The sequence below is a fragment of the Algoriphagus alkaliphilus genome, from assembly GCF_900103735.1.
Classification (GTDB): Bacteria; Bacteroidota; Bacteroidia; order Cytophagales; family Cyclobacteriaceae; genus Algoriphagus; species Algoriphagus alkaliphilus.
Genome location: NZ_FMXE01000038.1, coordinates 1 through 43,086 on the forward strand (window position 1 = coordinate 1; position 43,086 = coordinate 43,086).

At 42.0% G+C, this 43,086-nt stretch carries 34 protein-coding genes, 1 tRNA gene and 1 rRNA gene; 12 read left to right on the plus strand and 24 right to left on the minus strand.

Annotated elements, in window-relative coordinates; translation table 11 throughout:
* The 7 genes from BLQ81_RS19060 to BLQ81_RS19090 form a co-directional block, all read right to left on the minus strand.
* Window positions 1–188 (minus strand): 16S ribosomal RNA (locus BLQ81_RS19060); the annotation flags it as partial.
* 527 nt (window positions 189–715) lie between these two features.
* Complete coding sequence (locus tag BLQ81_RS19065) at window positions 716–1,735, minus strand: PorP/SprF family type IX secretion system membrane protein (RefSeq protein WP_175454285.1); 1,020 nt, start codon at window positions 1,733–1,735, stop codon at window positions 716–718.
* A gap of 95 nt (window positions 1,736–1,830) precedes the next feature.
* Window positions 1,831–4,128, minus strand: coding sequence for a PKD domain-containing protein (locus BLQ81_RS19070; protein ID WP_245693314.1), 2,298 nt, complete (start codon window positions 4,126–4,128; stop codon window positions 1,831–1,833).
* Between the two features lie 141 nt (window positions 4,129–4,269).
* The gene (locus BLQ81_RS19075) at window positions 4,270–5,541 is read right to left on the minus strand and encodes an adenylosuccinate synthase (RefSeq protein WP_092733728.1); all 1,272 of its coding nucleotides are present in this window, start codon (window positions 5,539–5,541) and stop codon (window positions 4,270–4,272) included.
* 143 nt (window positions 5,542–5,684) lie between these two features.
* Window positions 5,685–6,026: an STAS domain-containing protein gene (locus BLQ81_RS19080; RefSeq protein ID WP_092733732.1), complete on the minus strand. Its 342-nt coding sequence runs from the start codon at window positions 6,024–6,026 to the stop codon at window positions 5,685–5,687.
* A complete protein-coding gene (locus BLQ81_RS19085) occupies window positions 6,027–6,494 on the minus strand; it encodes a Fur family transcriptional regulator (protein WP_092733735.1) in 468 nt (155 codons plus the stop codon).
* A 50-nt stretch (window positions 6,495–6,544) separates the two neighbouring features.
* Window positions 6,545–8,764 (minus strand): RelA/SpoT family protein, encoded by a 2,220-nt coding sequence (locus tag BLQ81_RS19090; protein ID WP_092733738.1) that lies wholly within the window; start codon window positions 8,762–8,764, stop codon window positions 6,545–6,547.
* A gap of 165 nt (window positions 8,765–8,929) precedes the next feature.
* Between BLQ81_RS19090 and BLQ81_RS19095 the strand changes: the two genes are divergently transcribed.
* The 4 genes from BLQ81_RS19095 (at window position 8,930) to clpX (ending at window position 12,407) form a co-directional block, all read left to right on the plus strand.
* Window positions 8,930–9,011: transfer RNA gene (locus BLQ81_RS19095), tRNA-Leu, on the plus strand.
* 91 nt (window positions 9,012–9,102) lie between these two features.
* A complete protein-coding gene (locus tag BLQ81_RS19100; RefSeq protein WP_092733742.1) occupies window positions 9,103–10,431 on the plus strand; it encodes a trigger factor in 1,329 nt (442 codons plus the stop codon).
* 78 nt (window positions 10,432–10,509) lie between these two features.
* Complete coding sequence (locus BLQ81_RS19105; RefSeq protein ID WP_092733745.1) at window positions 10,510–11,181, plus strand: ClpP family protease; 672 nt, start codon at window positions 10,510–10,512, stop codon at window positions 11,179–11,181.
* A 2-nt stretch (window positions 11,182–11,183) separates the two neighbouring features.
* Window positions 11,184–12,407, plus strand: a complete 1,224-nt coding sequence (gene clpX / locus BLQ81_RS19110) for an ATP-dependent Clp protease ATP-binding subunit ClpX (protein ID WP_092733748.1) — start codon at window positions 11,184–11,186, stop codon at window positions 12,405–12,407.
* Window positions 12,408–12,437: 30 nt separating this feature from the next.
* Here the strand turns inward: clpX and lpxB are convergent, their stop codons facing one another.
* From lpxB to BLQ81_RS19170, 13 genes are all read right to left on the minus strand, one after another.
* Window positions 12,438–13,583: a lipid-A-disaccharide synthase gene (gene lpxB / locus BLQ81_RS19115; protein WP_245693315.1), complete on the minus strand. Its 1,146-nt coding sequence runs from the start codon at window positions 13,581–13,583 to the stop codon at window positions 12,438–12,440.
* A 6-nt stretch (window positions 13,584–13,589) separates the two neighbouring features.
* A complete protein-coding gene (locus BLQ81_RS19120; protein WP_092733751.1) occupies window positions 13,590–13,970 on the minus strand; it encodes a four helix bundle protein in 381 nt (126 codons plus the stop codon).
* Window positions 13,971–14,023: 53 nt separating this feature from the next.
* Window positions 14,024–14,443: a 6-pyruvoyl trahydropterin synthase family protein gene (locus BLQ81_RS19125; protein WP_092733754.1), complete on the minus strand. Its 420-nt coding sequence runs from the start codon at window positions 14,441–14,443 to the stop codon at window positions 14,024–14,026.
* Window positions 14,444–14,542: 99 nt separating this feature from the next.
* Window positions 14,543–15,244 (minus strand): hypothetical protein, encoded by a 702-nt coding sequence (locus tag BLQ81_RS19130; RefSeq protein WP_092733757.1) that lies wholly within the window; start codon window positions 15,242–15,244, stop codon window positions 14,543–14,545.
* Between the two features lie 2 nt (window positions 15,245–15,246).
* Entirely contained in the window at window positions 15,247–18,693 is a 3,447-nt protein-coding gene (locus BLQ81_RS19135; RefSeq protein ID WP_217636688.1) for a S8 family serine peptidase, read from the minus strand.
* A gap of 97 nt (window positions 18,694–18,790) precedes the next feature.
* Window positions 18,791–19,642: a DUF4843 domain-containing protein gene (locus tag BLQ81_RS19140; RefSeq protein WP_092733763.1), complete on the minus strand. Its 852-nt coding sequence runs from the start codon at window positions 19,640–19,642 to the stop codon at window positions 18,791–18,793.
* Between the two features lie 21 nt (window positions 19,643–19,663).
* Window positions 19,664–21,112 (minus strand): RagB/SusD family nutrient uptake outer membrane protein, encoded by a 1,449-nt coding sequence (locus BLQ81_RS19145; RefSeq protein ID WP_092733766.1) that lies wholly within the window; start codon window positions 21,110–21,112, stop codon window positions 19,664–19,666.
* A 12-nt stretch (window positions 21,113–21,124) separates the two neighbouring features.
* Window positions 21,125–24,097, minus strand: a complete 2,973-nt coding sequence (locus BLQ81_RS19150; protein WP_092733769.1) for a SusC/RagA family TonB-linked outer membrane protein — start codon at window positions 24,095–24,097, stop codon at window positions 21,125–21,127.
* A gap of 647 nt (window positions 24,098–24,744) precedes the next feature.
* Window positions 24,745–26,667, minus strand: a complete 1,923-nt coding sequence (locus BLQ81_RS19155; RefSeq protein WP_092733772.1) for an OmpA family protein — start codon at window positions 26,665–26,667, stop codon at window positions 24,745–24,747.
* 4 nt (window positions 26,668–26,671) lie between these two features.
* Window positions 26,672–27,322 (minus strand): 7-carboxy-7-deazaguanine synthase QueE, encoded by a 651-nt coding sequence (locus BLQ81_RS19160; RefSeq protein WP_092733775.1) that lies wholly within the window; start codon window positions 27,320–27,322, stop codon window positions 26,672–26,674.
* A gap of 151 nt (window positions 27,323–27,473) precedes the next feature.
* The gene (locus BLQ81_RS22110; RefSeq protein ID WP_217636689.1) at window positions 27,474–27,647 is read right to left on the minus strand and encodes a hypothetical protein; all 174 of its coding nucleotides are present in this window, start codon (window positions 27,645–27,647) and stop codon (window positions 27,474–27,476) included.
* Window positions 27,648–28,055: 408 nt separating this feature from the next.
* A complete protein-coding gene (locus tag BLQ81_RS19165) occupies window positions 28,056–28,511 on the minus strand; it encodes a GNAT family N-acetyltransferase (RefSeq protein ID WP_092733779.1) in 456 nt (151 codons plus the stop codon).
* Between the two features lie 108 nt (window positions 28,512–28,619).
* A complete protein-coding gene (locus BLQ81_RS19170; protein ID WP_092733782.1) occupies window positions 28,620–30,209 on the minus strand; it encodes a peptidase dimerization domain-containing protein in 1,590 nt (529 codons plus the stop codon).
* Between the two features lie 286 nt (window positions 30,210–30,495).
* On the opposite strand from BLQ81_RS19170, the gene leuS reads away from it, so the two are divergent.
* The gene (gene leuS / locus BLQ81_RS19175; RefSeq protein ID WP_092733785.1) at window positions 30,496–33,270 is read left to right on the plus strand and encodes a leucine--tRNA ligase; all 2,775 of its coding nucleotides are present in this window, start codon (window positions 30,496–30,498) and stop codon (window positions 33,268–33,270) included.
* Between the two features lie 133 nt (window positions 33,271–33,403).
* Here the strand turns inward: leuS and BLQ81_RS19180 are convergent, their stop codons facing one another.
* Window positions 33,404–34,597: an ATP-binding protein gene (locus BLQ81_RS19180; protein WP_092733788.1), complete on the minus strand. Its 1,194-nt coding sequence runs from the start codon at window positions 34,595–34,597 to the stop codon at window positions 33,404–33,406.
* Between the two features lie 352 nt (window positions 34,598–34,949).
* Here BLQ81_RS19180 and BLQ81_RS19185 point away from each other — a divergent pair, with 352 nt between their 5' ends.
* The 4 genes from BLQ81_RS19185 to BLQ81_RS19200 all read left to right on the plus strand — a co-directional run bounded on the left by BLQ81_RS19185 (window position 34,950) and on the right by BLQ81_RS19200 (window position 36,999).
* Complete coding sequence (locus BLQ81_RS19185) at window positions 34,950–35,258, plus strand: nucleotidyltransferase family protein (protein WP_092733791.1); 309 nt, start codon at window positions 34,950–34,952, stop codon at window positions 35,256–35,258.
* 388 nt (window positions 35,259–35,646) lie between these two features.
* Complete coding sequence (locus tag BLQ81_RS19190; RefSeq protein WP_092733793.1) at window positions 35,647–35,880, plus strand: thioredoxin family protein; 234 nt, start codon at window positions 35,647–35,649, stop codon at window positions 35,878–35,880.
* Between the two features lie 72 nt (window positions 35,881–35,952).
* On the plus strand, window positions 35,953–36,216 hold the full coding sequence (locus BLQ81_RS19195) for a DUF2024 family protein (protein ID WP_092733795.1): 264 nt from the start codon (window positions 35,953–35,955) through the stop codon (window positions 36,214–36,216).
* Window positions 36,217–36,393: 177 nt separating this feature from the next.
* The gene (locus BLQ81_RS19200) at window positions 36,394–36,999 is read left to right on the plus strand and encodes a MarR family winged helix-turn-helix transcriptional regulator (RefSeq protein WP_092733798.1); all 606 of its coding nucleotides are present in this window, start codon (window positions 36,394–36,396) and stop codon (window positions 36,997–36,999) included.
* 44 nt (window positions 37,000–37,043) lie between these two features.
* Here BLQ81_RS19200 and BLQ81_RS19205 read toward each other — a convergent pair whose 3' ends face one another.
* Window positions 37,044–38,417 carry a sulfatase family protein gene (locus BLQ81_RS19205; RefSeq protein WP_092733802.1) on the minus strand — a complete coding sequence of 458 codons (1,374 nt, stop codon included), beginning with the start codon at window positions 38,415–38,417 and terminating at the stop codon, window positions 37,044–37,046.
* 143 nt (window positions 38,418–38,560) lie between these two features.
* Here BLQ81_RS19205 and BLQ81_RS19210 point away from each other — a divergent pair, with 143 nt between their 5' ends.
* From BLQ81_RS19210 to BLQ81_RS19220, 3 genes are all read left to right on the plus strand, one after another.
* Window positions 38,561–39,733, plus strand: coding sequence for an MFS transporter (locus BLQ81_RS19210; protein ID WP_092733805.1), 1,173 nt, complete (start codon window positions 38,561–38,563; stop codon window positions 39,731–39,733).
* A 23-nt stretch (window positions 39,734–39,756) separates the two neighbouring features.
* Window positions 39,757–40,197, plus strand: coding sequence for a nuclear transport factor 2 family protein (locus BLQ81_RS19215; protein ID WP_092733808.1), 441 nt, complete (start codon window positions 39,757–39,759; stop codon window positions 40,195–40,197).
* A 127-nt stretch (window positions 40,198–40,324) separates the two neighbouring features.
* Window positions 40,325–41,422 (plus strand): serine hydrolase domain-containing protein, encoded by a 1,098-nt coding sequence (locus BLQ81_RS19220; protein ID WP_092733811.1) that lies wholly within the window; start codon window positions 40,325–40,327, stop codon window positions 41,420–41,422.
* 261 nt (window positions 41,423–41,683) lie between these two features.
* Here the strand turns inward: BLQ81_RS19220 and BLQ81_RS19225 are convergent, their stop codons facing one another.
* Window positions 41,684–42,535 (minus strand): sugar phosphate isomerase/epimerase family protein, encoded by an 852-nt coding sequence (locus tag BLQ81_RS19225; protein WP_092733814.1) that lies wholly within the window; start codon window positions 42,533–42,535, stop codon window positions 41,684–41,686.
* A gap of 115 nt (window positions 42,536–42,650) precedes the next feature.
* A partial coding sequence (locus BLQ81_RS19230; RefSeq protein WP_139183680.1) for an ATP-binding protein occupies window positions 42,651–43,086 on the minus strand: 436 nt, incomplete at its 5' end.

Below are 43,086 nucleotides of genomic sequence, written 5' to 3' on the forward strand. Positions count from 1 at the left end.
TGTAACGTGCCATGGGGTATTAATCCAGATTTCTCCGGGCTATCCCCCTGTATGAGGTAGGTTGCATACGCGTTACGCACCCGTGCGCCGCTCTAGGTCTTAGATTACTCCTCGACTTGCCGCTCGACTTGCATGTATTAGGCCTGCCGCTAGCGTTCATCCTGAGCCAGGATCAAACTCTCCATTGTAATTTATCATTAGTGTCAATCACTGAGCACCCTAAAGCATCCCAGCAACTTCCTGCCCTTTTTCTCAGGCTTTCTTCTCTCTCTTACAACATTTCAAAGAACTTACCCAGCCTCATTCGGCAGGATTGTCAAAAAACAGCCTCTCAGCTCTCTTTTCCTTTATCCGATCCTCTTTTATTCCCGTTCCTTCCGAACAGGGATGCAAAGGTAACCAGCTTTTTTACTTTTTCAACTACTCCTCGAAAATAAATTTGAGAATCCCTGATGTCAAACTCCGACATCTTCAATTACCCCTCTCTTTTTTCCTCCACTGCCCAAAGCCGTTTGCCTCGATTGGGAGTGCAAATATCTCCCTTTTTTTTACCACAACAATACCAAACCTTGAAAAAAATCGCCCAATTACATAAGTCGCTGGAAATGATTAAGAAAAATTTTAATCTGATTTCTGACAAAAAACAAATTCACTTTACTTTTAACCCAAATAAATATGGGATAAACAGAATAATATACTGATAATGAGCTATAATTCAATACCTAAATGATGGTAAAGGCGCATAATACCGCTTCCTGGGATCCTTAAAGGAAAAAACATACCTTAATGATAATTCATGTGCTCCTCCAGAGGATAAAAATCCAAGCTTGGAAATAGAGTAATCAAAACTATATCCAAGCTCAATACCGGAGGAAAGATTTACTCCCAATAAAAATATCAACGCTTCATTGTTTGGAAGGGAATACTTGGTGGGAAGACCCCGATACCAAAAACCAAGTACTAATGGCTCAAAGTAAAACTCTGCCCCTAAATCCAATTGAGAAAACTGACCTTGCTCCTTATAATTAAAGCCCAAGGTTATCGACCTCTCCTGATTGGTATTGTTGAAATATTCATTAATATCTCCTGGGGCTAGATCAAAACGATATCCCCCATGCAGCGAATATTTCATAGGGAGCTGATTTGTGTTGTCTGCCAAGTAACTTATTTCAGGCTCCAACAAATGTGAAACGGAAACTCCAAACCAAGCTTTTGAACCATAATATAAGAGTCCCGCATTTGCATCTACTGATCTGATCTGACTATCGCCTTCAAAGGCATCCCCAGGCTCTCCAATAATTGACCCTGTATTAATATCCAACTGTGTTCCTAAAATCACCTGATCAAAAAGTGCATCTCTTGCTACAAAACTTCCCTGAAAACCAGCTTGGAGGTAACTCTTATCAGTCAATTTTAATCGATAGGAATAAACCAAGCCAATCTCATTCAAACTAGTTTGCGAGAATGATTCCTGCGCCCCCTGAATGATCAAGCCAAAGCCCGAATTAATTTTCTCCTCAAAATGATCAAAATACGCAGTATATGCAATGAAGCTTTGCTCAAGTGCCGGCCACTGATTCCTAAAATTGACACCCACCCTAGTCAGGCCTGTACTTCCTGTAAATGCCGGATTTAAATAAATGGGATTGGCATAGTACTGACTGTACTGAATGTCCTGTGCAAAAAGCAAAAAACCAAAACTTTGAAAAAACAGGGTTAAAAGCGCCTTTTTCACGTGTTTATATTTTGTTTTAAGTGGTCACACCTGCCTACCGGCAGGAAGGTGGATTATAATCATCCCGGTGTGTATCACTTGCGCCATGCTCGATTTCATCGGATTAATCTGAATTTTCCGCTTTCCCTAACTTCTTCACCATCTGTCGTCACGCCATTGACGCGATATACATAAAGTCCCGCATCAAGTAATTTCCCGTTTAATGTGCCATCCCAACCCTCAGTCTCGATATCCTCAGTTCTAAAAATCAAATCCCCCCAGGTATTGAAAATCAAGAGCTCTATTCTTATCAATCCCTTTTGCTTTGGCAGAAAAGTCCTGTTTTGAGTTTCAGTTGGTGTAAATCCCGTCGGTATCATCAATCGATAACTACGTGTAATCAAGACCGTTTTAGTTACTGTCTCCTGACAACCATAAGAGTCTGAAATCATTAACTCCACTACAAATTCCCCTTTTTTGCCAAATGTATGGGCTGGGTTTTGCTGCTGTGAATTAGTCCCATCTCCAAAATTCCATTCCCATTTCACCCCTCTTGAGTCGGACAGGTCCGTAAACTGAATCACATCGTCCGGGAAAATCCCACCCCCTAAATCATCCTTCACGCCAGTACCCTGAACTCCAAAATCAAAATCAACGGTCAATTCCTCTTCTTGAATAAATACTTCCACAGTAACAGGCACAGAGTAACAATCGAGATCCTTCAACTTAACCCGAAGTTCGTAAAGTCCTGATTTTGCAACTGATTTCAGTGCATCGTTCAAAAGGGTAACTCCTAGGCCGGAAAGTTGATAATCATATAAGGTCAGATCGTAACCGGGAATTTCGGCTGTAATATCTACAGCCTTTCCTAATGAGCAACCAACCACAAGTGTATTGAAATTTAAAGAAGGATAATCAGGAAAACTCACAGCTATCTTATTGCTGACAGCGGGGCAATTTTTTCGATTGTAACCCAAAACCTCATATACTCCCTCCTCCCCTGTCCTAAAGGTATTTTGATTTGCCCCAGGTATTAATTCTCCATTTTTATACCACTCAAACCGTTCATAAACTTCATTTCCTGTTCCGATGAATGAAACTATTTCTCCCTCACAAATATCAATTTTAGATTTTTCCTGAATTCCCCCAGAAATAAATAAACTGATCGGTTCGGGAGATTCTTGAATTTTGAGGGTCATTGAGTTTCCTCCTGATGTCTTTCCATAGCTATCTGTGATGGTGTAAAAGACTGTAACCTCCTCGTCCACAAATTCCTCATTTGGAAAAAAAGTAAATCCCCCCTCCTGATCACTTGCCCTGAATGTCCCCTGCGGCAAAATCAAAACACGGTTTTGCTCCAAACATCTGGCCTGAGAGCAGAGATCTCCAGTTTCGGCTTCAATATCTTCCGGGGACTTATAAAATTGAAGGCACCTAATTACACTGTTTTCATTGGGCAAAATCACTTCTTCATCTGTGATGAAAAACTGATTTTCCTGCCCCGCACAGGAGGCAAAATCTGAAAAATCTACTCCCTGAGGATTTAAGAGCTTATCATCAGCAGAAACTTCCACAACCAAGTTTCTGATCTCATGGAAATTTGAAAACCCTCCGGTGGATGCTGCAAAACCGATTTTTAAGTTCTTTGGGGCTAAAAAATCATATGGTCGATCGAATATGGTGATTTGTCTGGGCAGACCGGGTTCTGTGGTGACGACCATCGTTAAAGTTAGAAAAAATCCAATCCCATCCGGATCTGGCTCCAATTCCATATTGACTTTTCTATAACCAACGGCCATAGGATCAGTGACTCGTGAAGTTCCCGATCCACCGGAGCTAATAGGGAATTGCCCCCCAGGTAAAAGCCCATCATTTCCAGTAGCCATCGTTTTTCTTCCAACAATAAACTCATACCCGGTAAATCCATTTCCAGGACCCCTGATCACGATGGAGTTTGGAACTCTTCCATTTTGATCTAATACAGGAAAACTCCCTGACATATTCCCATGTGTAGTACCAAAATTCCCAAATTCATCAAACCCAATTCCCAAATAAGCATTAGTTAGACCAGGCTCATTGTTCCTGGGGCCATATCCCAATGAACCTCCAAATCCTCCCGGGGCAAAATTAGGTGTATCGCCATTAAACAGAAACATGGAAAACCCATCTGCTAAAAACAATCCAGTACCACCATAACTGAAAAACTCAAATTCAACTTTAAGCCCATAAGTAGAAGGAAAAGGAACATCTATATAAACAAAGCCTCGCTGATCATTTTGATTGGAGGTCAATCGAAGAACTCCTTCGGTCAATCGAGCATCCCCACCAAAAACGGTGTTGGCTTGTGTGCTTGCAGTCTGGAAAGTCTCACAATAAGGAAAACCTATTTGCGCATTTACTTCGAACCCGAGCAAAATAAAAAACGTGATTGCGAAAAACTTCAAAATCCCCTTCAATGCCAATTCTTTAGAGTCATAAATAAAATGACAATAGGGCTATAAAACAAAAGCTCCTAAGGTGAACTTAGGAGCTTTTAATAAAAGGTTGAATTTATTTTATCTTAATATAGTCTGAACACGATCCGGACCCACCGAAACCAATTTGATAGGGACATGTAGTTCATTTTCCAAATAGGAGACATAATCCTTTAATTCAGCAGGGAACTCGTCATAGGATCTAACCTCAGCTAATGAACAGTGCCAACCTTTAAAAATCTTATACACCGGCTTGACATCAAGATCTGAAATCTCAAAACTCAATCGATCAACTCGCTCACCAGTCGGCAGTTCGTAATGTGTGCAAACGTTGATTTCTTCGAAAATATTCAAGACGTCAGCTTTCATCATAAATAGCTGCGTTACGCCATTGATCATGATCGAATAACGCAAAGCCGGTAAATCCAGCCAACCACACCTTCTTGGTCTCCCGGTGGTACTTCCAAATTCATTTCCTTCTTTTCGCATCGCCTCACCCGTGGCATCAAAAAGTTCCGTTGGAAAAGGACCGCTTCCAACTCTGGTGCAATACGCTTTGAAAATTCCAAAAACCTCCCCGATTTTGGATGGCGCAACACCTAAACCTGTGCATGCGCCGGCAGTCATGGTAGTGCTGCTTGTCACAAAAGGATAACTTCCAAAGTCCACGTCCAACAAGGATCCCTGAGCCCCCTCTGCCAAAATCTTTTTATTTGATGCCAACGCATCATTAACTACATATTCACTATCAATCAATTTGAGTGTTTTGAAAAATTCGACAGCCGCAAAAAACTGGGACTCCATTTCTGGCAAAGCATCCAAGGGATGATCATAAAATGAAAGTGTTGTTTTGTGCTTTTCTACTAATACATCGTACTTTTCCCGAAAATCCGGGCTCAAAATATCTCCAACCCGCAGGGCTGCCCTGCCGATTTTGTCCTGGTAGGTGGGGCCGATACCTTTGAGAGTCGAACCTATTTTCTTATCCCCCTTTGAGGTTTCCAATGCGGCATCCAAAAGTTTATGGGTAGGAATGATGATCGTAGCCTTTTTGGACACCACCAGATTCTTTTGATAATCAATTGAAAATTTCTCCAAACCATCAATTTCTTTCTTGAGAACAATGGGATCCAAGACCACACCATTTCCGATAATGTTTAGGATTTGAGGTCTGAAGATCCCTGAAGGGATCTGATGAAGCACATGTTTTATCCCGTCAAATTCCAATGTATGACCGGCATTAGGGCCACCTTGGAACCGGGCAACAACCTCGTATTGAGGGGCTAACACGTCTACTATTTTACCCTTTCCTTCATCTCCCCACTGGAGACCCAGCAATACATCCATCTTCATTTGATGTGCAGTCTTATCGGTTAATCGAATTTTTTTAAAGGGCGAAATTTGCGATAAGGGCAAAGAAAACCAAGGGAAACAGGTTAATTATTATCTAGACAATTCTCCTGCAAATGAAAAAAGGGTCTTTCAGGGCTTACTTATCAATTTTTAACTTTAAAATCTTCTAATGAATCATATACCGTAAAAATATTATTTAGTTTGGTAATGATCAATAGCTTCTTTACATGCTCTGAAGGCGAAGTTAAATAAACTTCACCTCCTACATTTCGCATTTTGGTGAGCATCGTGATCAAAAGCCCAATTCCACTTGAACTGATGTATCTAACCTCACTTAAGTCAATCACGAATGTTTTGGCACCATCTTGAATTGCGTCAGAAACAAGCTCCACCAATTTTGGCCCTACTTCATCACCGATCAAGTCGCCTTGAATGTAGAGGTAATTTGCTTTTTCGTCTTTTTGGGTACTATAGGTGAGTTTCATTTAATTTTGTTTTCTGTTGTCACATTTTTCTTTGGTACAGTTGCCATAGAGGATCAGGGAGTGATGAAGGACTTGAAAATTCAAAATCTCCCCCACGGTGTTTTGAATATTTTGAATCCTCGGATCACAAAATTCCATCACCTGATTACATTCAACACAGATCAAATGATCATGCTGCTTATAACCGTAGGATTTTTCGAATTGAGCCAAATTTTTACCAAATTGATGTTTGGTGACCAAATCACACTCTACTAAAAGATCCAAGGTATTGTATACTGTGGCCCGGCTGACGCGATAGTTCTTGTTTTTCATACTGATGTAGAGTCCCTCCACATCAAAATGACCGCCTCGACTGTATATTTCCTCCAAAATCGCATAGCGTTCAGGAGTCTTTCTGAGTTTTTTGTTTTCGAGATATGCGGTAAATATCTTTATAACCTCTTCGAAATGGGTGGTATTCAAGGACATTTTCTGCGTTTTTTTTCAAATATAACTTTTGTCACCTTAAAAAGATTCCATTAGTCAAAACGGGAAATTTTAATAATTCCATTTACTTGCTGCAAGTTTTTGATCAAGTGATCCAAATGCTCCGTGCTATGCACATAAAGTTTGATAGTCCCTTCGAAAATTCCGGCATCTGAATCTACTGTAATCGAACGCATATTCACTTTGAGTTCATTGGAAATGACTTTGGTGACATCATTGATCAAACCGACCCGGTCAGTTCCCAAAATCCTCAATCCTGCCAAAAATGCGATTAACTTTTGACTGGTCCAACGAGCCTTGATAACTCGATTTCCATGGTTAGAAAGCAGCTCCAAAGCATTTGGACAAGATGTTCGATGTATTTTAATGCCTTCATTGATCGTTACAAATCCGAACACATCGTCACCCGGGATTGGGTTGCAACATTTAGCCAGGATGTAATCCACGACATCCATATCCTCTCCAATCAACAGCTGATCATGCTCCGAGCCTTTCAAACTTTTGATTTCTTTGGTAAAAGTGGATTCGTCTTTTACTTTTTCACCCACTTTGCTTTTCCCTTTTTGAACTTCCTTGAAATCCTTAAAGGCTTTGATCGTGGTGGGATCAATGGTTCCTTTTCCAACTCTGTAGTAAAACTCATTGGCCGTCTTAAGCTCATAATAAGCCCGCAACTGCTCGACAGTTTCAGAGTTAAAGTCCATTTTCATGGCTTTCAGCTTTCGTTGGACAATCTCCCGTCCATCTAGGATTGCGGATTTTTTATCCTCTCGGAGTACGTCTTTGATTTTTGCTTTTGCACGTGAAGTGACGACGTTATTAAGCCAGTCTTCAGATGGTTTTTGCTTATTGGAAGTTAGGATTTCGACCTGATCCCCATTCTTAAGAATATGACTGATAGGGACAAGGCGCTGATTCACTTTGGCTCCAATACACTTGGCTCCAATTTCCGTGTGGATTTCAAAGGCAAAGTCCAGCGCTGTTGCACCAATTGGAAGGACTTTCAGGTCTCCTTTTGGGGTGAAGACAAAGACTTCATCATGGAATAAATTTCCTCGGAAATCATCCATGAATTCAATTGCATTGCTATCATTGGACTCAAGAATACTTCTAACCTGACCGATCCAGTCATCCAAGCCAGAACCTGTCTTCCCTCCTATTGTATCTCTGCCCTTATATTTCCAGTGGGCGGCATATCCTCTTTCGCCAATCTCGTCCATCCGGTCTGTACGAATCTGCACCTCTACCCACTGACCGGTATTACTCATGACCGTGGTATGAAGTGACTCATATCCATTGGATCTAGGAGTGCTTATCCAGTCTCTGAGTCTGTCCGGATTAGGCCTGTAGAAATCTGTCACTATTGAATAAACCTGCCAACAGTCGGCTTTTTCGTTTTCAAGTTGGCTTTGGATGATAATTCTGACAGCAAAAAGATCATAAACTTCTTCAAAAGGAATACCCTGCTTTTTCATCTTAGTAAAGATGGAATAAACAGACTTGGGTCTTCCTTTGATGGTGAATTTAAAGTCTTGTTTAGTTAACTCATCTTCAATCGGTTGAATGAAGGATTTGATAAACTTTTTGCGATAGGTTTTAGACTCGTTAATTTTTTGAACGATATCTAAGTAGGTATCGGTGTCAGTGTATTTCAGATAAAGATCCTCAAGTTCAGACTTGATCGCGTACAAGCCCAATCGATGTGCCAAAGGTGCATAGAGGTACATCGTTTCCGAGGCAATTTTAAGCTGCTTATGTCGAGGCATACTGGACAGCGTCCTCATATTATTCAGCCGATCCGCAAGCTTGATCAATATGACCCGGACATCATCGGACAACGTAAGAAGCATTTTCCGGAAATTCTCCGCCTGTTGTGAGCTACCGTAATCAAAAACACCTGATATCTTGGTCAAACCGTCAATGATGGTCATCACCTTATGACCAAATTCCCTCTCAATATCTTCCAGCTCCAAGTCAGTGTCTTCGACTACATCATGAAGCAAGGCAGCAATGATTGAGGTAGTGCCTAATCCAATTTCCTCCACACAGACCAAAGCCACCTCGAGGGGATGATAGATATACGGTTCACCTGACTTTCTTCGCATTTCCTTGTGTGCTTCAAGGGAAATGCTGAATGCTTTTTTGATGAGTTTGGTATCTCCGGGTTTCAAGATAGGCTTGGCCTGTCTGAGCAGCTTTCGATATCGCTTTAAAATTTCTTTGCGTTCTTCTTCTATGTCCACAGGGATCATAAGGATGGGATTTTATTCAAAATAGGGACAGGGAATTGAGCATTCCACTTTTTTTGAATTTTTTTTTACAACACTTGTGAAAAATAAGATAATGTCTTTACCTTCGCATCCACAATTAGAAAACGAGATCATTGATCAAATTTTCTCGGCCTGATTGAATCCAATGCGGATGTGGCGAAATTGGTAGACGCACTAGACTTAGGATCTAGCGCCGCGAGGCATGGGGGTTCGAGTCCCTCTATCCGCACAACACAAGCCCTCAATCACTCCACTGTTTTTGATCAGACAGGAAAGAGATTGGGGGTTTTTAGTTCATCATCTGTTTAATTTTATACACCTTGGAAATTACATTAGACAAGCATTCAGCAAATCAGGCTTCAATTAAAATTACGTTAAACGAAGCAGATTATCAACCAAAGGTTGATGCCAAACTAAAGGATTACGCAAAAAAAGCAGTCATCAAAGGATTTCGTCCGGGAAAAGCACCGATAGCTATGGTGAAGGGCATGTATGGTGTCTCTTTATTGGTAGATGAAATTAATGCATTGCTTGGTGAATCATTAAACAATTACCTGAAGGAGCAAACATTCAGAATACTTGGTGAACCTCTTCCAGTTGAAAAGGCCGACAATTCAATTGATTGGAAGTCACAAAAAGATTTTGATTTCGAATACAAGATCGGTTTTGTGGAATCAGTTAACATTGCATTGGACGCAACTACCAAGGGAACAAAATATTCCATCAAGGTGGACGAAAAACTCATCAATGAGACCCTTGATAACCTTAAGTCTCAATACGGCAATAGCACCAACCCTGAAGTAAGTGAAGCCAACGATAACATCTATGGGGATCTCAAAGCTTCAGAAGGTGATTTTTCAAAAACTATTTCTCTTCCGCTTTCCAAAATCTCAAAAAAGCTTGCCGGTAAATTTATCGGTCTGAGCAAAGATGCTGTAGTTGAATTTGACACCAAGGAAGTAAAAAAAGAGGAATGGTCTGAAGCATTTGGCTTGACAGACGAAGAAATTGCTGAGGCCAAAGGAGCTTTTACTTTTACAATAGTAAATATCAACAGAACGGAAGCTGCTGAGTTGAATCAGGAATTTTTCGATAAAATATTTGGTCCGGAAGCAGTTTCGACTGAAGAGGAATTCATCAATAAGGTGAAAAAAACCCTACAGGGAAGCTACGACCGTGAGTCTAAAGTCTTCTCTGATGAAGAATTGAAGAAAGTATTGGTGGAAAAAGCCAACCTAAATCTTCCTGATGCATTCCTGAAAGAATGGTTAGTGAGAGCCAATGAAGGTAAAGTATCTGAGGCAGATGTGGAAAATGAATATCCTCTCTACGCAAATCAGTTGACTTGGTCATTGATCTCCAATCAAATTGCCAAAGACAATAACATCAAGGCAGAACATGAAGATATCATTGAGAAGACCAAGGAAATGATACGTGAGCAATTTGCATCCTCGGGTCTTGGCGCCCAATTAGAAGCTAGCATGAATATGTTTGTAGACAATTATCTTAAAGGAAACGAGGGTCAAAACTACATGAATATGTTGACTTCGGTACAAAATGAAAAAGTCCTTGCTTTTGTCCAGGAGAAAATTGATTTAGTGGAAAAGGAGATTTCAATCGATGAATTCAAGGAACTTTTAGAGAAGTAAATCGATTTAGAGAGTTATATTCAAAAGTCCTTTTTATAAGGACTTTTTTATTTTTGTCTACCACAACAAACTCAAAAAATGATTAACAAAGAAGAATTCAGAAAGTACGCCATTCACAATCAGGGCGTCAGCGGGACGGCATTTGACCAATACACCCAGCACATTGATAACATGACCCGTTCGGTCATCGAAGAGCGTCCTCAGAATTTTCGGGAAATCGATGTTTTCTCGAGATTGATCATGGACAGAATCATTTTCTTGGGTACCGGCATTGACGACCATATCGCTAATATCATCGTGGCGCAATTGCTTTTCCTAGAATCTGTAGATGCTAAAAAAGATGTGTTGCTCTATGTCAACAGTCCCGGAGGATCTGTGACTGCAGGTCTTGGTATTTATGACACCATGCAGTACATCGGACCCGATGTCGCCACTATTTGTACAGGCATCGCCGCTTCCATGGGTGCTGTACTCTTGGCAGGGGGTGCAAAAAACAAAAGATCATCACTACAGCACGCAAGAGTAATGATTCACCAGCCTTCCGGAGGCATGCAGGGTCAATCCAGAGATATGGAAATTTCTCTCAAATTGATTCTTTCCATGCGAGAGGAATTATATCAAATTCTCGCCAATCATACAGGAAAAACATTTGAAGAAATTGATCGGGACTCAGACCGGGATTATTGGTTGAAAGCTCAGGAAGCCAAAGAATATGGCTTAATCGATGAAGTATTAGTTAAAAAAGTATAAGAATGGCTCAAGTAACCTGCTCCTTTTGCGGTAGAAACAAAAAAGATGTAGATCTGATGGTATCGGGAATCTCAGCCCATATCTGTAATTTCTGTATCGATCAGGCACACCTGATTCTCGGCGAAGAAGATAAAACCAAGAAATCAAGTGCCAAACCTAAGTTTAAACTCAAAAAACCAAAGGAGCTGACATCCTACCTCGACCAATATGTCATCGGTCAGGAAGAAGCAAAAAAAGTACTCACAGTAGCAGTATACAACCATTATAAGCGTCTTCAGCAGAAGGATGACCATGATGAAATCAAGATTGAAAAATCCAACGTCATCATGGTGGGAGATACCGGCACCGGTAAAACTTACCTCGCCAAAACTTTGGCAAAAATCCTTGAAGTACCGTTTTGCATAGCTGATGCGACAGTGTTGACTGAAGCAGGCTACGTGGGTGAAGATGTGGAAAGCATTTTAACCCGACTACTGCAATCGGCAGATTACAATGTAGAAGCAGCTGAGCGGGGAATCGTTTACATCGATGAGCTGGATAAAATCGCACGAAAATCAGACAACCCCTCCATCACACGTGATGTAAGTGGTGAAGGTGTGCAGCAAGCCATGTTGAAGCTGCTTGAAGGCACAATGGTCAATGTACCCCCTCAGGGAGGCCGGAAGCATCCCGACCAGAAAATGATCGCCGTAAACACGGAAAATATCCTGTTTATTTGCGGGGGAGCATTCGATGGAATTGCCCGACACATCGGCAAGCGATTGAATACACAGCCTATGGGTTTTGCTAAAACCAGCGATACTCCCCAGGCTGATCGGGAAAATCTACTTCAATATGTGACCGCACAGGACTTGAAAGCCTTTGGTTTGATTCCTGAACTAATCGGCCGCCTTCCTGTATTGACTCATCTGGATCCACTTCACAAGGATGCCCTGAAGCGTATTCTCACCGAACCAAAAAATGCTTTGGTCAAGCAATATACCAAGCTTTTGGCAATGGAAGGTGTCAAGCTGACATTTGAAGAGAGTGCATTGGACTTCATCGTGGACAAAGCGGACGAATACAAGCTTGGAGCCCGAGGACTTCGTTCTATTTGCGAAGCGATTGTTACCGACGCGATGTATGAGTTGCCTTCTGACGACACGATCAAAGAACTGGTCATTGATGAAGACTACGCGAGATCGCAATTTGACAAATCAAAATTCAAGCGACTTCAGGTTGCTTAAACCTTAAAACCCCGGCGAAAGTCGGGGTTTTTATTTTTTAAGGGAATCCAGAATCAACTCCGCAGTACTATCAGAAGCAGAACTATCCCCTATCCGCTCTTGGATCAAATCATAACCTTGCAGCATTTCCCCTTTGTACACCACATTGGAAAAAATCCGATTCAATTCCCCCTTCAGATTTTCAACAGTAAAATCATCTTGGATTAGCTCCTTGACCACTTCTTTCCCTGCAATAAGGTTCACCAAAGAAATGTAGGGGACACGAATCAGATTTTTTGCAATCATATAGGAAATAGATGAAGTTCGATAAACCACAATTTGAGGAACACGGAAAAGGGCCGTTTCCAAAGTTGCCGTTCCCGAGGCTACCACTGCAACCGTGGCGTGGCTAAGCAAATCATAGGTCTGATCAATTACCACCTTTATCCCAGCAGTCCTTGCCGGATCGTATGCTAATTCCGGTAAGCTACCCACTCCGGCGATGACAAACTGGGCATTCGGAAATTCCCTTACCAAGGAAACCAATCGGTCCAACATCCCATTTATCTCTTGCTTTCTGCTCCCGGGAAGTAAAGCGATGATTGGTTGATAGCTCAGTTCATTTTTCTGAAAGAAAAAATCATGGGATTTAAATTTCCGGATTTCGTCCAAAAGCGGATTACCCACATAATGGACGTTCATATCATATTTCTCAAAAAACTCCGGTTCGAAGGGAAGAATAGAGTAGATCTGATCCGTAAAAGCCTTCAACTTTAGAGCACGCTTTTGATTCCAGGCCCAGACTTTCGGTGGAATATAATAGTGAACCGGGATCCCATTTTCCTTGGCAAAGGCGGCAATTTTCATATTAAACCCTCCATAGTCCACAAGAATTAATGCATCCGGCCGATAGACCAATAGGTCCTTCTTTATTAGGCTGAGATATTTGAGCACTTTGCGAAAACCAAGAACTACCTCCAAAAATCCCATCACCCCAACTTCAGAATAATCAACCACCAAATCAACACCTGCATCGGCTGAATAGCTACCTCCCATTCCCCGAAACTTGGAGTTTAGATCCAGCTTCTGCATGGCCAAAACCAAGTTGGAAGCATGTAAGTCGCCTGATCTTTCGCCTGAGATGATGTAAAACTTTGTCAATTTGGTAAGAGGTAAAAAGTAAGTGGTGAGTCCCAATTTTGATTAGGGTTTAAAACTAAATTTATCAGCTTTTGACATCATTGCATTCAACTTATTATTTATTTGATCACATTTCATAACAATAGATTGCAATTCTTCAGATGAAACTAATTCACAAGCATGAGCTAACTCAATCCAATGTCTGGTTTCGTATTGTTCTGCATCTCCATCAGTTAATTTGGAAATAAAGTGATTAATATACCTCCTTTTGCCCCAAGCCTCAGCTATTTGACCTCCTATCGATCTGGAAGCTCTTCTAATTTGATCTGTCAAAGAGAAACGCTCTTCAATGGGGAATTTCATTGATACAATGTAAACTTCCTTTGCTAATTCTCTAGAAAGCTTGTACACCTCCAATTCAAAATAAAATTGAACAAACGGCATATGATGTGTGAGTTAACAACTTACTTTTTACAACTCACAATTTACAAAAAAATTCAACCGCCAAAGTACTCCACAAAATTCCTTGGGGTCTCGTAAAGGGTCAGCTTATACAGTCCACCATGCGGAGTAATTTCCTTGACAGCAGGCTCTAAAATTTTCCAAAATTCCATCACCAGAATTTCACAGCTCGCCATTTTGCCCAGCATGAAATCTACATCCACATTCAGGTTTTTATGATCGACTTTCTCAGTTACCAGTTTTCGGATTAAAGTACTCAACTGCTTTAAATCGACCACAAACCCAGTTTCCGGATCGGGAAGACCTCTGACAGTTACAATCAATTCGAAATTATGTCCATGCCAATTGACATTGGCGCAAGGTCCGAAGACCTCAAAATTTTTCTCATCAGACCATTTCGGATTCCAAAGCTTGTGGGCTGCATTGAAATGCTCTTTTCTGCAAACGTGAATCATCTACTTTTTAATTTCGCTGCAAAGTTATGGAAAAGTATAGGGATAAGAAATCAATGGATTTGATATAAAAAACCCCCGATGAATCGGGCGCAATATGTTTTATCCTTTATTGAGATCTGTGAAAAAGATGACAAGGTGGTCTTCCCTTCCAAGATCCAATTTTCGATCTTTGATAATTTGTTTCGCCATCTCCTGATCTTCTGGATTCAGCGCTTTCAAGATGATATTAGTTTTGCTTTTAACGCTCGAAACTTTATCATTTCTGTCAATCAAGTAATAGGTCTCTTCAAACACAAACATCCTACCGGCTGTGGGGGCATAACTGTTTTTTGGAGGAGTAACCAGATCGGCATAAAATTTTCTGATTAAAGTATACTTATTTCCTTCCGCAATAACATTCACTAAATCATTGGCCTCAATTCCTTTCACTGAATCAAAGCCTTTTTTGAAAAGTAATCTTGGAAGCAATCCCTGCTGTTGGGCATTTGCCAGAATGATTGATGGCCGCTCCAATTCGACATACTCCACAAAATCCTTTGTCAAATAGATCGTATTTCCGGCTTCATTAATCACTTCTAATTCGTTATCATAAATATTGAATTTATAGGCTACATTTTCCTTGAGACCGGCGTTGGTTAATCCAATATTGGCTCTAGACCAGTCTTCAAAAAGATACGGAGATCCTTCAATGCCGGTATACGGAGTGAGCCTGGCAGGAGCACCATTCATATTTATATTTGAAATTTGTCCAATTGCAGAATTGGAAAGAACAATAAATGCCAAGATTAAAAACTTTTTCATAATTAATATTTAATTACTTTTTTGTGTAAAATTAAATTGTTGGTTTGAATTTTCAAGATATACAATCCCCGAGGACTTGGCAATGAAAACGATTTTAAAAGTTTATCATCTGACTTAGTTACCTCTTCTTCGATGTATTGTATGCCTGACATATCAGTTAAAGTGAAATACACCTGACCAACGAAGTCATTGGTAATAGTCACATCTAATTTATCCCCAGAAGGAACTGGCCCCACAAATACACCAAATCTGCTCAAATCAGGTTCTGGAATTGATGAAATTACTGTCACATCTGAGATTCTATTGCAGGATTCGTTAAAAATTGCAACCTGATAGGAGCCGTCTCCACCGGCCTCTAAACTTCGCGCTGTTGCTCCTTGAATTGGCTGTCCGTTGATAAACCACTGGTATTTATCCCCGGGCTGCTGAGAAGTAAGCACATTTCCATTTACTACTATTATCGGCTTTGGAAGGTCATTTTCACCAATTAAAATTTCCTTATCAAAAGATATGGTTTGGTCATCATTGGATATCTCCAAATTGATCGTGTACGAGCCAGGCGCATTAAAAATAAAAGAAGGATTAGAAAGTGTAGAGGATCCTTGACCGCCAAAATTCCACTTAAATGCTTTTATAGCACCTTCGCTCAGATTTTGAAAGGAAATACGTGATCCCACGCAATTAAAGAGCGTATTAAAATTCGCGAATAATACGTCCTCACATTTTTTTGATAACCATCCCGTAGAATTAGTAATGACTGCACCCTCACCCAGGTTAATTATAGCTTTTCCTTCCCGATTAACATTGGTGACTGTCACATGCTCAAGGCAATATTTTACATAAAGGTCATGAACAATTTTCCCTGAAGTGCTCGACTTTATAACGGCGGGACTACTGCTTGATGCATTTACTTCGATTTTATCAAATATGATTAATTGACCGGAAGCACCAAGATTAAGTATAGAAGCGATGCCTAAATCCAATGAATCAACTTGACTGGAGGCTTGTCCTAATACATATTCAGCACCGGTGATGGACAACTTGGAAAATGCTCCAGCACGGTGTGTTAACGAACCCGACTGAATAGAAAGATTATCAACAGGAATTTCAGCTAAATTATTTAGCTCACCGATCGCACCGGAGAACACCAAACTTAAACCAGCCGGAATTTTCCCACCGTGGGCAATGGAGAAATCACCCTTGAAATTTATTGATTGAAGCACCCCTGACAAGATTCCAGTCGCATTTATCCTTAGCGAAGACAAAAGCAAAGACTCCAGATTAACTGACACCTCCGCAGCTTCGATTGTGAGTTTATCTAAAATCTCAGCAGTAAGAATTTTCCATTTCCCGGATTTGAAGTTTAAAGTGGTTTTGGAAAAGATCGCTTGACCAAATTCAACCAAATTTTCATTGGGACTGCTTGATTCAAATACTATGGTTCCGTTTTCAATTTCAGTGATTTGATTACTCACTCTAAAACCATTGGTGACTGAAATTTGATTTCCTTTCAAGTCAAACTTAACCAATTGACTACCAAACAAATTAACGCTGAAAGCTTGGGCATCATTTGGAAATCCAATTATCTGATTGTCAGAACCAGAACCTTCAAAAACAACACGAGTCACAGAATTTGGAATCTTGTTGGCAGAAGAACCATTAGGAGTAGCTGACCAATTGGCAGGATTTGACCAATCACCAGTGTTTCCTCCTACCCAATATAAGGTCTCCTCAGCACCGTCTGTAGTGCCTGCTTTTAATACTAGGGAGAATTCTTGCTTTCCTCCCACTAAACTCCCTTTATGCGATATCCTAACTTTATATTTTTGTGGTTTCGGAGATTCAATTAAAATCTGTTCTACATTATCCCTAAAATTATCTTTATCTCGTACTGCCTGAGCACTGGATCCGGCTGCAGGATTTAAGGACCATGGGAAATATGTATTTCCTTCTTCATCAACTATTCTCAGGCCCAAATCATTGATGAGCATAAGATTTTGTGGATCCACAGAAATTGGAGCTGGATTTCCAGATGGGTCGGTCCAGGCAATTGTCACTCTTATAGGAGAAACACCATCAGAAATAAAATCAAAGTCAAAATTTTCACCGTTGGCAAGAGTTTCCTCCCTGATGACATCCGATGTTCCATTTTCATTAAGGATAATCTTTCCTGCAGCTTCCACATCCAGTAATCCCCATCCATAAACGTAGTCAGGACCTAGATTAAGCCCTGCCTCTTTGGTAGTATTGAGTACTAAGCCTTTTACCGTAGATGCCCACATAAACCTCCCGTTATTTCTTTGACTGTAAAGCTGCTGAAGAAGGAGAAGTGATCCGGTTACATTTGGAGCGGCCATTGAAGTCCCACTAAGGCCCCCGTAGGAATCAGTAGTGCCTCCATTTCCAACAGTGGTACTAAAAACTCCAACACCAATAGCTACTAAATCTGGCTTTATTCTTCCGTCATCCGTTGGGCCCCAAGAAGAAAATGAACTCATTGCAACAGAATTTGGACCTGAATAGGGTGCTGGTAAACTCACTGCTCCAACTGTAATTATATTTTTGGCAACTCCTTCAGGCCCCAATGTGTCATCCGGTCCATCACTTGGTTTGGTACCGTTGCCCACATCAGTCCGATCGTTACCGGCGGCCCAGACTACTGTATACTGAGGTCTTATATAGATCAAATCATCCAAGCCTTTGCTTTTGGATGAATAATATCCAAATCTATAATCTTCGTTAGGATCAACTGAATTATTCCCCGCCCAAGCCCAAGCACCCGTACTATTTCTAAACCATCCCAGAACAACCCCATAGGAGTGGTTTGACACCAAATGCCCATTTGGCTTTATGGCGGGTTCATAAGCATTAGCAAACATTTTTGAGAGGTCACTATCCCAATTAAAGGACCAACCTGTAGCTTCATAGGCCATACCCCTTACAGAGGGATTGATTCCCGCCGCTAATACTGTCCCCGATACGTGCGTAGCATGATTACTTATCGTTTCCGTAGATCCATCGATTTGAGTTAATCTACCAGTAAACTCTACATGATCCGGCTTAGGTCGCGTTTGATCATAAATCCCGACCACAAACCCTTTCCCTGTTAAATTTTGTCCTAGGCTACCACCTGGTTGAAGAGAAATAGTACCTACAGCCGCTGCTGCTCCAGTATTGAGTGTTTTTAAATAATGTGGAAAGCCGAGTTCGTCAAAATATCTTAACTCTGCAATCAAACCATTTTCCAAGGGAATAAAAACAGGAATTTTCCGCTGATTCGCCCGAAGCAAAATTTCTGATTTAGTTTGATTCAACAAATGGTATTTTGTAATAAAACTATCAGAAATGGAGTTTCTGACACTATTCAATTCGGGCACTTCAATTGCAGTATTTTGAGCCTTAGTAGCGACTGCCAGAAAAAGAAATAACACAAATAAAACACTCTTCATGGTCTCCCTCATACAGTATCAATTAACTCTAAATTTAAGAATAAGTTCAAAAAAAAAGAGGGTTAAAACCCTCTTTTTAATTTAATATAATTTAAGATTAAGGCCTCTTGGTCAGTTCTACTGTACCACCATCGCCATAAGTATTTTTCCACGTAATCAGGATTTTACCATCTGCAGGTGTGCTTGTTCCGGTTATGGTAAACGGATCATTGTATCTGTCTCTATTGGTAGAAGCACCGATCAGAACATTACATCTGTCAGTAAAAGTACCTGTAGGAGCAGTATCTTGATAAAAACCTGGGTACATGCCAAATGACATATCACTCATGGTATAAACTCCTGTGGCAGTAGAGGTCAGTGAAATGGTCGGGAAAGCTGCGATGGTGAAATTGGTTGCTGTCTGGCGAACTCCTCCAGAACCGTCACCTAAATTCAATACTCTCCAAAGCACAGTGTAAGACCCAACCAGGTTTGATGGACAAATCACGCGAATTCTGTAAGTCAGTGACTTATAATTGACACTTACCTTTGCTCCATTTGCAGAAGTAATATTCAAAACCAAGTTTGGAGTCTCAGTTGGTTGAATATTTCCGGTTAATACAGTTACTGGCAATTGTGCAATCACTTGTCCTGCCGGGATAGTCACTGTTTTGCTAGCTAAAGTATAATGTACACCTTGTACAGCAGTAGAGGCAGGATCCGCTTCGACAGTCACCGTAACAGGAGTTGATTGTGCTGCTCCTACAAGATTAATTTGAAGGTTAGCCTGATCAGTCTGTGTTGCATTCAGTCTGACAAAGTTTTGAGTCACACCATTTGGTAGTGTAGAGGCATCAAATTCTACTTCTGATCCGTCCCAAACTTTATCGAAATCCGACTCTTCCATACAGGAGACTAAAGTCCCCATCATGAACAAGAGTATGATCGAATATAATTTATTTATTTTCATGTGTTTCTAAATTAAAGGCTCTTAATAACCAGGATTTTGTTCTAGCTTATCATTCAACTGAAGTTCGTCAAGAGGCAAATTACTCAATACTCTGTAATCAGCATAAGGAACAGTAGGTAGGTTTCTGTGCTTACGGATATCCAATCCGTTTCTTTTCAAATCAAAGAAACGATGACCTTCCATAGCAAATTCCACTCTTCTTTCCTGAAGAATTCTTTCAAACAGCGCATTTCCTGTAAGATCTGTAGCAACCGGAGCTAAATTACGCTTACTTCTCAGTGCATTCACGTCAGCTCTGGCACCTGCAAAATTATCGGTTTTGAATCTGGCTTCTGCTCTGATAAGGTAAAGTTCGGAGGCCCTCAGGATCGGAAGATTTTCAAGGAACTGACCTTTAGCTCCTCTCCACTTGTTAGAGCTGTAAACCGGGCCATTGAAACCCGCACGGGTAGTAGCTGTCCAAGTCTGCAAACGAATATCACCCGGCTCAATTGAATTGATCAATTGAATAGAAGCACTAAGGATAAACTGAGCACCTGGAGTTGAATTGGAAGTCAATGAACTTACTGAGTTGTTGACTCCATCTACAGTTGACCAGTCTACTTGTCTGATTTCCACTTCGAAAAGCGATTCCGGATTTGGGAAAGTATTGAATGAACTTACGTAGTTTGCACTTGTGACCAAACCTGTTCCGTCATTGGTTAAACCAGCCGTAGCCATTGCTTCAGTTGCCAAGACTTCAGCCCGATCATTTCTACCCCAATAGAGATAAACTCTAGCAAGTAATGCCTGAGCAGCACCTTTAGAAGCTCTGTAAACATTTGGTGAGCCTAAGTTAGCAGTAGGAAGGAGAGAGATAGCCTGAAGTAAATCAGCCTCCACTTGGGTATATACTTCCACATTGGTATTTCTTGCTCTCAAATCTGCATCAGAAAATCCCAAAGTAGGAGTTGTACGGATGATGGTGGACTTATTCCAGCCATTTACTTCTCTACCCGGCTCATATCCGTAGACTCGAGCCAAATCAAAGTGGTGTAATGCCCGCATGAAATATGCTTCACCTTTAATTCTATTTCGGAGTACTTCGTCAGTACCGGTTGCCTTGTCCACACCCCCAATAATAATATTCGCATCGTTGATAGCTCCAAAAGCACTGTAGGTTGTTGGAGTACCCCATATATTGATTCCTGCTCTATCGGCGTTAACCTCTTCTTGAATGTATCGACCGGTATTCGCAATAACCAATACGTTATCAGCAAGTACTTCCGGTGCAATCATCATGGTTTGACCGTAATAACTAAAATTCCTTGTACGGCCATACATGTTCAACGCAAGTCCATTGTATCCTGCCAAATCAACAAATACAGTAGCCGGAGTCAAACTTTGTCTTGGCGATACATCCAATTGATCCGCACATGAGGAAGCTATCAAAGCACCTCCCATTATCATTATTTTTAAAAGATTTTTCATCATGATTCTTAATTAGAAACTAAGACTTACGCCCGCGGTAATTTGCTGAGAATTTGGAAACGCAGCAAAAGTGTTGCCGATAGAATTTACTTCCGGATCGATACCGTTATACTTGGTGAAAGTGGCCATATTCAATCCTTGAACAAATACATTAGCCTGGGAAACACCAATTCGCTGAGACACAACAGGCGGAATAGCGTAACTTAAGGTCACTTGCTTCAATCTAATGTAGCTACCATCACTTAACTGTCTCGTTGATGTAGCAGTGTAACTAGAGCCACCTGGTCTAGCGCCACTTTCCCAAGGCATAGGATTGCTCACTACATCACCCGGCTGCTTCCAGTAATTCAACTGATTAACCAATTGGTTGTTTGGCCCTGAACCTGTGGAAGCTAGATTGATTAGATCTGAATTGAAAGCCTTATTGCCAAATTGTCCCTGGAAGAAAACCTCAAGAGATAATCCGCCATAAGTGAATGTATTTGACAAGCCACCGTAGGAAGTTGGAAGAGCTGATCCCTGATATCTCACATCAGCATCGCGGATTGTGTAGGTGTATTCGTTGTTCTCGTTGAGATACATCGGACGGCCATTCGCCGGATTTACACCTGCATAGGGAGTAGTATAAAAAGGAAATAGTGGCTGACCTACTACGATCGTGTTTCCGATTCTTTCTTCACCACCAAAGAGTGATATAACTTCATTTTCAAGAACTGTCACGTTAAATGCAGTCGACCATTGAAACTTTCCAGCGTTAATATTAACTGTCTGAATATCAAAGTCTATACCTTGGTTTCTTAATTCACCTGTATTTTGAGTGATTGATCCAAAGCCTGAATCGATTGGCAAAGGTGTATTAAACAAAAGGTTTGAAGAGTTCTTTCTCCAGAAATCAACCGTGGTGATTATACGACCATTGAACATCGTTGCATCAACTCCAATATTGAATGTTTCTGCCTCTTCCCAAGTCAACAAGTTATTTCCTAATTGATTCAGTACCAAGGAAGGACTTCCACCATATTGACCTGCAGAAGCAACAAGAGTTTGAGAAGCAAAATTTGGAATCTCGGAGTTACCGGTCACACCATAAGAAGCTCTTAATCTCAAATTATCCAGCCAGGTTGCGTTCTGCAGAAATTGCATCGAAGACAATCTCCAGCCTACAGAAACAGCTCCGAACGTACCAAAACGAACATCAGAACCAAATCTGGAGTGACCGTCTCTTCTCAGCGTAAAGTCAGCTGTGTAAGTGTCTTTGTAGTCATACTTCGCCTGACCAAACACACCCAGTCTTTTGAACTGTGTAAATGAAGATCCTACAGCAAGCGGTGTGGCCGCATTGTTCAGATATCTTAGGATAGGATTAGCGAATCCCTGACCTTGAGCAAATGTTAATTCACGGCTTTCAGTCTTGTATTCATAACCAAGGATACCACTTACAGTGTGCTTATCCGCAAACTTTTTGTTGAAATTAAAGTTATGGTTCGTATTAAAGTTTACATTTCGACGATCTGTATTCGTTGAATTACCACCTGCAGCACGAAACGCAGCAATTGTAGATGGTCTGTTGTTCTCATCACGGTTATCCGCAAAATCCAAACCCGCAAATGATGTAAAGCTCAACCAAGGAGTAAACTGATAGTTCAACTGCATGTTGGATACAGTCTGAACTGTGTTAGCTAGTCTAAGTTCCTGAGTTGCACCCTGAACGATGTTGTAACCAAACAAGTGATCAGATGGATAGTCTCTGAATGTGCCGTCTTCGTTATATATCGGAACATTCGGTCTTGCAGTGAAACCTGCCTGAAACGGAGAATTAATAAAGTTACCTCTTTCAATCGCTCCATTTGATTTCTGATAGGCCAATGATAAAATTGTATTTATAGTCAACTTTTTATTTGGTCTGTGAGTCAAGTTCAGACGAGTAGTAGCTCTTTCATAATCCGACTTGATTACCTGAGAACCCTGATCCGTGTAAGAACCTGAAAGGAAGAAGGTAGTCTTATCGTCACCACCGGAAAGAGATATATCATAGACACTCAACCTATCATCTCCGAAAGTTGCATCAACCCAACTGTTGTTAGGAAGATTTGGATCTTCTGGATTTCCATACACATTTGCAGCATTGATAGCTGGCCTTCCAGAATTCACAAAAGCATCACGCTTCAGTCCAGCAAGTTGCTGTGAATTCATGACCTCATAAAGGCCAAGCGGTTTAACAACACCTGTCTGTGCGGACAATCTTACTTTTGTTGAGCCTTTAGTACCTCTTCTGGTCGTGATGATTACCACCCCGTTAGCAGCCTGAGCACCGTAGATCGCACCAGCTGCAGCATCTTTCAACACTTCAATTGATTGAATGTCATTCGGGTTGATCGAAGCAAGCGCATTCTGAGATCCTTGACCTGAAAGGCTTCCGCCAGGAACTTGAACACCGTCAATGATGTAAAGAGGATCATTTCCCGCGTTTACAGAACCCACGCCTCTGATTCTCACGTTAAGTGCTCCACCTGGCTGGCCAGAAGTGGAAGTAACCTGTACACCTGCGATACGTCCTTGCATCGCACGATCAAAAGATTGCATTGGCAAATCTTGAAATACATCACCTTTTACAGATGATATTGCACCGGTAATCTCTCTTTTGGACTGGTCACCGTATGAAGTGACTACAAATTCCGAAAGAGCCCGAACATCAGGCTGCAAGGCAACATTGATGGTCATCTGATTCCCAATCGTCACCTCCCGTGTGGTTAAGCCCACGAAAGTGAAGACTAATACATTGCTTCCGGCAGGAACACTGATCGAATACTTACCATCCAAGTCGGTGGCAGTACCAATGGTTGTTCCTTTCACCAGAACTGTTGCTCCTGGTACACCCATATTATCCTCGACGGATGTTACGGTACCAGTGATCACACGATTCTGTGCAAACGCTTCAGCGCTTGCAAGGAAAAGCATGAGTCCTAGAAGTAAAACTTTCCTCATATTTGGTTAGATTTTGGTTTAATAAACTCAATGATATTTCTAAATCTTGAATATCTCAAGCGAATTACCACAAAAGGCGGGTAAAAGTTTATAAACCAACTCGGACGAACTCGTTGTACAAATCGATTTTTTCAAAATTTAATTCCGAAAAAATAATTTTATTCAGATTAATCGAACTATTATTTTGAAAATACAATGTTAACAAATATTAATTTGCAAAAAAAAAATTAACCTTCAGCGATAATACGAACAAAAACATCAGGATAGCTACATGAAAAATTACTAAAGTCCAATTTATTTGACTTTGGTAAAGGCAATCTCAGCCTCATTGAAATTATAATGAGGCGTACAATTACATATTTTTTACATGGGTTTTAGAATTATATTTTATGTGTATCCGCACTGATGCACGTGGACTAGATTTGGGGTATTTTGTATGCGGATACACGTCCACAGACGACTGTCAACAGTCCACAGCACATTCAATTGGAACTTAATTCTACCTTTATTTGGGTACGTGCAGCTAACCGAATACACATATTATATTTTGTATTTAATGTATATACAAAAGACATATAAATAAAAAAATCAAACGATTACTATTTACACATATCATTAGCCACTATCACAAAATTAAATTTTGAAATTTACAGAACTTGGATAGTAATTCGTCGGTTTAGTGCTTGATTTTCTGGGCTTGTATTTGGAACCAACGGCTCTTTGTCTCCTTTACCTTCGACTAGTACCCTGCCAGCATGAAGTCCTGCCATTACCAAGAACGTTTGAACACTCTTGGCCCGCTGCAAACTTAGGGTTTGATTGTAGGCCTGATTCCCAATGTTATCCGTATGGCCCGAAATCAAAATGTTAACATTTGGATTTTCCTGTAAGAATTTAAACAATCGGTTCAGTGAAGTCATGGAGGCGGGCTTCAGATCAAACTTATCAAAATCAAAAAATACATTTTCGAAAACAAACTGTTCTCCTGAAGCAACAGGGATTAGCTCTATTTTCAAATCCTTAACATTTTGAATCTTGTCGCGCTCCACATTGTAGATCTTGGGCAAAAATCCTTTTTTCTCCACATATAATCCTGAAACAGCAGTCTCTGGATAAAGCATCATAAAATCCCCTGTTTTTCCATCTGATTGAAATTGATACAGGGTACTGTCATTTTTCAACGAGACCAAGGACAATGTGGCTTCAATCGGCTGACCCGTTTTGGAATTGAACACCTTACCCTCTGTCACTGTGAGATTCTCTCCCAAATATATCTCCTCCGGAAACTTAAACCTGTACAGCAAGGAGCGGTCGTTTTCCTCTTCTTCTTTGGTCAATTCCGTGTAGTAGGCATAATCCTTTTTCGCCGTAATAAAGAGCGCAACCTGATCCAAATGATCATTGATCGGAAGTCCTAGATTCTCCGGTTTTTGAAATTCACCGTTTTTGACTCTGGAAAGAAAAATATCCATCCCTCCGAATCCCTGGTGCCCATCAGAAGCAAAAAACAGGATTTCATTATTAAAAAACATGAATGGCGAAATCTCATCTTTTGGTGTATTGACTATGCTTCCCAGATTTTTTGCATCTGTCCAGGAGCCGTCATTTTGGCGGACAGTATACCAGATATCATTTCCACCATACCCACCGCGACGATTGGAGGAAAAAAACAAAACCCGCCCATCTGCAGAAAGCGAAGGCTGGGAATCCCAGGATCGGGAATTGACCTTAGCACCCATATTTGTGGGCCGTTGCCAAGCCCCGTTCACCTTATAAGCTATATAGAGATCACAACTCCCCTGAGAGTCCGGCGCATCACAAGAGGTGTATATAAGTATTTTCCCGTCAGCCGTGACCGTACAGGTCCCTTCGTTAAAAGCTGAATTAATCGTTTGAGCAATACTTTGTGGCTTGGTCCAACTGCTGTCTCCATCGGCAAAGGCGGTAAAAATATCTTCCTTGTCAAAGTTTCCTGTCCCGTCCCGTTTGGTAAAGAGAATCTGCCCTCCGTCGGCTGTTAACACCGGAAAGTACTGTAGCTTAAATCCATTCAATGGTGAAGGAAGTATTTCTTTTTTAATTGAGCGGACGTCCCCGAGCTCGGTGCCCAAAAAATCCATCTGAACTTTCATCTGCGAATAGTAAATCGATCGCTTGAAGTTCTCATCAAACAGGGGGTCCACCTCCTGAAATTGCCGATACGCTTCTGTAAATTTACCCTGCTTGAGATATAGGTTAGAAAAAAGCCATCCGTAATCGGCGATATTTTTTGGTGTGGCATTTTTACCAGCCAATTTACCCTTTCCTTGTAAGGCTATTTTTTCCGCCTCCACCAATCGCCCTTGTGTGATCATCAACTGAGAAGCTTTAACATAGGCTTCCAAAAAAGACCCCTCCCGAGCTATGGCAGCTTGATATTTGGCTATTGCCTGATCATATTGTCTGGAAATTGTCAAGGCCTCCCCTTCTTGATAAAGTTTAATTGCCCGACTGTCAACAATAGAATAGGTTTGAGCCTCTGAACGGAGGATCAAGAAAAATACAATCAGGAAAAGGAAAACAGGGCGCATGGACTCAGGGTATGTCCATAAATTTATGAGTTTGCAGGGAAATATTCCATTTTGGGTGATTTTTAACAAAATCTATGATTTCGGCTGTAATCTTAACGGCCTTACTCCACTCAGGTTGTAGGCGCAGTTCACAGCTCTCATTCACTAGCCCTGCGTACTGTTCGGCAAACTCGTAATCGCTCTTGTTATAAATGACCACTTTCAGTTCGTCAGCCTCAGCAAAAATAGACGGATGTGGTTTTTTGAATTTTTTGGGAGAAAAACAAACCCAGTCAAAATCTCCAGAGAAAGGATGCGCACCCGAAGTCTCGATATTGGTGGTAAAGCCATGTTCTTTCAAAAGCTTGGTTAGCGGATCCATGTTGTACATCAAAGGTTCGCCACCTGTGATCACCACCAGTCTTCCCGGAAAAGCCAAAGCATCCTCCACGATTTTTTCGATGGACAAAACAGGCCACTTCGCTGCTTCCCAGCTTTCCTTTACATCGCACCAGACACAACCCACATCACAGCCTCCCAGCCGAATAAAATATGCGGGGTGTCCGGTAAATCTGCCTTCTCCTTGGATGGTGTAGAAAGCCTCCATGATTGGAAGCTGCAGCCCTGCGGCTACGAGTTCTTGGGTAGTCTGGGCTACCAAATCGAGCGTGTTCATGAATTTTTGGTAAAGCGGGAGATTCCACCGCTGAATGAATGGCAAAGGTAGGGTTTAGGATTGGGAAATTGAAAAATTTAAAAATTGGAAAATTAACCGAGCGTCAACTTCCCAATTCCCGCGGCGAAAACTATATGTAGCCGGATCTTAATCAACTCAAAAATTGAAAGATTTTCTTTTTGTTGAAATAAATCAATCCCAAAACTCCCAAAAATTTAAAAGCCATGGCTGCAATCAGGATATAATCCCCATTCGGGTTTCCATTGATTTTAAAATATATGCCAAGTATTGCTCCAAAGTAGCTCATTAAAATTAACTGAAGCATATTCTTATTTGATTTTGTCATTTGACTAGTTTTTAAATTATTAGTTTATCTCCTGAAGATATAAACAATTAATTGAAAAGCAGTTTTACAGAATTCTCATTTATAAAAATCCCCCTTGCCCCCTTTGATAAGAATTCTAATCACAATTGGCCATCGAACTAAATCGGAAGTTACAGCGGAATGATTTGGAAAATGGTATCCTAAATATGCTTTGAGAGAGCTATAGTGGGCATTCCATTCATTCTGAATTTCGTAACAAAATTTCAGATTTCTGACTTCGGCTTTCTGCCTTTATTACCTACTTTTCACAAGTTACAAGTGGCCAGTTTTCAGACTTTAGACTTTCGCCTTCACATTTTACTACTCACCCTTCACAACTTACAATTAGCGTTTTTCAGATTTCTCACTTTAGCATTTTTCCATTGCCAACAATTCCTTCCTCATCACAACCCGATAATCCTCCACTCCGCCTTTGGGAATGATCTTAATGATTTTAAAGCCCCGACTTAATCCGAATGAAATCATGGCAGGAAAGCGATTCCGGGTTTTGAAGAAAACAGCCTTAAATCCCTTTTCTCTCGCCCAATTTTCTTGATATGCTGCCAAAGCATCCGCTATCCCATGCTCACGAAACTCAGGCCTCACTCCCCCCATCCAAGAATAAAAGGTATCCGGCACATTATCTTGATACCCGACTTTAAAACCTAAAAGCTCCCCATCATTTTCGGCGACTAAAGCTAAATGAAGACGGTCCTTCAACCGCTCAGTGTAAAATTCCAGCGATGCCTTTCCCGGAAACTCCGGAATACGTTCGTGTACCCAGAGGAGTTCGGAAGGAGAAGCTTCTCGAATTTGATATTTCATTGAATTGGAAAATTTAAATATTGAAAAATTGGAAGATTACTGAAACCTCCAAGGACCAAATAAGTCTTGCCTTTGGGAAATTTTTCAATCTTCCAATTTTCAAATCTTTCAATTCTTTTTAACCGTCGGATACTTCACACCCAACTGCTCCAAATACGTATCGTACTTCGTCTCGTCGTAATAGAACTTCTCCAAAGAGGGGCGGAATTGCTTCATGATTCCCTCATTTAAGTAGATCGGTGGAGCATCTTCCTTAGTGATCATCGGCTTGTAAGTTTCTTCCTTAGTTTGCACATTTTTGAAGTAATCCCAAGCTTGATCGACGAGTTCAGGCTGAAGCAAAAAGTCCAAAATCGTCATCGCTTCTGCCTTTGCACCGGCAGTCACTCCTTTGTGAGCAATGGGTGTTGCCATCGCAATCGCATTACTCCAGTGGTGGCCGGGCAGCCCCGGAATGTTGGATGGAAATCTTAACGTCACTGTAGGTACTACCCATGACACATCTCCGATATCATCCGATCCGCCGGATATTGGCTCCTTCACCGGCAATCCCAGTGTATCCAATTTTGTAGGCATCCCTTCTTCTTTGGAACCCAATTCTTTCTGAACCGCTTTTGCCAAAGTCTGATCATTTTCATCCCAAGCAGGCAAACCCACCTTGAGGATATTCTGATACATCTTTTCAGCGATCACTTTATTAAAGTGTCTTGGCCAGGCGGTTCCCAAAACTTTGGAAGTCATCGTCGTCCCCGTCATCAAAGCAGCACCTTTCGCGATATCATTTGCCTGCGCATACATTTCCATGATGCCGTCATATTTCACATCACGGAAATAATACCAGATCGAAGCTTTTGAGGGCACCACATTCGGCTGATCACCTCCATCGGTGATGACAGAATGTGATCGCTTCAACGGATGCAAGTGCTCGCGCTTATAATTCCAGCCAATATTCATCAGCTCGGTAGCATCAGCAGCACTTTTGCCTCTCCAGGGTGCTCCTGCGGAATGCGCCGCATCTCCCGAAAAAGTATATTCCACCGAAATCAAGCCGGTTCCACTTGCTTGTCCCCAGCTCACTCCCAGGTTATTTGCCACGTGGGTGAAAATACAAAGGTCAACCCCATCAAATTTCCCGTCTCGGGTAAACCAAGCCTTTGCAGCCACCAATTCCTCCGCAATTCCGGGCCAAAGGATCAAGGTTCCGCCAATCCTTTCCCGCTCCATGATCTGCTTGACAGCAAGAGCAGCCGTAATATTCAGCGGAATCCCTGCATTGTGTCCTTCTCCGTGCCCCGGTGCACCTTCGACCATGGGTTTGTGATAGGCTACTCCCGGATATTGGGAAGCTTTGGGGATATTATCTACATCTGACCCAAGAGCTATGACCGGACCCTCGCCGTTTTTCCAAGTAGCAAACCAAGCGGTAGGAATCCCTGACACACCTCGCTCGATGGTGAAGCCATTTTGCTCCAAAATTCCAGTCAGGTATTTCGAAGATTCAATCTCCTGAAAACCAAGTTCCGCAAAGCTGAAAATCTTGTCCACCATCACTTGACTTTGCTTGTGATTGGCTTGTACAATTTGGGCTACTTCGGTCTTTAATGCATCGATTTGCTTCGGAGTGTATTTCTTTTGTGCCAAAGCTGAAAAGGCAAGACTCCCAGCCAAGGCCATACTAAACAAAAGTTTCTTTCTCATAAGTTGGTGGTTTTGTAATTCTGGAAAATACTAAAAAGCAGGAAGCCTTTGAAATAAAGTTGACTAAAGGAAAGAAACCGAGGCTGAGAGGAATTAGAAAATTGATTACCAAAGCCGCCTGATTTTTCTATTTTTGCAGGCGTTTAGCAGAAAAATCTAAAAATCGGCAAAGGACGGAGGACCGAAGTGGCCTGAATCATAGATTTGAACCTTGCTTTTCATGAGAATCTCAATCTTGGGACAATAAAAACGATTAGAAAAACCAATAGCAATCAAAAATCAAATCATGGTGGAGTACAACTTCAGGGAAATCGAGCAAAAGTGGCAAGCCTTCTGGAAAGAAAATGAAACATTCAAAGCCGAAGTGGACCCAAATCGTCCCAAGTTTTATTCCTTGGACATGTTTCCTTATCCTTCGGGGGCCGGTCTCCACGTTGGCCATCCACTGGGTTACATCGCCTCTGATATCGTCTCCCGATTCAAGCTGCTCAAAGGCTTCAATGTCCTCCATCCGATGGGCTATGATTCTTTCGGTCTGCCTGCAGAGCAATATGCCATCCAAACCGGGCAGCATCCTGCCATTACCACTGAGCAAAACATCACCCGCTATACAGAGCAGCTGAAAAATATCGGTTTTGCTTTCGATTGGGACCGGGAAGTACGCACCTCTGACCCGGCTTATTACAAGTGGACGCAGTGGATTTTTATGCAGCTTTTCAATAGCTACTATGATTTGAATGCTGACAAAGCTTTGTCGATTGACGCTTTGATTTCCCACTTTGAAAAAGAAGGAAACACGAGTGTCAAGGCAGTTTGCGATGACGACACCCCAACTTTTACAGCTTCTGATTGGGACACATTTTCTGAGAGAGAAAAGCAGGAAATGCTCCTGAAATACCGTTTGACTTTCTTGGCTGAAACGACCGTCAACTGGTGTGCGGCTTTGGGTACTGTACTTTCCAATGACGAGGTAAAGGACGGATTCTCAGAACGAGGTGGTCATCCTGTGGAGCGAAAGATGATGATGCAATGGTCCATGCGGATCACCGCCTATGCAGACCGTTTGCTACAAGGACTGGAAAAAGTGGACTGGTCCGAACCCATCAAGGAAATGCAGCGCAACTGGATCGGAAAATCCATCGGTACCGAAATGGTCTTTCAGGTCAAAAATTCCGATAAATCCATCAAAGTATTCACCACACGAGTAGACACGATCTATGGCGTAACATATTTGGCTTTGGCACCGGAAAGTGAACTTGCTGCTTCACTCATCACTGAGGATCAAAGAGCTATTGCGGAATCCTACATCGAAGTCGCGAAAAACCGTTCGGAGCGCGAGCGAATGAGCGATGTCAAAACCATTTCGGGAGCTTTCACCGGTTCATATGCAATCAATCCATTCAACGGAGAGGAAATCCAAATCTGGGTTGCGGACTATGTCTTGGCTGGTTACGGAACCGGTGCTGTGATGGCCGTGCCTGCGCATGATGAGCGGGATTACAACTTTGCGAAGCACTTCGGTCTCGAAATCCGCCAAGTGATCGACGGCTCGATGGAAAACGGTTCTTTCCCAGGCAAAGGCGGTTTGATCATCAATTCAGGCTTTATTACTGGATTGTACATGAAAGAAGCCATGGAGAAATGCATCGAATTCCTCGAGATAAAAGGCATCGGAAAAGGCAAAATCCAGTTCAGAATGCGGGATGCAATTTTTACACGTCAGCGCTATTGGGGCGAACCGCTTCCGGTTTATTTCAAGGACGGACTGCCTTATCTGATTGAAGAAAAAGACCTTCCTTTGGTATTGCCTGAGGTAGATAAATACTTACCCACAGAAGACGGCGAACCTCCACTCGGCAGGGCAAAAGACTGGACCTACAAAACTGCTGATGGAGAATTTCCTTTGGAAATGAGTACCATGCCGGGTTGGGCAGGTTCGAGCTGGTATTTCTTCCGCTACATGGATCCGAATAATGATTCCGTTTTCGCCGACAAAGCCAAAACCGACTACTGGGGCGCTGTGGATTTGTATATCGGAGGATCTGAGCATGCAACCGGCCACTTGCTCTATTCCCGTTTCTGGACCAAGTTTTTGTATGATTTGGGCGTGGTAAGTATCGATGAGCCATTCCAGAAGATGATCAACCAAGGAATGATTCAGGGAAGATCCAATTTTGTGTATCGAATTAAAGGTACCAACACCTTTATATCGCATGGAATAAGAGATCAGTATGAAACCTCTGCCATACACGTGGATGTAAACATTGTTAATAATGACCAACTCAATCTGGACAAGTTCAAAGCTTGGAGACCGGACTTAGCGGATGCGGAATTTATCCTGGAGAACGGCAAATATGTCTGTGGCTCGGAAGTGGAGAAAATGTCCAAGTCCAAGTACAACGTGGTCAATCCGGACGACATCATCGAGCGATACGGAGCCGACACCTTGAGACTCTACGAAATGTTCTTGGGCCCTTTGGAGCAGTTTAAGCCATGGAATACCAATGGAATCGATGGCGTATTCAAGTTTCTGAGAAAACTCTGGAACCTGTATCACAATACTACGGGTGAATTTGCAGTTTCCAATGAACCTGCAAGCAAAGAGGAAATAAAGGCGTTGCACAAAGCCATCAAAAAGCTGGAAGACGACATGGCCAATTTCTCTTTCAATACCTCCGTGTCCAGCTTTATGATCTGTGTGAATGAACTGACCGCTTTGAAATCCAACAAGCGGGAAATATTGGAACCTTTGGCGATTTTGGTTTCTCCTTATGCCCCGCATATCGCCGAGGAACTTTGGGCGCTATTAGGTCATACTACCTCGATCACGACATCGGTTTTCCCGGAGTTCAAGGAAGAGTATTTGGTTGAGAGCAACTTCGAATATCCTGTAATGATCAATGGCAAGCTACGGGCAAAGCTGAATCTCTCGCTTTCTCTTGCAGTTCCTGAAATCGAAAAAGCAGCCTTGGCCGATGCCAACGTTCAAAAATGGCTGGAAGGCGAAGCTCCCAAGAAGGTGATCATCGTGCCGGGTAAGATTGTGAATTTGGTGGTTTAAGTAGTCATTACATTGAAAATCAATGGGCCAAGGGATTATTCTTTTGGCCCAATTTTTTAGAGTCACCAGCAATTGAAATCACTTTCAAACCTTTGATGATATTACTATTGGAATTTTTTAACAATTGATCAAATCAATACATAAACCCAAACAGCCACAGCGGAATTTTCTTGGGATTACCGTATTCAATGTCATCGGCAGCGATAAAACTATTTTTAACTCCCTGAATCTGCTCGGTAGTTTTATTTTTGCCCCCTACTTCAAAGATGTACTTACCATTGACCCTAAAATCACCATCCTTTACGTACTCAACGGTATGGGCATGTGAAAGCTGATTGATAAAGAAAGTCTCCCTTAAGTTACCCAAGTCGGCATTTTTTGGAGTAAAGGCAAACTGGAAGTTGGTATTTTCGAGGTAAATTTTTTCCGGCTTTTGCATTTGGGTAATTCCCTTGATGTCCTTGTAGAGGTTTTTGGTCAAATGGGCCTCTTGCAGGAAAAAGAGGTAGCTCACCAAAGTGTTCCTGTTGATGCCTATGCGCTCGCTAAGCTTGGTTACATTTGGAATAAAGGGAACTGACTCGGATATGATATGCAACAAATGCTTCAGCTTGGGAATGTAGGAAATATCCACACTCCGCAGCAGGGGCAACTCGATCTCCAAAGTCATGTTCACTACTTCCTCCAAACGTTGATGGTACAGATCCGGTACCTCCTGAAAGAAGGGGAAGTAGCCATGGTTTAGGTATGCGCCAAAATGCTCCAGAGGCTTTACCTTTTGCAAGACTTCCCTTGCAATGGAAACATGGTTTTCAATCAGAGCTTCCAGGCTATGTATAGGGAATTTATTTTTTGTCTTGATCACCAAGAACTCTCGGAAAGACAAACCCTGCATGTAGTATATCACCGCCCTTCGGCTGAGGTCAGCGCGGGCATTTAGGATTTCCAGCATAGAGGAACCTGTAAACACAATCTTCAATTCCGGGAAGTCATCGTAGATGTTTTTGATTTCGATGGACCAATTGGGGTATTTATGTACCTCGTCCAAGAAAATGTATTTGCCTCCTCTTTTGACAAAATGATCTACCAAGTCCAACAGACTGTTCTGTGCAAACCAGATATTGTCCAAACTCACGTATAAAGTTTTATGGTCAATGGGCAGGTTTTTCTTGATGTATTGGAGCAGCAGGGTGGTTTTCCCTACTCCTCTTGGTCCTTTGATACCGATCAACCTCGCCTCCCAGCGGATCTTATCAATTATACTTCGGACAAAGTCCAATGAAGTGGCATCAATTTTCTTTAAAAATTTTTCATCTATGAATTCCATAACATTGCTTATTATAATAAGCAAAAATAAGTATTTATGCTTTATATAAAAGGCTATAATAAAATTATTTGCTTAATATACCAAGCAAATATTGGAAAAAAAGCTATGCTTGATAGGTATTGATTCACGATAAAAATCAGGCAGGATTTCGCTGATTTTTTTTTCGGCATAATCGAAAACAGTCTAATCAAAAAATGAGAATATTGAGATATCTGAAACTAACCTAATCTGCCCACATCTGCGACTTTTCCAGCGGAAATCTGCAGGAACAAAAAAGTTTAATCAACTAAAATAGCTCATTTTCAACGATTTGTGCACTTTCCCATTTTACTGAATAACCCCATTTTGATCCATGAACCTTCTTGTTACAAATAGCGAAGTCATCAAATCGCTTCGTAAAAAGCACAAAGTGAAAAAACTCTATGCTTTTGGTTCGGTTCTAACACCAGCTTTTAATGAAGAAAGTGATGTTGATTTTGTGGTTGAATTTGAAAGAAAATCAATTGACGACTTTGCCAGTAACTATTTTGAATTAAAATTCGCTTTGGAAGACCTCTCAAAAAGGGGAGTGGATTTGGTCGAATACTCTGCCATCAGGAATCCTTACTTCAAAGAGGAAATTGATGAAACAAGAGAATTGATTTATGGACAGAAAAATTAAAACCCATCTTTTTGACATTTTAACCTGTATAGAGGAGATTGAGCAATTTTTTGAAGGAGAAGAAGTTTAACTCGATATCTTTCTACGTGACATTAAAACAATCCGATTCGATCATCAAAACTTTCTTGAAACTTTTGGCTGGATGCTTCTCAGCCCGGAGTAGTTTAATGGTTACTCGACCGAAAATAAAATGATGTCGAACTGAGAGTAGCTTTACTGACTCCAAATCCTAAAAATGGGCCTCCTATTAGCTACAGGCGAAACACCCACCACCAAAAATGAACGAATAGAGCAAAAAAATGGAAAGACCGAAAAGTAAATTTGATTTGTTAGGACTCCTTACTATATTTACAATGGCAATTTTGCCATAAACTTAAATCCCTATCAAATGACAAAGTCAGTATTTTACCACGCAGGTTGCCCTGTATGCATTAGTGCAGAGCAAGACATCGTATCGCTTATCGGTAGTGCTAAAGTTGAAATCGTCCATTTAGGCGAACAAAAAAACAGAATTGCCGAAGCAGAGGCCAAAGGCGTAAAATCAGTACCAGCTTTGCTAACACCCAATGGCAATGTGCTTCATCTCAATTTTGGTGCGTCTATGGCTGATGTTAAAGGCTAATTTTTTCGCCTTGCAATATTAGGATTCCTAACTTAGCAAGGCTCTTTCTATAAATCACAAAATTTCAAAAATATGAAAGTAGCAGTTTGGGATACTTATGTGACAAAAAAAGACGGTAGTATGATGCACTTCGATATTATCGCACCTGAAGAGATAAAAGATGCTGAAACAATATACAGTTACGGTAGGACATATCTCACAACAAAAAATCAAGACGGGCAACTTCTAACATCAAAAGAATGTGGATTTTGCCATATTGAAACCGTAAAACCCCAATGGAAAGAGAGTATTGAAAAACAAGGATATTTTATTTACGAAATGGAAAACTGCAATTAGACGAAATGCCCATGAGAAAGGCTTCTCACACAGGGGAATGATTATCCAGGGCATTCCATCTGACTATTAAAAAACAAAATATAAACAGATGAAATACCCATGTCGAAAGAGCGACACACAGGAGCATGATTATCTGGGGGTATTCCATGTGGCAATTAAAAACCAATTTATAAACACATGAAATCACCATTTTCCCTAGACAGGCAAAACCAAAAAGTTGAAAGCAAAATTGTCGTGGCTTTGGAACGTATCGCAGAAGCTTTTCGTGTTTTGCTTTGGCTCGAAAGCAAAGAGAATGCTTTAAGTCCAATACAAATTCAGATTTTGATTTTCCTGCTTTTCCATTCGGACGAAAAGTGCAAAGTGAGCTATTTGTCTCAGGAGTTCAATATGACCAAAGCCACTATCAGCGATAGTGTTAAGCTGTTACTTCAAAAAGGACTTATTCAAAAATTTAATAACCCAATAGATACACGTAGCTACATCATTGGTTTGACTCCCGCAGGTAAACAGACAGCCGAGAAATCGGCAAACTTTGCCTTTGCGATTGAAAAACCTTTGTTTACGCTTTCAAATGAACAAAAAGAAATCATCCTTTCGAGCTTGCTAAACCTTATCCACGAACTCCACAAGGCAAATATCATCACCATTCAACGAATGTGCTTTACCTGTGTCAACTATCAACACGATGAAGGACAGCATTATTGTAAGCTCTTGCAATCTCAACTACAAAACACCGAATTAAGAATTGATTGTGCGGAACACGAGTTGATTCCTGCTTGAAAATGCCGGTATATGATGTATTCATCTATTGAGAAAAGGTAGATTTAGCGAACCACTACCCTACTACTCTCATATTCCCAGATTTTTTTACTTAGTTTTTTCTGAAGTTGGATAATAAGTTCTCGGTGATTTGGGTCTGCGATGAGGTTGTTTATTTCCAATGGATCCTCAGCAAGATCATACAATTCCTCATGCCCGGGATCATTGAGGTAGCGGAAGTATTTCCAACGCTCGGTACGGATGGCTTCGCTAGGTGGAATGATCGGAGTTTGCCAAAGGTGCTCAAAAAGCAATTCTTCCCGCTTGGGGAGTTGGTTAGAGTGTAGTGAAAGACCCTGCCAAGCTATGGGTATTGGAATTCCAGCCAAATCCAGAATTGTGGATGGCACATCAATATTCAGGGCAAAATCCTTCACCCTATTTCCTCCTTTTTCCCTCGGGTCAAAGACAATCAAGGGTACTCTCAGCGAAATGTCATACATCAGCCACTTGCCCGCAAGTTGTCTTTCGCCTAGGAAATAGCCATTGTCTCCCATCAGGATAATCACTGTGTTTTCTGCCAAGCCTTTTTCTTCAAGAGTTTTTCGGATTTTACCGATTTCCGCATCCACTTCAGAGATCATACGGTAGTAGCCTTTGACACTATGCTGGTACTTTTCGGGGGTATCGTATCGCCAATGCCAACGAGTGCGGTTTTCCCCTTTACGGACGTATTCTGGTTGCGCTTGAAAATAGGAGTCCTCCTTCAGCAATGGATCGGGAATCGTGATATTTTGATACATCGTATCATACTCCGGTGACCAAAAATATTGGAGCTTGGCCGGGTCATGGGCATGAGGTGCGCTGAAACTCAGGGAAAGCATAAAGGGCTTTGAACTCGGAGCATTTGCGATAAAATCAATCGCCTGCTGTCCGGTATAGCGGGTCAGGTGGACGGTATCTTTTCCCAAAGTCTTGAAGAAATAACCCCTCCGATCGTCAAACTTTCCATTCCGATCGTAATTATCACCTTGGTCAAAAAGCCCATCAAACCCTTCGTAATTCACCCCAAACTTTCCAAAAAATCCGGTAAAATACCCTGCCTTTCGCAGTTCGACAGGGTACGACTGGTTGATGTAGGGTGCTTTGATATCCCCCTGCCCAAAAGTATAGCCATGCGTTCGCTCATACATTCCGGTCAAAATACTGGCCCGGCTCGCTGCGCAAATTGGAGTAGTAACAAAGGCATTTTCGTAGTAAGTCCCTTGTGCAGCCAACCGATCCATCTCAGGTGTCTGAATAATCGGATTCCCGGAAAAACCCAAGGCATCCCAGCGTTGGTCATCGGTGAGGATAAAAATGATGTTGGGACGGTTTTGTTGCGCGAAAGCCTGAAAACTTAGGCTCAAAAGCAAGGCTAGGAATAGGAGGTTTCGCATTATTGATAGTTTCGGACTATCCAAGAGACAAAGTCTTTTCCAGGTAACTATCCTGCTCAAAGAAAAAATTGAAGAACTGTCCAACTTTTTTAATTTTAGCTAAAACCATTTCTAATATCCTCAGCAGCTAATCCCCCTCACTTTTGAAAAAACTCCTTCTCCTGCTCATCATCTACCTGGCCTTTATCAGCTTGGGACTTCCGGATTCGCTGTTGGGATCGGCATGGCCGGCGATGGTTGAAGGTTTGGGTGTCCCCCTGGATTATGCCGGAATCATCGCTATGATCGTAGCGTCTGGCACGGTGATTTCCAGCCTTTTTAGCGGAAAACTGATCGATAGATTTGGCGTGACGGCGGTGACTACTTCCAGCGTGGGAATGACAGCTTTGGCCTTGATGGGTTTTGCCTATTCAGATCACTTTCTCTTCCTGTGCCTTTTGGCGATTCCCCTCGGACTTGGCGCAGGAAGTGTAGATTCCGCGCTAAATAACTACGTCGCACTGCACTTCCAGGCCAAACACATGAATTGGCTACATTCCTTTTGGGGTGTAGGAGCCGCCATCGGACCGCTAATCATGGCAGGTTATTTGGCCAAAGGTGATTCCTGGAACAGCGGCTATCAAACTGTCGCTTGGATTCAAATTGGCCTGGTGGTGATTTTGCTCCTTTCATTTCCCCTTTGGGTAAAAAACCAAAAGACATCGGCATCAACTCCAGAATCAAGGCCATCAAACTTCTTAAAACTTTTAACAAGGGTTCCCGGATTGAAACAAGCCCTTGCGGTGTTTTTCTGCTATTGCACGATTGAGGCGACTTTTGGGCTATGGGGTGCGAGTTTCCTGGTTTTCGAAAGGGGATTTGAAGTCGATCAGGCGGCAAGGCTTACTTCCTTGTACTATTTGGGAATCACAATCGGACGATTTTTTTCCGGTTTTTTGACGCTTCACTTGACCAATCGCCAATTGGTTCAACTTGGACTTGGAGTGATTGCCTTGGGTCTGGTGTTGCTTTTCCTTCCATTTTCAGGAACGATTTTACCCGGGTTTCTACTGATTGGCTTGGGTTGCGCACCGATATTCCCGAGTCTGCTGCATGAGACTCCTGTTAATTTCGGAGAAAAGCACTCTCAAACCATCATGGGTATGCAGATGGCGAGTGCCTATATGGGAATTACGCTGATGCCTTTTCTCTTTGGGAAAATTGCAAGCTTTACCGGATATTCCTTCCTTTTGGGCTATTTAGGGATTTTCTTGATGTTGATTTTCGCAATGACCAACTTGATGAATAGAAAAGTTAAACCCGAAAAAATCTTGTAATTTCTTTTAAAATCACCTAAAAAATGAAAACACTTCTTACCACCTCGTTCCTTATCCTTTCGATCCATTGGTTTGCTGTGGGTCAAACCCAAAATGAACAACTTCTCCAAGTCGACCTTGGCTGGGAAAAAGCACTTTTGGAATCTGATGTTGCTTTTTTGGAAAATCTGCTAGCGGATAAATTTGTTTGGGTGCACAATCACGCCGGACAAATAGACGGAAAAGAGGCCGCCGTTGGCAGAGCAAAACGAATCAAAGCAGGACAGGCAGACGACACAAAAAATCGTACTTCTCGGGATCAGCAGGTGGTGATTGTAGGAACCACCGGAGTGGTCAGCGGCTACACCGTGGTGGACCGAGGTCCAAGTCCGACGACTTATCATTTTATGCGGACCTATGCGCTCGTTGATGGGCAGTGGAAACTTTTGGCGAATCATACGATGGCCATTCCGGAGGAGGAATAAACAGTAGGCAGTCGCAGTGTACACAGTCTTTAATCCCGTGATCATTGAAAATTGACTTTGATCAGTGCTCAATTCAATAAATGGCCCTAAAATCGGACTCAAAAAACCTACAAACTAATCATCCTTCATGAAATCAATTCACAGCTTTCTTGGAATTGCACTTTTTACTGCTATCTGGAATCAAGTACAAGCTCAAAAATTTCAACAGGTTCTCCAATCAGAAATCACAGAGTCGAATCCGGGAATCCTATTCACGGTTGAATCCGGAGATGAAAGCTTTTCATGGTCAGGGGCTGCAGGAATCAACGATCGGGCACTCGGTGACTCTCTGCAAATCGAAGAAACCTTCCGCATCGCTAGTGTCACAAAGACCTATGTCACGGCAGGTATTCTCCGACTGATGGAAAAGAGTATTCTGAAGCTGGAAGACCCGATTTCCAAACACATTTCTCAGGAACATACAAAAATTCTATCGCAGGATTATGATTTGGATAAGATCACTATCAGGCAGATTTTAAGGCATTCAGCAGGTTTCTTTGACCACACCAATGCACCTGAGTTCTTTGAGACCGTTGTCAATGCTCCAGATCACGAATGGACTCGCACCGAACAACTACAAATGGGTGTGGAAAAAGGAGATCCCATTGGCCCTCTGGGAAAGCAGTTTAGCTACTCGGATACAGGCTATGTGATCTTAGGTGAATTGATCGAAAAGTACACCGGCAAGAGCTTGGACAGTGGCCTGAAGGAATTGCTGAGAATAGAGGCGCTCGGACTTAACCGAACTGACTTTGAAAGAATGGATGCCGAAACAGATCAGCTGCGCATCCACCAATACTTCCAAGGACGGGACACCTATCAGTTTAGCCCAACAATGGATTATTACGGTGGGGGAGGAATCCTTTCAACTACGCAGGAATTGGTCGATTTCTTTCAGGCACTTTTTCAGGGAAAAGTCTTTGAAAAAGCCGAAACACTGGAAATCATGCTGGAGCCTGTGACCTATGAAACCAAAGCAAGAATGGATTACCAAATGGGCATGTATAAAATCAAGGTCAATGGCCTGGAAGCATTTTCTCACTCTGGATTTTGGGGTACTCAAGTCATCTACATCCCCGAACTCAATCTGTACATGTCCGCGAATTATTCAGGTGGCTGGAGAGGAAGCGCGGTGGCTCCGATTTTTGAAAAGATTCTTTTGGAGATGGGGAAAAGCAGCGAGTAGGCAGTCGCTGTGTTCAGTTCGCAATTCCTAGATCATTGTTCATTACAATTTACCATCAACTATTTACTAAATAAGTAGACAATAGTCAGCCGCAGTGTCCAGTCTCTAATCACTTGATCATTGTTCCTTGAATTTGATCATTGAGTTTGATAATAGGTCATTGATCATTCCAATTTACTATTAACTATTTACTACTCACAGTCTCGCTTCTTGTCTCTGAATCCAAATACTTGATACTTGATACCTTGCTGCTAAATACTTTTAGAGCCCATACTTCTCCCCCATTTCCCGGATCAACTTGTAGCCATTTTCGGCCATATCCCAAGGTTCGGAAAAGTTTCGCCAGACTCCAATGGCATTGGCAAAAGCCGGATCGTTGCGGGTGAAGCCCTCGATGGTCAGCCAACCGGAATAACCGACTTTCTTCAATCCTTCAAAAGTTTCGTCAAAGTTGACATGCCCCGAACCCGGAGTGCCCCGGTCGTTCTCTGAGATATGAAAATGTCCCAGTCGTGGAGCGATGAATTCTATGGCTGCCCCGAGTTTTTTCTCCTCCATATTCGCATGGTGGGTGTCAAACATGGCCTGAACGTTTGGATGATTGACCTTAGCCAGTAAGTAGTCCAGTTGCTCCATAGTATTCGCCAAGTAGCATTCGAAGCGGTTGAGGGCTTCGGGAGTCATCAAAATTCCCAGCTTTTTTCCGTAATCTCCAACTTCATGCAGGACCTCTGCGGACCAGTTGTACTCGTCCTCGATCGGGGCGCGGGATGCAAAAGTCGCAAAAGCAGAATGGAAAGGCCCGCAAAGGACTTGGGAATTCAGATCAGCAGCACGGTCAAGAACCCACTTGAGTTTTTCGATGGACTTTTCGCGGACCTTAGCGTCAGGTGAAATCGGGTTTTCCTCCGGACTCAATACCGTCACCGTAGTGACTTCGAGTCCGATGTTTTTGCAATGGTCTCCGACTAGGCGGCATGCTTTTTCATCAGTACCGCCTACAAAAAACTCTGCTCCATCGTAGCCGATAGCTTTCAATCGGTCCAAAATCGGCAGTAAGCCTTCTGAAATCTCCGCTGACCAAGCCAGCACGTTGAATCCTATTTTGTTCATGGTTTTTAAGTTAATGGACCATAGTGGAAATTCCGGACGATACTGACCCCTGTTCCGGGGATACTGACCCCCCTCTAAAATGGTTTGGTATTGGATTACTAATAGCCTGACAATTTTACATTTTTTTTCTTAATGAGTCTCCTGTGAGTTCGATACGGTAGCAAGAATGCAGAAGACGGTCCAGGATTGCGTCGGCAATGGTTTCTTCTCCGATGACTTCATACCAACTTTGCACGGGCAACTGGCTGACGATAATGGTGGATTTTTTTCCGTGCCGGTCTTCGATGAGTTCCATCAGGTCAAGTTGGTGCTGTTTTTCAAGATGGGTAAGCCCGAAGTCGTCCATAATCAGCAGGTCTGTTTTGGCGATGCGGTCGAAGAATTTAATGGCAGTGCCTTCTAGCCTTGCCATTTTGGTTTTGAGCATAAGTTTCTGGGTGTTAAAGTAGGCGGCTTTGAATCCGAGCAGACAGGCCTGATGTCCCAGAGCGGAAGCCAGATAGCTTTTGCCGCATCCGGTGGCCCCGGTAATGAGTACCGATTCGCCCTTG

What these genes read in the sequence shown, in the direction of transcription:
- BLQ81_RS19075 (WP_092733728.1), bottom strand. Translation starts at nt 5,541, where the DNA reads ATGAAGATGGATGTATTGCTGGGTCTCCAGTGGGGAGATGAAGGAAAG.
- BLQ81_RS19080 (WP_092733732.1), bottom strand. Translation starts at nt 6,026, where the DNA reads ATGAAACTCACCTATAGTACCCAAAAAGACGAAAAAGCAAATTACCTC.
- BLQ81_RS19085 (WP_092733735.1), bottom strand. Translation starts at nt 6,494, where the DNA reads ATGTCCTTGAATACCACCCATTTCGAAGAGGTTATAAAGATATTTACC.
- BLQ81_RS19090 (WP_092733738.1), bottom strand. Translation starts at nt 8,764, where the DNA reads ATGATCCCTGTGGACATAGAAGAAGAACGCAAAGAAATTTTAAAGCGA.
- BLQ81_RS19105 (WP_092733745.1), top strand. Translation starts at nt 10,510, where the DNA reads ATGATTAACAAAGAAGAATTCAGAAAGTACGCCATTCACAATCAGGGC.
- clpX (WP_092733748.1), top strand. Translation starts at nt 11,184, where the DNA reads ATGGCTCAAGTAACCTGCTCCTTTTGCGGTAGAAACAAAAAAGATGTA.
- BLQ81_RS19120 (WP_092733751.1), bottom strand. Translation starts at nt 13,970, where the DNA reads ATGCCGTTTGTTCAATTTTATTTTGAATTGGAGGTGTACAAGCTTTCT.
- BLQ81_RS19125 (WP_092733754.1), bottom strand. Translation starts at nt 14,443, where the DNA reads ATGATTCACGTTTGCAGAAAAGAGCATTTCAATGCAGCCCACAAGCTT.
- BLQ81_RS19130 (WP_092733757.1), bottom strand. Translation starts at nt 15,244, where the DNA reads ATGAAAAAGTTTTTAATCTTGGCATTTATTGTTCTTTCCAATTCTGCA.
- BLQ81_RS19135 (WP_217636688.1), bottom strand. Translation starts at nt 18,693, where the DNA reads ATGAAGAGTGTTTTATTTGTGTTATTTCTTTTTCTGGCAGTCGCTACT.
- BLQ81_RS19140 (WP_092733763.1), bottom strand. Translation starts at nt 19,642, where the DNA reads ATGAAAATAAATAAATTATATTCGATCATACTCTTGTTCATGATGGGG.
- BLQ81_RS19145 (WP_092733766.1), bottom strand. Translation starts at nt 21,112, where the DNA reads ATGAAAAATCTTTTAAAAATAATGATAATGGGAGGTGCTTTGATAGCT.
- BLQ81_RS19150 (WP_092733769.1), bottom strand. Translation starts at nt 24,097, where the DNA reads ATGAGGAAAGTTTTACTTCTAGGACTCATGCTTTTCCTTGCAAGCGCT.
- BLQ81_RS19155 (WP_092733772.1), bottom strand. Translation starts at nt 26,667, where the DNA reads ATGCGCCCTGTTTTCCTTTTCCTGATTGTATTTTTCTTGATCCTCCGT.
- BLQ81_RS19160 (WP_092733775.1), bottom strand. Translation starts at nt 27,322, where the DNA reads ATGAACACGCTCGATTTGGTAGCCCAGACTACCCAAGAACTCGTAGCC.
- BLQ81_RS22110 (WP_217636689.1), bottom strand. Translation starts at nt 27,647, where the DNA reads ATGCTTCAGTTAATTTTAATGAGCTACTTTGGAGCAATACTTGGCATA.
- BLQ81_RS19165 (WP_092733779.1), bottom strand. Translation starts at nt 28,511, where the DNA reads ATGAAATATCAAATTCGAGAAGCTTCTCCTTCCGAACTCCTCTGGGTA.
- BLQ81_RS19170 (WP_092733782.1), bottom strand. Translation starts at nt 30,209, where the DNA reads ATGAGAAAGAAACTTTTGTTTAGTATGGCCTTGGCTGGGAGTCTTGCC.
- leuS (WP_092733785.1), top strand. Translation starts at nt 30,496, where the DNA reads ATGGTGGAGTACAACTTCAGGGAAATCGAGCAAAAGTGGCAAGCCTTC.
- BLQ81_RS19180 (WP_092733788.1), bottom strand. Translation starts at nt 34,597, where the DNA reads ATGGAATTCATAGATGAAAAATTTTTAAAGAAAATTGATGCCACTTCA.
- BLQ81_RS19185 (WP_092733791.1), top strand. Translation starts at nt 34,950, where the DNA reads ATGAACCTTCTTGTTACAAATAGCGAAGTCATCAAATCGCTTCGTAAA.
- BLQ81_RS19190 (WP_092733793.1), top strand. Translation starts at nt 35,647, where the DNA reads ATGACAAAGTCAGTATTTTACCACGCAGGTTGCCCTGTATGCATTAGT.
- BLQ81_RS19195 (WP_092733795.1), top strand. Translation starts at nt 35,953, where the DNA reads ATGAAAGTAGCAGTTTGGGATACTTATGTGACAAAAAAAGACGGTAGT.
- BLQ81_RS19200 (WP_092733798.1), top strand. Translation starts at nt 36,394, where the DNA reads ATGAAATCACCATTTTCCCTAGACAGGCAAAACCAAAAAGTTGAAAGC.
- BLQ81_RS19205 (WP_092733802.1), bottom strand. Translation starts at nt 38,417, where the DNA reads ATGCGAAACCTCCTATTCCTAGCCTTGCTTTTGAGCCTAAGTTTTCAG.
- BLQ81_RS19215 (WP_092733808.1), top strand. Translation starts at nt 39,757, where the DNA reads ATGAAAACACTTCTTACCACCTCGTTCCTTATCCTTTCGATCCATTGG.
- BLQ81_RS19220 (WP_092733811.1), top strand. Translation starts at nt 40,325, where the DNA reads ATGAAATCAATTCACAGCTTTCTTGGAATTGCACTTTTTACTGCTATC.
- BLQ81_RS19225 (WP_092733814.1), bottom strand. Translation starts at nt 42,535, where the DNA reads ATGAACAAAATAGGATTCAACGTGCTGGCTTGGTCAGCGGAGATTTCA.